The following is a 57,671-nucleotide window of genomic DNA, read 5'->3' on the forward strand; positions in this document are numbered from 1 at the left end:
ACTGGACAAGCAGAGTAAACGTAAGAGCAGCAGTGGTGGTAAGGCCTATTCCAGCGAGGAAGTGCAGCAACTGGGTGAACAGTGCTCAATGACCGAGCGTCGCGCCGATGATGCTACCCGTGATGTGGCCGACTGGCTCAAATGTGAGTTTATGCAGGACCATGTGGGCGCCAGCTTTGACGGCGTGATTGCCTCAGTCACCAGTTTTGGCTTCTTTGTACGTCTGAGTGAGTTCCATATCGATGGTCTGGTGCATATTACTGCGCTGGAAAATGACTACTATCACTTTGATGCGGTTAAGCAGCACCTGATTGGTGAGAACTTTGGCACCGTTTACCGGCTCGGGGATCAGGTGCGGGTCAAAGTGGCCGGCGTTAATCTGGATGATCGTAAAATCGATTTTGTGCTGGATCAGCCCCAGGGAAAAGGTAAAGGCGGTCGCAAAGTGGCGGTGAAAAAAGCAAAAGGCAAACGTGCCGCTGCACAAAAGCCTGTATCAGATAAAGCAGCCAAGCCTAAAGGGCAAGGCACAAAGCGTAAGCCGGCCAAAGGCAGGAAGTAACAAATGGCACAAACTCAATGGCTGTATGGCATACATGCCTTAGAAGCGTTGCTTGAACGGGAGCCTGAACGACTGCTCGAGCTGTTTGTGCTTAAGGGCCGGGACGATCAGCGCCTGATTGATATTGTGAATCAGGCCAGACGCTTTGGTGTGTCGGTACAGTTTTGTCAGCGCCGCACCCTGGATGATAAAGTCGAAGGCGCTCAGCATCAGGGTGTTGTGGCCAGGGCCAAACCGGCCAGGGTACTGGATGAAAGCGATCTGGATGCCATTGTTGCCGCCAATAACGCCCCTTTCCTGCTGATTCTGGACGGCGTGACCGATCCTCATAATCTGGGTGCCTGTATTCGCAGCGCTGATGGTGCAGGGGTGCATGCGGTGGTCGTGCCAAAAGATAAATCAGCGGGTTTAACGCCCACTGTCAGCAAAGTGGCCTGTGGCGCGGCAGAAGTGGTGCCTTTTATTCAGGTAACCAATCTTGCCAGAACCCTCAAGGAGTTGCAGCAGGCCGGAGTCTGGGTGGTGGGCACAGCAGGCGAAGCCGAGCAAACTCTGTATCAGGCCAGATTAACCGGCCCGATGGCGCTGGTGATGGGGGCTGAGGGCAAAGGCATGCGCCGCCTGACCCGCGAGCATTGTGATGAGTTAATTAAACTGCCCATGGCAGGCTCAGTGTCCAGCCTGAATGTATCTGTGGCAACAGGCATCTGTTTGTTTGAAGTGGTCAGACAGCGGCAGATGACATCTTCCTGATCCTAAGGTTGCCGGTCAGGCAGCCTCCTTTCTTGCCTGCAAAATTCTATATATCATCATAACGATTCCAGTGAGACTGTGAATAATCGTCTTCAAACTGTAGCAATATTGAGTCCAACGTAAAGGAATGTAAGCATTGGTAAAGAATGTAAATCGTTGATAACTCAGCAACTTAGCGGTGATAAATTGTGGTTCTAAACAACATTAAGGAACCGCTATGAATTTTCGTATTTTGTCTTTACCACTGTTAGTTTGCTGCGCTCTGCTGCTCCCCGCCTGTGGCGGATCAAGTGGCAGCGACAGTGACAACAGCTACCCTGAGGCCTATGTACAACTCTACAACGGGTCCCCAAACAGTGCCTCGACCTCGCTGTATATTGATGATGCTGCTTTGGGCAAAGCCAGTTATGGCAACGCAACGGGGCTCTATGCCCGGGATGAAGAAAAGACGACTCTCAGCCTCAGGCGCACTGACGCCAGCGATAAGGTAGTCGAGATCATGAGTCAGGACATTAATCTCAGTGACGGGCATAAATCTTTGTATCTGATGCTGGGCGACTACAAAGATCCTGAGCTGATAGAGCATAAATTCGAGCGCGCAGAACTGGACGATCATTTTACCCTGCACGCTATTTCTGCGGTGGCTGATAAAGAATATGATCTCTACGTTGCCGAAGCCGGGGCGTCCCTGACGGATGCACATTTAATGGGATCGCTGATATTCGGGGAACTCTTCCAGGCAGAGTACTGGGACGGTGACTCAGACAGCGCAAACTGGAATCTGGACGATTACGTAGTCTATCTCACTGAGCCGGGTAAAACTGAAGTGGTGTATGAAAGCGGCACTATGGCTTTCAACTTCGAGACCGAATATGTCATGGTGATCCGATCTTCGACCGGGGCGTCACAAAACAATCTTATCGTCGACTTGATCATTAACACTGCCCGCGTGCCTTCCTATAAAGATATTCGGGCCGGTGCCCAGTACCGTTTCTATAACAGTCTGGACGCTGGCATTGGCCTGACAGCGACGTTGAAGGGCAACGACATAGACCGAAGCGCTGATGTGGCAGCCCGAGAGTTGAGCGCTTTTAGTAGCGTCAAATATGGGGACTATCAGATATCTGCCAGTTCAGAGAATGCCCAGTGGGCTTTCAATAATCGTCTGTTGACCCTCAACCAGGGAGAGAGCAAAACCGTGGTTCTGTACAGCAATGCACAGGAGCAGCTCAGCTCGCTGGCTTTTGAAGACAGCGATTTGCCGCAAGTCTATGAACATGAGTTAAATATGGTTAATTTGGTGAAGGACTTCAGCAATATTGATATCTATTTTGTCAGGCAGGATGAGACAGTAGAGACCGCAGAGCACAAGCTGTTGAATCTGGGGTTTGCGGAATCTGATGATATCAGCCTGCCCAGCGATTACTATGAAATCATCGCTTTGTATGATGATAACAGTGGTAATCAGACACTTCTGTATCGCACTCAGTCTCTGGCAATTGATGAAGAAGTAAATTATGTGGTGTCAGTGGAGCCGGACAGCAGTTCCGCAAGTGGTTACCGGATCGCTCTGCTGCATTGAAGATATAGAATAAAGAGCGATGGAAAAGGCATTATCAGAGCGCATAACAACTGCTGCAATGAACGGCCAGGCATAGAAGATCTGGCCCGGACTCCGGCTGAATACGGGATGCGTCCGAGTGCAGTTCCGGGTAAAAAGCGCTCCCGGCGTTTTTTTACTCCGGACTATCCCTGTCCTCCGTCCTTCGGGCCGTCGTCGCGGGCTCCGACGTTAACCAGGTATTGCCGGAAGCAATACAGAACAGCTTTAGCTGGCCTGCGCAGCAGGCGATTTACAGGGATGTAATGAGTAAAAACGCTCCCGGCGCTTTTTTACTCCGGACTATCCCTGTCCTCCGCCCTTTGGGCCGTCGTCGCGGGCTCCGACGTTAACCAGGTATTGCCGGGAGCAATACAGAACAGCTTTAGCTGGCCTGCGCAGCAGGCGATTTACAGGGATGTAATGAGTAAAAACGCTCCCGGCGTTTTTTTACTCCGGACTATCCCTGTCCTCCGCCCTTTGGGCCGTCGTCGCGGGCTCCGACGTTAAAAAACGCTCCCGGCGTTTTTTTACACATTCGGGTATCACATCCCATTGTTTTCTGTTATAGTTTCGCGCCCTTTTTATGGGGGTATGACTATTAAAGCAGCTAATGGCCTGAAAATGGCCTTAACAACAGCGGAGCACTAGCATGATCCAAATGCAAACTAACCTGGATGTGGCCGATAATTCCGGCGCTCGCAGGGTTCAGTGTATTAAGGTTCTTGGTGGCTCGCATCGCCGTTATGCACATATCGGTGACATCATCAAAGTTACCGTCAAGGAAGCAATTCCTCGCGGTAAAGTTAAAAAAGGTGACGTACTGAATGCAGTGGTGGTGCGTACTAGAAAAGGCGTTCGTCGTCCTGACGGTTCTCTGATCCGTTTTGATAACAACGCAGCCGTGTTGCTTAACACCAATAAGCAACCCATTGGTACGCGTATCTTTGGCCCGGTTACCCGTGAGCTTCGTGGAGATCAATTCATGAAGATCATCTCACTGGCCCCAGAGGTATTATAAGGAGTCACGATAATGGCAAGAAAAATTCGTCGTGATGATGAAGTTGTCGTATTAGCCGGTAAAGACAAAGGCAAAACAGGCAAAGTCCTGAAAGTACTGACTGAGTCTGACCGACTGATAATAGAAGGTGTGAATTTGATGAAGAAGCACCAGAAGCCTAACCCACAGTTAGGTGTTACTGGTGGTATCGTAGAGAAAGAAGCATCAATTCATGTATCTAATGTTGCGATTGTGAACCCGCAAACGGGTAAAGCAGATCGCGTCGGTTTCCGTTTTGAAGATGAGAAGAAAGTACGTTTCTTCAAGTCTAACGGCGAACTGGTTTAATAATTGGAGATTACGATGGCGAAACTGCATGATTTCTATAGAGAAACAGTAGTGGCAGAACTTGCGAAGCAGTTCGGCTACAAAAGCGTCATGCAAGTCCCTCGGATTGAGAAAATCACCCTGAACATGGGTCTGGGTGAAGCGGTAGCGGACAAAAAGGTGTTGGAAAACGCCACTTCTGATATGCAGGCAATTGCCGGTCAGAAGCCTGTTGTCACCGTTGCACGCAAATCTGTTGCGGGTTTTAAAATCCGTGAAGGATATCCGATTGGCTGTAAAGTAACCCTACGTGGCGAGCGTATGTGGGAATTTCTTGAGCGTTTGATTTCAATCGCTATCCCGCGTATCCGTGACTTCCGTGGCCTGAATGCTAAGTCATTCGACGGTCATGGTAACTATAGCATGGGTGTTCGCGAGCAAATCATCTTCCCTGAGATCGACTTTGATAAAGTCGACAAAGTACGTGGTATGGATATTACTATCACCACCACTGCCGGGACAGATGAAGAAGGTCGCGCTCTGCTGGCTGCTTTCAACTTCCCATTCAAGAAATAAGGTGTAGGGTTATGGCAAAACAATCAATGAAAGCACGTGAAGTAAAGCGTGCCAAGCTGGTAGCCAAGTACGCCGAAAAGCGTGCTGAGCTAAAAGCCATTATCAGCAGTGTTAATTCTTCTGATGAAGAACGTTGGGACGCGGTTCTCAAGCTGCAACAACTACCTCGTGACTCTTCCCGTGCCCGTCAGCATAACCGCTGTCGTATCACTGGTCGTCCACATGGTTTCCTGCGTAAGTTCGGCCTCAGCCGGATCAAGTTACGTGAAGCGGCCATGCGTGGTGAAGTCCCTGGTCTGAAAAAAGCCAGCTGGTAAGGAGTAGCTTAAGATGAGTATGCAAGATCCAATCGCGGATATGTTTACCCGCATTCGTAACGGTCAACTGGCGAACAAAGTTTCCGTTGCTATGCCTTCTTCCAAGCTGCGCGTTGCAATTGCAAAAGTGCTGAAAGAAGAAGGTTACATCACTGACTACCAGGCCTCTGGCGATGTTAAGCCTGTTTTGGAAGTTACGCTTAAGTACTTCGAAGGCAAAAAGGTGATCGAAACTATCGAGCGAGTCAGCCGCCCCGGTTTGCGCATCTATAAGAAAAAAGATGAGCTGCCGAAAGTTATGGGTGGTCTGGGTGTCGCAATCGTTTCCACATCCAAGGGCGTGATGACCGACCGTGCTGCGCGTAAAGCCGGCATGGGTGGTGAAGTCATCGGCTATGTAGCGTAACGGAGGAGTAATCGATGTCACGTGTAGCAAAAGCCCCGGTTGATATCCTGTCTGGTGTTGAAGTTAACATCAACGGACAGCAAGTCAGCCTTAAAGGTAAAAACGGAACGTTAAATTTTGTGTTTAACGACGGCGTTGAAGTAGTAAAAGAAGAGAATCAACTGAAAACTCTTCCCCGCGAAGGCGTAGCCGATGGCTGGGCTCAGGCAGGTACTGCTCGCTCTGTTCTGAACAGCATGATGCTTGGCGTTACCACAGGTTTCGAGAAAAAACTGGAGCTTAATGGTGTGGGTTACCGTGCTCAGGCACAGGGTAACAAACTCAATTTGACTCTGGGTTTCTCTCATCCTGTTTCCTACGAGATGCCTCAGGGTATCAGCGTAGAAACTCCTAGTCAGACTGAAGTTGTCGTCAAAGGCGCCGACAAGCAGCTGGTGGGTCAGGTCGCAGCTAACATTCGTGGATACCGTCCACCAGAGCCATACAAAGGCAAAGGTGTCCGTTATGCCGATGAAGTTGTACGTCGTAAAGAAGCTAAGAAAAAGTAGGTGGGTGATACGATGGATAAGAAAACATCTCGTTTGCGTCGCGCTACCCGCGCCCGCAAAAAGATTAGTGAACTGGCAGTGCATCGCCTGGTAGTTCACCGCACTCCCCGTCATATCTATGCACAACTGATCGCCCCTAGCGGCGCAGAAGTGCTGGCGACGGCATCTACTGTTGAAGCTGATCTGCGTAAAGACCTGAAATCCACAGGTAATGCAGATGCGGCAACCACAGTAGGCAAAGTGATTGCTGAGCGTGCGATTGAAAAAGGCATTAAAGAAGTGGCTTTTGATCGCAGTGGTTTCAAGTATCACGGTCGAGTGAAGGCATTGGCTGATGCTGCTCGCGAAGCAGGTCTTCAGTTCTAGGAGTTAATTATGGCTAAAGTAGAAGTTCAAAACGGTGAACTGTTAGAAAAGCTGATTGCCGTAAACCGTGTATCCAAAGTGGTTAAAGGTGGTCGTATCTTTAGCTTCACTGCATTGACTGTAGTGGGTGACGGTAACGGTCGCGTCGGTTTTGGTTACGGTAAAGCGCGCGAAGTACCCGCTGCCATTCAAAAGGCAATGGAAAAAGCACGTCGTAACCTGGTTACCGTGGATCTGAACGGGACAACCCTTCAGCATCCGATCAAGGGGCGTCATTCCGGCTCTAAGGTATACATGCAGCCTGCATCTGAAGGTACTGGTATTATTGCCGGTGGTGCGATGCGTGCAGTCCTTGAAGTTGCTGGTGTACAAGACGTACTTTCAAAATGCTACGGATCTACCAATCCTATTAACGTAGTGCGTGCAACGATTAATGCCCTGGTTGAGATGAAATCTCCGGAGCAGGTTGCTGCCAAGCGTGGGTTGGCCGTAGAACAGATTTTGGGGTAATGGACAATGGCTAAGACTATCAAAGTTAAACAAACCAAAAGTGCAATCGGCCGTCTGCCAAAGCACAGGGCTACACTGACTGGTTTGGGATTAGGTCGCATTGGTCGTGTCCGTGAGTTGGAAGACACTCCTGCTGTTCGCGGCATGATCAATAAAGTCAACTATATGGTTGAAATAGTGGAGGAGTAATCCATGCATTTGAATACACTTGCTCCTGCACCGGGAGCTAAAAAATCTTCCAAGCGGGTAGGCCGTGGTATCGGTTCCGGTCTGGGTAAGACTGGTGGCCGTGGTCACAAGGGTCAAACCTCTCGTTCCGGCGGTAAGATTCGTCCGGGCTTCGAGGGTGGTCAGATGCCTATCCAGCGCCGTTTGCCTAAGTTTGGTTTCACGTCACGCAAGTCTCTGGTTACTGACCAGGTCACGCTGACTGAAATCGCTAAGGTTGAAGGCGAGGTGGTATCACTGGAAACACTGAAAGCGGCAAATCTGATTAAAAAAGAAGTGCTGTTTGTAAAAGTAATGAAAAGTGGTGACCTCTCTCGTGCGGTGACTGTAAATGGCTTGAAGGTAACTAAAGGCGCTCGTGAAGCTATTGAAGCTGCCGGCGGTAAAGTAGAGGAATAAGCTAAATGGCTAAACCAGGACTGGATTCAGGTGCCAAAGGCGGGCTGAGTGAACTGAAATCAAGGCTTTTATTTGTCCTTGGTGCGATTATCGTATTCAGGCTCGGCTCATTCGTGCCTATTCCTGGTATTGATGCGGCTGTTCTGGCTCAGTTGTTTGAGCAGCAAAAAGGCACCATCGTGGAGATGTTTAACATGTTCTCCGGCGGTGCTCTTGAGCGTGCATCAATATTGGCACTTGGCATCATGCCTTATATTTCGGCATCCATTATCATGCAGTTGATGACAGTAGTTCATCCGCAAATGGCTGAACTGAAAAAGGAAGGTGAGGCAGGACGCAAGAAAATCAGCCAATACACCAGGTATTTAACCCTGGTTTTGTCGATTTTCCAGGCCATCGCCATTGCCACTGGTTTGCCTAATCTGATGCAGGGATTGGTTCTCAGTCCGGGCTTTGGATTTTACTTTACAGCTGTAGTCAGTTTGGTCACAGGAACGATGTTCCTGATGTGGTTGGGTGAGCAGGTTACCGAACGCGGTATAGGTAATGGTATTTCGATTATTATCTTCGCGGGAATCGTAGCCGGCCTGCCTACCGCCATAGGTCAGACAGTAGAACAAGCCAGGCAGGGTGACCTGAACATGCTGTTTCTGTTGCTGATTGGTGTGATTATTGTTGCCGTTACTTACTTTGTGGTGTTTGTGGAGCGTGGACAACGTCGTATCGTTGTTAACTACGCCAAGCGTCAGCAAGGACGTAAAGTCTTCGCTGCACAAAGCACGCATTTACCACTTAAAGTGAATATGGCTGGGGTGATACCGCCGATCTTTGCATCAAGCATCATTCTGTTCCCGGGCACTATTGCCAGTTGGTTTGGCTCTAATGAGAGTATGTCCTGGTTGCAAGACGTGTCACTGATGTTGTCCCCGGGACAACCTCTGTACGTATTGTTGTATGCTGCGGCGATCATTTTCTTCTGTTTCTTCTATACTGCGTTGGTGTTTAACCCGCGTGAGACAGCAGATAACCTGAAGAAATCCGGTGCTTTTGTACCTGGAATCCGCCCCGGTGAGCAGACCTCGAGATATATCGATAAGGTCATGACCCGACTGACGCTGGCAGGTGCCTTATACATTACCTTTGTATGTTTAGTGCCCGAGTTTATGATGATTGCCTGGAACGTACAGTTCTATTTCGGCGGTACTTCATTGCTGATTATCGTGGTGGTAATCATGGACTTTATGGCGCAGGTGCAGACCCATTTGATGTCTAATCAATATGAGTCTGTTCTGAAAAAAGCTAATCTGAAAGGCTTCGGCCGTTAAGATTGGTCAATCACGGAGTAACGAAATGAAAGTTCGTGCATCTGTTAAGAAGATTTGCCGTAACTGCAAAATCGTCAAGCGCAACGGTGTTGTGCGGGTGATTTGTACAGAGCCCAAGCATAAGCAAAGGCAAGGTTAATCGATAAACAAGCTCATTTGAGCTAAATTTGCAATTTTGTCGTCGGATAAGTATCCTAGCGGGCTTTTTAGGCTGATGACATATTAACTAGAGGAGTGCTGTTAGTGGCCCGTATCGCTGGCATTAACATCCCTGAACACAAGCACACCGTAATCGCTTTGACAGCTATTTTCGGTGTTGGCGCCACACGTGCGAAAAGCATCTGTGCAGCCGCAGGTGTTGCAGAGAGTACTAAGATTAAAGATCTTGATGAAACGCAAGTTGATAAACTTCGTGAAGAAGTCGCCAGGTTCACTGTTGAAGGTGACCTTCGTCGTGAAGTATCAATGAGCATTAAACGTCTGATGGACCTAGGTTGTTTTCGTGGCATACGCCATCGTCGCAGCTTGCCTATACGTGGTCAGCGCACTAAAACTAATGCGCGTACCCGTAAAGGTCCTCGTAAGCCGATTAAGAAGTAAGCGGGGGAATTATGGCAAAAGCACCAGTACGTACACGTAAACGCGTAAAACACCAGGTAGCAGATGGTATGGCTCATATCCATGCCTCTTTTAACAACACGATAGTGACCATCACGGATCGCCAGGGTAATGCCTTAGCATGGGCTACCTCCGGAGGTTCAGGTTTCCGTGGCTCGCGTAAGTCCACGCCGTTCGCTGCTCAGGTAGCAGCAGAACGCGCTGGTGTAGCAGCTCAGGAATACGGTCTGAAAAACCTTGAAGTGTTTGTAAAAGGTCCGGGTCCAGGCCGAGAGTCTGCGATCCGTGCCCTGAACGCGACGGGTTACCGTATCACTAACATTACCGATGTGACGCCTATTCCTCACAACGGTTGTCGTCCACCTAAGAAACGTCGCGTTTAAGCACGTTTTCAGGACAGTTGGAGAAAGATCATGGCAAGATATTTGGGTCCAAAACTCAAACTTAGCCGTCGCGAAGGAACAGATTTGTTCCTCAAAAGCGGCGTTCGGGCAATTGACTCGAAATGTAAGATAGATACTGCACCAGGTCAGCATGGCGCCCGTCGTGGCCGTTTGTCTGATTACGGTGTGCAGTTGCGTGAAAAGCAAAAAGTACGTCGTATGTTCGGCGTGTTAGAAAAGCAATTCCGTAATTACTATAAAGAAGCGGCACGTCTGAAAGGCAATACAGGTGAAAACCTGCTTCAGCTTTTGGAACAACGCCTTGACAATGTTGTTTACCGTATGGGGTTTGCCAGCACTCGCTCTGAAGCGCGTCAGTTGGTCAGCCACAAAGCCATTCTGGTAAATGGTCAGGTTGTTAACGTTCCTTCTTTTAACGTTTCTGCTGAAGACGTTGTGTCCGTTCGTGAGAAGGCCAAAAAGCAAGCCCGTATCGTGGCTGCTCTGGAACTCGCCGACCAGCGTGAAAAGCCTACCTGGATAGAAGTGGACAGCAAGAAGATGGAAGGCACTTTTAAGCGCATTCCTGAGCGTGGTGACTTGTCTGCCGAAATTAACGAACAGCTGATCGTCGAACTTTACAGTAAGTAAAGAAGGTCAAAGAGAGGAAACAATGTCGGGTTCTGTAACTGAATTCCTTAAACCAAGGTTAGTCGAGATAGATAACGTATCCCCAACTCGCGCCAAGGTGACCCTTGAGCCGCTGGAGCGTGGCTTTGGTCATACGCTGGGCAACGCATTGCGTCGCATTCTGTTGTCATCCATGCCCGGATGCGCCGTAACAGAAGTGGAAATTGATGGCGTACTGCACGAGTACAGTACCAAGGAAGGTGTCCAGGAAGACGTTATCGAAATACTGTTGAACCTCAAAGGTTTGGCAGTGCGTCTGGAAGGAAAAGATGAAGCCAATCTGACCCTGGTTAAATCTGGTTCAGGCCCGGTTGTAGCGGGTGACATACAGCATGACGGTGATGTGGAAATCGTTAATCCCGATCACCTGATCTGTACTTTAACCGGTGATGCGTCTATCAATATGCGCATTAAAGTGGAAAAGGGGCGTGGATATGTTCCTGCCGCTGCCCGCCGCACCTCTGAAGAAGACGAGAGACCCATTGGTCGTTTGTTAGTCGATGCTTCTTTCAGTCCGGTTGAACGTATTGCTTATGCAGTAGAGTCTGCGCGTGTAGAACAGCGTACTGACTTGGATAAATTGATTATCGATATGGAAACCAACGGCACTATCGATCCTGAGGAAGCCATTCGTCGCTCTGCCACTATTCTGGCTGAGCAACTGGATGCCTTCGTAGAACTTCGGGATATTAAAGAGCCTGTTGCCAAAGAAGAGAAGCCGGAGTTCGATCCTATCCTGCTTCGTCCTGTTGATGATCTGGAACTTACCGTACGTTCAGCTAACTGTCTTAAGGCAGAAGCTATCCAGTACATCGGTGATCTGGTGCAGCGCACAGAAGTCGAGTTACTTAAAACCCCTAATCTGGGTAAAAAGTCTCTGACCGAAATTAAAGATGTGCTCGCTTCTCGTGGTCTCTCATTGGGTATGCGCCTGGAAAATTGGCCCCCAGAGAGTATCGCTGAGAAAGACTAATCAGGTCGCAAGTTAAACTGATTTGTTAAGAAGGAAAGAACCATGCGCCATCGTAAGAGTGGTCGTCAGTTAAATCGCAACAGCAGCCATCGTCAAGCGATGTTTCGCAATATGGCAGGTTCTTTGGTGAAACATGAAATCATCAAAACGACTCTGCCCAAAGCGAAAGAACTGCGTCGCGTAATTGAACCTCTGATTACACTTGCCAAGCAAGACAGCGTGGCTAATCGCCGCCTGGCTTTTGCCCGTACAGGTGATAAAGAGGTTGTAGGTAAACTGTTTAATGACCTGGGTCCACGTTATACCGAACGTCCGGGTGGCTACATTCGTATTTTGAAATGTGGCTTCCGTACCGGTGATAATGCTCCTATGGCATACGTTGAACTGGTTGATCGCCCTGTTGTTGACGTTGAAGAAGACGTTGCAGAGGAAGCGGTTGCTGAATAAGCTACCAGAGCAATAAAAAAACCGGGCCTGGCCCGGTTTTTTATTGTCTGCTTTTTAGTGTAGAAGGATTACTCTTTACTCTCGAGTTGTTCCATCAGCGCAGAAAAATCCTCTTCTGTTACTCCACCATTGATCGCATAGAGCTTTATTTCATCGTCGTTGATTCCTGCCCCTCTGGCAGTAGCCAGAATTCGAAGCAGATTGTTACCATTATTCAGATTGGATTCTTTGAAAGCAGTAGTGATAACAGTCTCGGTGCTTTGTGGATAAGATATCAGCAGCGCCTCAACAATATATTCTCCAACCAATGGTACCGCACCGATGGCTGTTGTAATAATTTCTGCGAGTCTGTTGGGTTGCGCTTCTGCGACAGAGCGGACAATGGTGTCCGCTGAATTTGGTTCAGTGATCACCGCTACTCTGACAATATCCTGCAGTTCTTCCGGGGTAGCATGGGTAGCAGCATTAACAACAAAATCAATATAGCTGGGCTCCGCATGTATGGCGGTTTTTACAATGTTGGCACAATGCTGGGGATGTTTCTCAATAGCAATGCTGACGACATCCTCGGTTAGCGCGGGCTGCGCCGATATAGCTCCGTGAACTATCTCCCTGTAGTGTTCAGGGTATAGATCCAGAGCGGTCCTGATGACTATTTCAACATCCTGAGGATAGTGACTGACGATACTCTTGATAGCCCGTCCCACCGACATATTTTGTTCGACCTGCTTCTCTATGAAGTCGATTGTTTTGTCATTAGAATGCGGGGGCTTTGATTCCTCAGCAAAGATTGGGCTTGCTGTGCACAGTGAAACTAATAATGTTGAGCAAAGCATCTTCTTCATTTGCCGGGTTCCAAAAAGCTACATCGGGACTAGTACGACTGATATGTATCAGAAGAGTTCAAATTTAACAAAAAATAAACAAAATGAAATAAAAAACAACCAGTTGTCTTAAAAGTAAGCATAAAAACAAAAACTTTTGCTGAATTTGCGGTTTTGGGGTTGACGGTGACACAGAAATCTCTAAAATGCGCGCCACTTCGACGGGGTAAGATGCTTACGCCGGGTCAGGATGACGACCGAAGGCGATGGCAGTTCAGCTGTTATCAGCATAAGGAACGTGAAGGGGTTAGCGTTGACGATTAGTGTTACTAATTGGCGCAAAACACCTTGACAGTGACCCCGGATAGCGTAAAATGCGCGTCCCGCTTGAGAGAGGCCTTGAAGGTGCTTTTGAGCGACTGTTCTTTAACAATTAGCAACAAGACAATCTGTGTGGGCACTCGTTAAAAGAGTGTCAGCCAAAAAGTTATATTCATGATTTATTTAATTGAAGAGTTTGATCATGGCTCAGATTGAACGCTGGCGGCAGGCCTAACACATGCAAGTCGAGCGGTAACATTTCTAGCTTGCTAGAAGATGACGAGCGGCGGACGGGTGAGTAATACTTGGGGATCTGCCTGATGGCGGGGGACAACCACTGGAAACGGTGGCTAATACCGCATAATGTCTTCGGACCAAAGTATGGGACCTTCGGGCCATACACCATCAGAGGAACCCAAGCGAGATTAGCTAGTAGGTGAGGTAAAGGCTCACCTAGGCGACGATCTCTAGCTGTTCTGAGAGGAAGATCAGCCACACTGGGACTGAGACACGGCCCAGACTCCTACGGGAGGCAGCAGTGGGGAATATTGGACAATGGGGGCAACCCTGATCCAGCCATGCCGCGTGTGTGAAGAAGGCCTTCGGGTTGTAAAGCACTTTCAGTGGTGAGGAAGGGGAGTATGTTAATAGCGTACTTCATTGACGTTAGCCACAGAAGAAGCACCGGCTAACTCCGTGCCAGCAGCCGCGGTAATACGGAGGGTGCGAGCGTTAATCGGAATTACTGGGCGTAAAGCGCACGCAGGCGGCTTGTTAAGCCAGATGTGAAAGCCCCGGGCTCAACCTGGGAGGGTCATTTGGAACTGGCAAGCTAGAGTCTTGGAGAGGGGAGTGGAATTCCAGGTGTAGCGGTGAAATGCGTAGAGATCTGGAGGAACATCAGTGGCGAAGGCGGCTCCCTGGCCAAAGACTGACGCTCATGTGCGAAAGTGTGGGTAGCGAACAGGATTAGATACCCTGGTAGTCCACACCGTAAACGCTGTCTACTAGCTGTGTGCGAATTTAATTTGTGCGTAGCGAAGCTAACGCGCTAAGTAGACCGCCTGGGGAGTACGGCCGCAAGGTTAAAACTCAAATGAATTGACGGGGGCCCGCACAAGCGGTGGAGCATGTGGTTTAATTCGATGCAACGCGAAGAACCTTACCTACTCTTGACATACTGGGAATTTAGCAGAGATGCTTTAGTGCCTTCGGGAATCCAGATACAGGTGCTGCATGGCTGTCGTCAGCTCGTGTCGTGAGATGTTGGGTTAAGTCCCGCAACGAGCGCAACCCTTGTCCTTAGTTGCCAGCATTAGGTTGGGCACTCTAAGGAGACTGCCGGTGACAAACCGGAGGAAGGTGGGGACGACGTCAAGTCATCATGGCCCTTACGAGTAGGGCTACACACGTGCTACAATGGTTGGTACAGAGGGAAGCGAGACCGCGAGGTGGAGCGGATCCCTTAAAGCCAATCGTAGTCCGGATCGGAGTCTGCAACTCGACTCCGTGAAGTCGGAATCGCTAGTAATCGCAGGTCAGCATACTGCGGTGAATACGTTCCCGGGCCTTGTACACACCGCCCGTCACACCATGGGAGTGGGATGCAAAAGAAGTGGTTAGCTTAACCTTCGGGAGGGCGATCACCACTTTGTGTTTCATGACTGGGGTGAAGTCGTAACAAGGTAACCCTAGGGGAACCTGGGGTTGGATCACCTCCTTACGTAAGGCTGCGCTTTTTTAGTGTAGTGTCCACACAGATTGTTTTGTTGTGAAAAAAGAACGAGCAAGCCATGCTCATGAGTTGAGTGTGGTTTATTGCGATGAATTTTGTTCCAGGCAAGCCGACTGAGGAGCGAGGAAAGGCGTTTAGTCCACTAAATGACTGACCGAGTGACGAATCAAGGCGCAGCATGGGGCAAAAGGCTTAAAGCAAGAAACGGGTCTGTAGCTCAGCTGGTTAGAGCGCACCCCTGATAAGGGTGAGGTCGGTAGTTCAAGTCTACTCAGACCCACCAATCATGAATGCTAAGTGATAAGTTATGAATGCTGAGTGAACGCATTCAGTCCTAATCACTCATCATTCAGCATTATCAAGGGGCTATAGCTCAGCTGGGAGAGCGCCTGCCTTGCACGCAGGAGGTCAGCGGTTCGATCCCGCTTAGCTCCACCACTTCATTGTGGTGAAAGACGAGAAGAATAACCTTAATGAATAAACGCTTTAGAAGTGTGTATTGATTAAGGTTTTTTAAGCCTTAAACCTGTTCTTTAACAATTTGGACAAGCTGATAAAGAAATCATCCAGCTAAATTAAGCAATTGATTTAGCTAGAAGTAGCGTCATTGGTATTCTTGATTAGAGAATGTTGATGAAGTTGTTTGGCTGTAGAGCACTGAATTACGACGTAATTTGGGGTTGTATGGTTAAGTAACAAAGCGTATACGGTGGATGCCTAGGCAGTTAGAGGCGATGAAGGACGTGTAAGTCTGCGAAAAGCTGTGGTGAGCTGACAAAACGCATTTGAGCCACAGATGTCCGAATGGGGAAACCCAGTGCATTTATGCATTATCACTTAGTGAATACATAGCTAAGTGAGGCGAACCGGGAGAACTGAAACATCTAAGTACCCCGAGGAAAAGAAATCAACCGAGATTCCCCTAGTAGCGGCGAGCGAACGGGGAGTAGCCCTTAAGTTATCAGTGTTTTAGTGGAAGGCTCTGGAAAGTGCCGCCATAGTGGGTGATAGCCCCGTACACAAAGGAACGCTGATAGTGAAATCGAGTAGGTCGGGACACGTGTTATCTTGACTGAACATGGGGGGACCATCCTCCAAGGCTAAATACTCCTAACTGACCGATAGTGAACCAGTACCGTGAGGGAAAGGCGAAAAGAACCCCTGTGAGGGGAGTGAAATAGAACCTGAAACCGTATACGTACAAGCAGTCGGAGCCCTTCGGGGTGACGGCGTACCTTTTGTATAATGGGTCAGCGACTTATATTTAGTAGCGAGGTTAACCGATTAGGGGAGCCGTAGCGAAAGCGAGTGTTAACTGCGCGTTCAGTTGCTAGGTATAGACCCGAAACCCGGTGATCTAGCCATGGGCAGGTTGAAGGTTGAGTAACATCAACTGGAGGACCGAACTCACTAATGTTGAAAAATTAGGAGATGACTTGTGGCTGGGGGTGAAAGGCCAATCAAACCGGGAGATAGCTGGTTCTCCCCGAAAGCTATTTAGGTAGCGCCTCGGACGAACACCTACGGGGGTAGAGCACTGTTTGGGCTAGGGGGTCATCCCGACTTACCAACCCCATGCAAACTCCGAATACCGTAGAGTGCTATCCGGGAGACACACGGCGGGTGCTAACGTCCGTCGTGAAGAGGGAAACAACCCAGACCGCCAGCTAAGGTCCCAAAATATTGCTAAGTGGGAAACGATGTGGAAAGGCCCAGACAGCTAGGAGGTTGGCTTAGAAGCAGCCACCCTTTAAAGAAAGCGTAATAGCTCACTAGTCGAGTCGGTCTGCGCGGAAGATGTAACGGGGCTAAGCAATATACCGAAGCTGCGGCAGCATACTAAGTATGCTGGGTAGGGGAGCGTTGTGTAAGTGGCTGAAGGTGACTCGAGAGGGTTGCTGGACATATCACAAGTGCGAATGCTGACATGAGTAACGATAAAGGGGGTGAAAAACCCCCTCGCCGGAAGACCAAGGTTTCCTGTCCCATGCTAATCAGGGCAGGGTAAGTCGGCCCCTAAGGCGAGGCCGAAAGGCGTAGTCGATGGGAAACGGGTTAATATTCCCGTACCGGTATTATCAGTGAAGGGGGGACGGAGAAGGCTATGCAGGCATGGCGTTGGTAGTCCATGTGAAAGTGCGTAGGGAGATGAATTAGGTAAATCCGGTTCATTAATTCTGAGACACGAGACGAGTCACTACGGTGATGAAGTTGCAGATGCCCTGCTTCCAGGAAAAGCCTCTAAGCTTATGATAATACTGACCGTACCCCAAACCGACACAGGTGGTCAGGTAGAGAATACCAAGGCGCTTGAGAGAACTCGGGTGAAGGAACTCGGCAAAATAGTACCGTAACTTCGGGAGAAGGTACGCCCCTGTTTGTGAAGGCTTTACGCCGTAAGCGAATGGGGGCCGCAGTGACCAGGTGGCTGGGACTGTTTATTAAAAACACAGCACTGTGCTAAATCGAAAGATGACGTATACGGTGTGACACCTGCCCGGTGCCGGAAGGTTAATTGATGGGGTTAGCTTAGGCGAAGCTCTTGATCGAAGCCCCGGTAAACGGCGGCCGTAACTATAACGGTCCTAAGGTAGCGAAATTCCTTGTCGGGTAAGTTCCGACCTGCACGAATGGTGTAACCATGGCCACGCTGTCTCCACCCGAGACTCAGTGAAATTGAAATTGCCGTGAAGATGCGGTGTACCCGCGGCTAGACGGAAAGACCCCGTGAACCTTTACTACAGCTTGGCACTGAACATTGACCCTACATGTGTAGGATAGGTGGGAGGCTATGAAGCATTGTCGCCAGATGATGTGGAGCTGCCCTTGAAATACCACCCTTGTATGTTTGATGTTCTAACGTTGTCCCATTATCTGGGATGCGGACAGTGTCTGGTGGGTAGTTTGACTGGGGCGGTCTCCTCCCAAAGCGTAACGGAGGAGCACGAAGGTTGGCTAATCCTGGTCGGACATCAGGAGGTTAGTGTAATGGCATAAGCCAGCTTAACTGCGAGACAGACACGTCGAGCAGGTACGAAAGTAGGTCATAGTGATCCGGTGGTTCTGAATGGAAGGGCCATCGCTCAACGGATAAAAGGTACTCCGGGGATAACAGGCTGATACCGCCCAAGAGTTCATATCGACGGCGGTGTTTGGCACCTCGATGTCGGCTCATCACATCCTGGGGCTGAAGTCGGTCCCAAGGGTATGGCTGTTCGCCATTTAAAGTGGTACGCGAGCTGGGTTTAGAACGTCGTGAGACAGTTCGGTCCCTATCTGCCGTGGGCGCTGGATGATTGAGGGGAGCTGCTCCTAGTACGAGAGGACCGGAGTGGACGAACCGCTGGTGTTCGGGTTGTCATGCCAATGGCACTGCCCGGTAGCTACGTTCGGAATCGATAACCGCTGAAAGCATCTAAGCGGGAAGCGAGCCCCAAGATGAGTCATCCCTGACAGTTTACTGTCCTGAAGGGTTGTCTGAGACTAAGACGTTGATAGGCAGGGTGTGGAAGCGTTGTAAGGCGTTAAGCTAACCTGTACTAATTGCCCGTGAGGCTTAACCATACAACGCCCAAATTACGATGTATGTGTAGCCACAACTGATTCAACCATGACGCTACAATTGATTTCTTTAAAGCTTGTACCAAATTATTAAAACCAGTTTTGCCTGGCGGCCATAGCGTTACGGAACCACCTGATCCATTCCGAACTCAGCAGTGAAACGTAACAGCGGCGATGGTAGTGTGGGGTTTCCCCATGTGAGAGTAGCACACCGCCAGGCTCCTATTCAGAATCAAGGCCACCTGTTATCAGGTGGCCTTTTTTTGTTGTGCGCAGCGAAAACATTGAATATCCCCTTATCTCAAATGTTACAGGTGGCCCTGCTCCTGAATCAGGCTAGCGTAAACACTCCAAAGGAAACCCAATCCATCAGCTGTGGACCGTTCCACGTTAGTACGGCTGACAGCCATCTGTCACACATCCTTGTGAGAGCCTCCAGGTCGGCCATCCCGGGTCGCTACTCGGGCTATCCATGCCCTCGCCCTGCGGGCCATCGTCGTACCTCCGATGTTCAAATCCTTTCCAGAAGGATTTGTCAGGCGGGCGCGGCGCTGCCGCTAAAGAATCCGCCTTCACCCCCATGTGAGAGTACCCTGTAGGTCGGACTTCAGTCCGACGCTGTTCACACCGCCAGAGAATCAAGGCCACCTTTTATCAGGTGGCCCTGATTCGTTTCAGACACTTAAAACCTCTGCGTCCCTGCGCCTTTGCGAGATCATCTGGCTTTTTGTTTTTGATCTCGCAGAGACACAGAGGCGCTGAGATATGAATAGAATCAAAATACACAGTGCTTTTGGGAGAGAACATAGACATTACACCGTCATCCTGATGGCAATCAGGGCCTCTTACCAACGGCTGTGCTGTTGATTATCCCCCTCAGCGCCTCTGTCAGAGAATATAGACGATGATAGGAGATAAATACTCGACCTTGTCTGTGCGGTTACTTAAACTAGAGCGATGATCCATTGAAGAAGTGTATTTTTGATTAATCTTGCCCCATTCCACACCTTTGGCTTTAACAGCACCGCCAGGAATTTACTTTATCTTAAAGATGTAAGTTCTCTGCCTTCGATTGATGAGGGTTCATATTTTATTCTCGGTGAGGGGAGCAATACCGTTTTCCTGGAAGAGTATCAGGGAACCATTTTGAAGGTCGCTCTTAAAGGGATGACGGTTAAAGAAACCGACGAGTATTACCAGGTAAGAATAGCCGCCGGTGAGAACTGGCATCAACTGGTTGTTGCCTTGTTAGGTAAAGGGATTTATGGGGCTGAGAATCTTGCACTGATACCCGGCACAGTAGGGGCCGCACCGATACAGAATATAGGCGCCTATGGCCGTGAACTGGCTGACTTTTGCTACAGCGTTGAAGTAGTGGATTTAAATAGCGGCGACAGCGATGAGCTATTAGCCGGGGATTGCCAGTTTTCATATCGGGATAGCCTATTTAAGAGAGAGAAGATGAAGGGGTGCCTGATTACCCATGTTAACTTAAGGTTCTCAAAGAGCTGGCAAGGGGTAACGGACTATGGCGAGTTACAACAGCTGGGTCGGGATCCCAGCGCCCAGCAGATCTTTGATAAGGTGGTGGAGATACGAAAGGCTAAGTTGCCCGATCCAGCCAGATTCGGCAATGCCGGCAGTTTTTTTAAGAACCCCTATCTTAGCCAGTCTCTGTATGCGGACTTAAAACAAAGGTGGCCAGAGATACCGGGCTATCCACTGAATAGTGGAGAGGTCAAGGTGCCGGCGGCCTGGTTTATCGACAAACTGGGTTTTAAGGGTAAAACTGTAGGTGGAATTATCTGTCATCAGAAACAGCCACTGGTACTGGCAAATTACCATAATGGTCAACCCCGGGAACTGCTGGCCCTGGCCAGACAAATTAAGCAGGGAGTCAAGCTGGAGTTTGGCGTAGAACTGGAAAATGAAGTTCGGCTAATGGGAGCTAGCGGGCTGATTGAGCTATGAGCCGAAGCACAGAAAATACCCGGAATCAGATTCTCTTGTATCTTGCTAATGGCGGATTTTACTCCGGTGAAATGCTGGGGCGTAAGCTTGGTATATCCAGAGCTGCGGTTAGCAAACATATTCAGTCGTTGTCGGAGCTTGGTCTTGATATTTATAGTGTGACAGGCAAGGGTTACAAGCTTGCGGGGAAACTCCAGTTACTGGATTCTCAACAGATCAAGATAGCCTGCAAAAGTCATAATGCCCCATTACAGATTTTAAGCGTGGTGGATTCCACCAATACCTACCTTAAACACTCCACCGAATTACATATAAATGGTGCAGCTTGTCTGGCAGAAGCGCAGACAGCAGGGCGCGGCAGACAGGGACGTAAATGGGTTTCACCCTTTGGGGCCAGTTTGTACTTATCCATGTACTGGGGTTTTCACGGTGGCTACCAGGCCCTGGGAGGCCTTAGTCTGGTGATTGGTGTTGCAGTTGTCAGGGCGTTGAAGGCGTTTGGCAATATTAGTGCACAATTGAAATGGCCTAATGATATCTATCTGAATGGTAAGAAGCTGGCTGGCATTCTGGTTGAGGCTGAGGGACAACTAGATGATATCAGCCACTGTTTTGTCGGGGTCGGCGTCAATATCAGACTGCCTGACAATCCGGCTGATGAAATCGATCAACCCTGGGCGGATCTCTACTCTGACTCAGACACTGAACCAGACAGGAACAGGCTGGCCTCTATACTGCTTGACCAGCTTTATAAAGCACTATGCCGGTTTGAGAATGAGGGGTTGGTTCCCTTTCTTGAAGAATGGCGTGACCACAATCTGTTTCAGGACAAATGGGTAACCTTGCTGTGCGGCCCTCAACAATTCAGTGGTCGATGTTGTGGCATAAATGAACAGGGGGCGCTATTGGTTGAAACAGATAAAGGCAAGCAGGCCTTCTATGGAGGTGAAATCAGTGTCAGGCCCTACTAATGAGTACCTTTGTCTGGATATCGGTAATAGCAGAGTTAAATTTGCCATGGTGACGGCAAACGAGATCCTTTGCACGGGGAATCTCGATGACGACAACCATCTGCAGAAACTGCTGGAGCAATGTAAAGGAGTATACATTGCAGCTGTTGGGCAGCCAGAGCGGTTGACCAGGATCATGAAGACTATTAAAGCATCACACCGTCCCTGTCAGGAGTTGCATACCAGTGCGCAGGCTTTCGGGCTTCACTGCGCGTACTCTAACCCTGCAAAACTGGGATTAGATCGCTGGTTGGTGATGCTGGGGGCCCGCAGGCATTCCTCAAAGGCCTTTGCTGTACTTGATTTTGGAACGGCGATTACCTGTGATTTTGTTGATCACAATGGTCAACATCATGGGGGCTGGATTTGTCCCGGAATCCAGATGATGCGCCAAAGCCTTATGCAGAAAACGGCGCAGGTTACCGTTAATCAGCAACAGTGGTATCCGGGAAATATCGGCAAGGATACAGAAGAATGTGTGGATTCTGGTTGTCTGGCACTGGCAAAAGGCTTATTCGACAGGGCAGAGCAATGTCTTAAGAACCAGTTTTGTGACTATGAAATATTTGTCTGTGGGGGAGACAGTCACAGAGTTGTGCCTGATGTTACGCAAAGAATCTGCCATATGCCTGAACTTATTTTTTATGGAATGATGAATTTTATTGGTGAAAAACCACGATTTCAGGCTGAATTGCTGTGAAAACAGCCTGTGTTGGGTGCAAATTAAGCAAACAGGCCAAAACCTTGGATTTTTTATAATTTTCCTATTGCGCATGGCAAAACGATACTCTAGAATTCGCACCCACTTGATGCAGTGCCGGCTTAGCTCAGTTGGTAGAGCAACTGACTTGTAATCAGTAGGTCGCCAGTTCGACTCCGGCAGCCGGCACCATCAATCTGGAGGGGTTCCCGAGTGGCCAAAGGGATCAGACTGTAAATCTGACGGCTCAGCCTTCGCTGGTTCGAATCCAGCCCCCTCCACCATATTTTCAGGTATGAGCAGGAAGCTTGTATCAGTGAGAGGTTTGAGATTACTACCAGTTATACTGGTTCGAAGGGCTGAAGTCCGGAGTAATCCAAACCTTCACAGCATATTTCTAGTGTGAGTCTATAGGCTAGCACTTAGGGCGGCAGAAAGACGCGTTCAGTCTTGACGTCCATCAAGGTTCTTGGGATGAGGTGGCCTCAAGAGATAAGGAACGCGGGCATCGTATAATGGCTATTACCTCAGCCTTCCAAGCTGATGATGCGGGTTCGATTCCCGCTGCCCGCTCCAATTACAGTGCTGATATAGCTCAGTTGGTAGAGCGCACCCTTGGTAAGGGTGAGGTCGGCAGTTCGAATCTGCCTATCAGCACCACTTCTCTCCCCAGCTCATTCTGCGTATAAGTAGCAATCTGCATATAAGTAGTTTAATCCAATCCACGCTGGGGGAAAAATGGCAAAAGCAAAGTTTGAACGTACGAAGCCGCACGTAAACGTAGGTACTATCGGCCACGTTGACCACGGTAAAACGACACTGACAGCGGCAATCACGACTGTATTGGCAAAGACCTACGGTGGTAGTGCCCAGGCATTCGATCAAATCGATAACGCACCAGAAGAGAAAGCCCGTGGTATCACCATCGCGACGTCCCACGTAGAGTATGACACGCCAGCGCGTCACTACGCGCACGTAGACTGCCCGGGACACGCTGACTATGTTAAGAACATGATCACGGGTGCGGCCCAGATGGACGGCGCGATACTGGTAGTAGCGGCGACAGATGGTCCTATGCCACAGACACGTGAGCACATTCTGCTGGGTCGTCAGGTAGGCGTGCCTTACATCATCGTATTCATGAACAAATGTGACATGGTAGATGATGAAGAGCTGCTGGAACTGGTAGAAATGGAAGTGCGTGAGTTGTTGTCAGCGTATGACTTCCCGGGCGATGACCTGCCGGTAATTCAGGGCTCAGCTCTGAAGGCGCTGGAAGGCGATGCCGAGTGGGAAAAGAAAATCATCGAGCTGGGTGAAGCGCTGGATACCTATATTCCGGAGCCAGAGCGTGACATTGACAAGCCGTTCCTGCTGCCAATCGAAGACGTATTCTCCATCTCAGGTCGTGGTACGGTAGTAACAGGTCGTGTAGAGCGCGGAATTGTAAACACCGGTGACGAAGTTGAGATTGTTGGTATGAAAGATACCACCAAGACCACGGTAACGGGTGTAGAAATGTTCCGTAAGCTGCTTGACGAAGGTCGTGCGGGTGAGAACATCGGTGCCCTGCTGCGTGGTACCAAGCGTGACGACGTAGAGCGTGGTCAGGTACTGGCCAAGCCTGGTTCAATTACTCCACACACCAAGTTTGAAGCCGAAGTCTACGTCCTGAGCAAAGACGAAGGTGGCCGTCATACGCCATTCTTCAAAGGCTATCGTCCTCAGTTCTACTTCCGTACTACTGACGTTACTGGTGCGGTAGAGCTGCCAGAAGGCGTAGAGATGGTCATGCCAGGCGACAACCTGAAATTCAAGGTTGAGCTGATTGCGCCGATTGCGATGGACGAAGGCTTGCGCTTCGCCATCCGTGAAGGTGGCCGTACAGTTGGTGCTGGTGTTGTTTCCAAGATTATCGATTAATCCGGACACAAACTAACGCAAACAAAAAAGGCCGCATTAATGCGGCCTTTTTTTATGGCGCCAACAGTTCTTCCACCGAAACGGCGTTCCGTGACAAAATCGCTCCTGGCGATTTTTTATTACCTGCACCCAAAAGAAAGCGCACTTCACCACAGAGGCACGAAGGGCACAGAAGTTTAAAGCCGTCTTGTCATCTCTGTGCTCTTCGTGCCTCTGTGGTTATATTAAACCTCTCAAAGACGCTGAGCTCGCAGAGAATTGAATAGTTAAACACTTATTTTCTGTTTCACTGTGATTTGTGGCGAGGTGGCTAACTCCTCGCCCCCCAATCATCTTCATTGGTAATATAACCCTGGCCTTGTATAACCGAAATCAAAAGGTATAATACCGCACCCTTCTTATGCACGAATCCCTTTTCTAAGTTTTGAAATTGGATATGCTTGTATAAGTCGGGTAGTTAGGGGTGTAGTTCCAATTGGTAGAACAGCGGTCTCCAAAACCGACGGTTGGGGGTTCGAATCCCTCCACCCCTGCCAAAATATTTGGGCGTCTGAGTATTCAGGCGCTTTGCGTGCAGGAAGCATACAGGCAACGATATTATCAGCCTTAGGAAATTATCTAAGGTGCCACTGAGGTGGCAGGCTTTTTATCCCCAGGCAGAGGACGGCGCGGGCAAAGCCATCAGGATCACACTTGGTATTGAGTGTGGTATCAAGTCCGTAGTTATAGGTAAGTTCATGAGCGTCAATACAGAAAATACATCCAATGCAATGGATTCGGTCAAATGGGTGTTGGTTATCGGCCTTCTGGCTGCGGCCGTTGCAGGCAACTCTATTTATGAAGACCTCTCGGTACTGATACGCGCAGTATCTGTGGTGGTGTTGGTAGCCATAGCAGGCTTTATTGCAGCCACTACAGACAAGGGTTCCCGGTTCATTAATTTTGCCAAAGAATCCCGCATGGAAGTGCGCAAGGTCGTATGGCCGACCAGGCAGGAAGCGACACAGACCACTCTGATTGTTTTGGCTGCTACCGCAATAATGGCACTGTTGCTATGGGGCCTTGATGGTATTCTGGTACGTTTGGTATCACTGGTAACAGGGCTGGGAGTTTAAGATGGCTGATAAGAGATGGTACGTGGTACAGGCTTTTTCCGGTTACGAAGGAAGAGTAAAGCAATCTCTGCAGGAGCATATCAAAATCCACGGTATGGAAGACTACTTTGGCGAGATACTTGTACCCACTGAAGAAGTGGTTGAAATGCGTGCCGGTCAGAAACGTAAAAGTGAGCGTAAGTTTTTCCCTGGCTATGTGCTGGTTGAAATGGAAATGAATGAAGACTCCTGGCATTTGGTTAAAAGTGTGCCCAGAGTGCTGGGCTTTATCGGTGGCAATGCAGATCGTCCTGCCCCAATCAGCAAGCGCGAAGCCGATGCCATTCTGAATCGTCTGCAGGAGTCAGTAGATAAGCCCAAGCCAAAAACACTGTTCGAACCGGGCGAAGTGGTTCGGGTTACCGATGGTCCGTTTGCCGACTTCAATGGTGTTGTGGAAGAGGTGGATTATGAGAAGAGCCGACTGAAGGTTTCTGTGCTTATCTTTGGTCGTTCCACCCCTGTGGATCTGGATTTTGGCCAGGTAGAGAAAGGTTAAAAGCGGACTCTTTTGTGAAAATGCGCGGCTCACCTGTTGCTGTATAAGATGACAGGGGAGCCGAAATAAGCGTGAAAGTCAAATTACGGGCTTGAACACTGGTGCAGATTAAAATATAATCCGCACCCTTTTTAAACATGGGGAGCCGTTTGAGTAAGCATCCTCTAATGCTTACAAGGCGTTATACCCACATCAGAGGTTATTAAAAAGATGGCTAAAAAAGTAAAAGGCTTGATTAAGCTTCAGGTCGCTGCGGGTTCTGCCAACCCCAGTCCGCCGGTTGGTCCTGCACTGGGTCAGCATGGTGTCAATATCATGGAATTCTGTAAGGCATTTAATGCCAAGACAGAGAGTCTGGATAAAGGCGCCCCGGTACCTGTTGTCATTACCGTATACGAAGACAGATCCTTCACCTTTGAGACCAAGACACCACCGGCCTCTTATCTGCTGAAGAAAGCGGCGGGTCTGAAAAGTGGTTCTGCACGTCCCAATACTGACAAAGTGGGCAAAGTGACTCGTGCACAGTTGGAAGAAATCGCCAACATTAAAGAACCTGATCTTACAGCAGCTGATATGGATGCTGCGGTAAATACGATCGCAGGTTCTGCGCGTAGTATGGGCTTGGTAGTAGAGGACTGATAAATGGCTAAATTAACCAAACGTATGCGCGCTATCCAGGAAAAAGTGGATGCGACTAAAGAATATGAAATCAATGAAGCCGTGGCTTTGTTGAAAGAGCTTGCTACCAGCAAGTTTGTTGAGAGCTTTGATGTGGCTATCAATCTGGGTGTTGACCCCCGTAAATCTGACCAGAATGTGCGCGGTGCGACTGTACTGCCCCATGGTACTGGTAAAGATGTGCGTGTTGCGGTGTTTACTCAGGGCGCAAACGCTGATGCAGCCAAAGAAGCCGGTGCAGATATCGTCGGAATGGAAGATCTTGCAGAGCAGGTCAAGAAAGGCGAAATGCCTTTTGACGTTGTGATTGCATCTCCTGATGCTATGCGCGTTGTCGGTACTCTGGGTCAGATTCTCGGTCCCCGCGGCCTGATGCCAAACCCTAAGACTGGTACCGTAACACCTGATGTTGTCACGGCGGTTAAGAATGCCAAGGCAGGTCAGGTACGCTACCGCAACGACAAAAACGGTATCATTCATGCCAGCATTGGCAAAGTGAGCTTCGAGCCACAACAAATTAAAGAGAACCTGGAGTCGTTACTGGAAGCGCTGAGAAAGGCCAAGCCTTCAACTTCCAAAGGTTCTTATGTGAAGAAAGTCAGCCTGAGCACCACTATGGGTGCTGGTTTGGCAGTAGACCAGGCCAGTCTGGCCGGTTAATTCATCACAGGCAGCCGGAACCTGTGTTCCGGCCTCTCTTAAGAATATGGGTTGGAGCTTCATTGGGAAGCTCCCGTCCAAGACCGCAGGCGCATTCTGTGCAGATGAACTAAGAGAGCATCTGCAAAAAAACAGAATGCTTAATCTATCAGCCTGCGCAGACGGTGATCTGACTCAGACTCTCTGGGAATAGCGAACACCGTGGAGCGGTAAGGCATTGGGCCTTATCAATCTATAAACTCTGAGAAGGTAACTTCTCAGTAACTAAGAGGTGAACTCAGTGGCACTAGGTTTAGCAGCAAAAAAAGAGATCGTCGCTGAAGTCAGCGATGTAGCCTCTCGCGCTCTATCCGTCGCCGTCGCTGAATACCGCGGAATGGAAGTGGCCGATTTGACGCAACTGCGTGTCAAGGCTCGTGAGCAAGGTATTTATCTGAAGGTTATTCGGAATACCCTTGCCAAGCGTGCCCTGGCAGACAGCAAGTTTGCTGATATTGATGACGCCCTTACCGGACCTTTGATTTATGGTTTTTCTCTGGATGCACCAGGTGGTGCAGCACGTCTTTTTAAAGACTACTCCAAAGATAACAAAAAATTAAAAGTCATGGCACTTTCCATCGGTAGTGGTTTGCTGGGTCCGGAAAAACTGGATGCAGTGGCTTCTCTACCTACCCGCGACGAAGCTCTGGCAAAACTTCTTGCTACCTTCAAAGCACCGGTTGGCAAATTCGTTCAGACAATCAACGAAGTGCCTTCCAAGTTTGTGCGTGTATTGGCGGCAGTCAAAGACACCAAGTAATTTGGTGTGTTTGGTTATTTGAATTTTTAACATTAAACCCAGGAGTTTAGAGAAATGGCTCTAACTAAAGACGATATTTTGAATGCAATCGCTGAAATGCCAGTGATGGAATTGGTTGAACTGATCGAAGCCGCTGAAGAAAAATTCGGTGTTTCTGCTCAGGCTGCTGTTGCTGTTGCCGCTGGCCCAGCTGCAGGTGGCGAAGCTGCTGCAGAAGAGAAAACTGAATTTGACGTAGTACTGACTGAAGTTGGCGGAAACAAGGTTTCTGTTATCAAAGCAGTACGTGCTGCTACAGGTCTTGGCCTGAAAGAAGCGAAGGACGCTGTTGAAGCTGCTCCTAAAGCGATCAAAGAAGGCGTAAGCAAAGACGACGCTGAAGCACTGAAGAAAGAGCTTGAAGAAGCTGGTGCTAAAGTTGAGATCAAATAATCTGTCTTTTGACAGATTATTTGCCTGATATCAGGCAAAGGCTGGTGATCATTTGATCACCAGCCTTTTTGCGCTGTAGGATAGTGTACTTACACCGTTTGTTACCTATCCATAAAAAGGCGCACAGGAAACCTCTATTTCAAGATAACTTAGTCGTCAGTAATCGGGGCTGACTAAGGCGAAAGATAGAAAGCTCCTTAAAAACGGTGCTGGAAGTTTGTCTATTGCTCATCATGGTATGAGTGCAGTAAAGGCAAGTTGGGTCAAAAATCAGCAGGCTGAGGAACCCATGGTTTACTCTTATAGCGAAAAGAAACGTATTCGTAAGAATTTTGGCAAACGCCCACAGGTATTGGAAATACCGTATCTTCTTTCAATCCAGCTAGACTCTTTTAAGAAATTTATCGAAATTGATGCCGCAGGCCAGTACGGTCTTGAAGCCGCGTTCAGTTCGGTATTTCCGATTAAGAGCTATTCAGGTAACTCTGAATTACAGTATGTGAGCTATCGACTCGGTGAGCCGGTGTTTGACGTCAAGGAATGTCAGATCCGCGGCGTCACTTACTCGGCTCCACTGCGGGTGAAGTTGCGTCTGGTGCTGTTTGATAAAGAAGCTGCGCCGGGCACAGTGAAAGATATTAAAGAGCAGGAAGTGTACATGGGCGAGATTCCGCTCATGACAGAGAATGGTACTTTTGTTATCAATGGTACCGAGCGAGTTATCGTTTCTCAGTTGCATCGCTCTCCAGGCGTGTTTTTTGACCACGACAAAGGCAAAACCCACTCTTCCGGTAAAGTATTGTATAACGCCAGGGTAATTCCTTACCGTGGCTCCTGGCTGGATTTCGAATTCGATCCTAAGGACAACCTGTTTGTCCGTATCGATCGTCGTCGTAAACTTCCTGCTTCCATTATTTTGCGGGCTCTGGAAATGAGCACCGAAGAAATACTGGATCTGTTTTTCGAGAAGAACCAGGTACGCATTACCGATGAGAAGGTAATGATGGATATCGTACCTGATCGTCTGCGTGGTGAAACGGCGCAATTCGATATTCTGGATAAAGAAGGCAATGTGCTGGTTGAAGCCGGCCGTCGTATTTCTGCTCGTCACACCCGTCAGTTGGAAAAGGCTGATATCAAAGAGCTGGAAGTTCCCGCAGAATATCTGGTCGGTAAAGTTGTTGCCCGCACTTATGTTGATGAGTCAACGGGTGAAGTGGTTGCTAACGCCAATGATGAGTTCACTCTTGATACGTTGCTGGCTCTGAAAAAAGCCGGTTACACCAGTTTCGAGACGTTGTACATCAATGAGCTGGATCACGGTGCCTATATGTCTGAGACATTGCGTATCGACTCCACCACAAACAAGCTGGAAGCATTGGTAGAAATTTACCGGATGATGCGTCCCGGCGAGCCGCCCACAAAAGATGCGGCTGAAACCCTGTTTGAGAATTTGTTCTTCTCTGACGACAGGTATGATCTGTCCTCCGTCGGACGGATGAAGTTCAACCGCCGATTGGGCCGTGATGAACTGACAGGCGAAGGCACATTGTCAAAAGAAGATATCGTGGCGGTAATGAAGCAATTGATTGCTATCCGTGACGGTAAAGATGATGTGGATGATATCGATCATCTGGGTAACCGCCGTATCCGCTCTGTGGGTGAGATGGCTGAAAACCAGTTCCGTGTTGGCCTGGTGCGTGTAGAGCGCGCTGTTAAGGAGCGCCTGAGTCTTGGCGACCTGGACAATGTGATGCCACAGGATCTGATCAACGCCAAGCCTATCTCGGCAGCGGTGAAAGAGTTCTTCGGTTCCAGTCAGTTGTCCCAGTTTATGGATCAGAACAATCCACTGTCGGAAGTGACGCACAAGCGTCGCATCTCTGCTCTGGGTCCGGGTGGTTTGACCCGTGAACGGGCAGGCTTTGAGGTACGTGACGTACACGTTACTCACTACGGCCGTGTTTGTCCTATCGAGACACCTGAAGGACCCAATATCGGTCTGATCAACTCGCTGGCAACCTATGCCAGAACCAATGACTTTGGCTTCCTGGAAACGCCTTATCGTCGTATCGTCGATGGTATCGTGACCGAGGAAATTGACTATCTGTCGGCCATCGAAGAAGGACAGTACGCCATCGCTCAGGCGAATGCGGTACTGGATGACGAAGGGCATCTGGCTGATGATCTGGTTTCCTGCCGTCACCGCGGTGAGTTTACTCTCAAGCCAAAAGAAGAAGTCGAGTATATGGATGTTTCGCCGCAGCAGATCGTATCTGTTGCTGCCAGCATCATTCCGTTCCTGGAGCACGATGATGCTAACCGGGCCCTGATGGGCTCGAACATGCAACGTCAGGCTGTACCGACTCTGCGCGCTGAGAAGCCGCTGGTGGGAACCGGCATGGAAAAAACCATTGCTGTCGACTCAGGGGTTACCGTTGTCGCTAAGCGCGGCGGTGTTGTCGATTATGTGGATGCCAGCCGTATTGTTATTAAGGTCAATGAAGAAGAGACCTTTGCCGGTGAAGCCGGTATCGATATCTACAATCTGACTAAATACACCCGCTCTAACCAGAATACCTGTATCAATCAGAAGCCAAACTGTAACGTGGGTGAGCCGATTGTTGCCGGTGATGTGCTGGCTGATGGTCCGTCTACTGATATGGGTGAACTGGCATTGGGTCAGAATATGCGTGTCGCATTTATGCCCTGGAATGGATTCAACTTCGAGGATTCCATCCTGATTTCCGAGCGCGTAGCGGAAGAGGACAGGTTGACCACCATACATATTCAGGAACTGAATTGTATTGCTCGTGATACTAAGCTGGGGCCAGAAGAAATTACCTGCGATATTCCCAATGTCGGTGAATCTGCGCTGGGTAAGCTGGACGAATCCGGGGTGGTTTACATTGGCGCCGAAGTCAAAGGTGGCGATATTCTGGTCGGTAAAGTGACACCTAAGGGTGAAACTCAGTTAACTCCGGAAGAAAAACTGCTGCGTGCCATTTTCGGTGAGAAGGCCTCTGACGTTAAAGACACCTCTCTGCGCGTACCTAACTCGGTGCATGGAACGGTCATTGACGTTCAGGTGTTTACCCGTGACGGTGTTGAAAAAGACAAACGTGCACTGGAAATCGAAGATATGCAGTTGCGCCAGGTGAAAAAGGACTTGTCAGATGAGTTCAATATCCTGGCCGATGGTATTTTCTCCCGTGCCCGCAATCTGTTGCTGAACAACGGCATCAAAGAAGAGAAACTGGATAGCCTGCCACGTGAAAAATGGTTTGATATCAGTCTCAAAGATGAAGACGCCCAGAACGATCTGGAGCAGATCGCCGAGCAGCATGGTGAAATCAAAGAAGACTTTGACAAGAAGTTTGAAATGAAGCGCCGTAAGATCACTCAGGGCGATGATTTGGCTCCGGGTGTGCTTAAGATTGTTAAAGTTTATCTGGCCGTAAAACGTCATATTCAGCCTGGTGACAAGATGGCCGGTCGCCATGGTAACAAAGGTGTTATTTCCACCATTGTGCCTGTGGAAGATATGCCGTATGACGAACATGGTCAGCCTGTTGATATCGTACTTAACCCTCTGGGTGTTCCCTCGCGGATGAATATCGGTCAGGTACTGGAAATGCATCTTGGTATGGCTGCACATGGTATCGGTGCGAAAATTGACCGTATGCTTAAAGAGCAGCAGGACAAAGCCAAGCTGCGGGGCTTTATCAAAGAGGTTTATGACCTTGGCGAAGCTCACCACAAAGCCGACATCGACAGTTTCACCGATGACGAAGTGGAGCGTCTGGCTGGTAATCTGCGCAAGGGCTTGCCGATTGCGACGCCGGTATTTGACGGTGCCACTGAAGCTGAAATCAAACAGATGCTGAAGCTGGCTGATATTCCTGAAGATGGACAGATCGTATTGCATGATGGCCGTACCGGCCGCCCATTTGAGCGTAAAGTGACAGTGGGTTACATGTACATGCTGAAACTGAACCATTTGGTCGATGACAAGATGCATGCCCGTTCCACCGGCTCTTACAGCCTGGTAACGCAGCAACCATTGGGTGGTAAAGCTCAATTTGGTGGCCAGCGCTTCGGTGAGATGGAAGTGTGGGCACTGGAGGCATACGGTGCCGCCTATACCTTGCAGGAAATGCTGACAGTCAAGTCGGACGATGTGAATGGTCGTACCAAAATGTATAAGAACATTGTGGATGGCGACTATCGTATGGAACCTGGCATGCCGGAATCTTTCAACGTATTGCTGAAAGAAATCCGCTCGTTGGGTATCAACATCGAACTGGAAGAAAACTAGGCCACTGACGATTCTCAGGGCATGTTGGGAGCCTGCGGGCTCCCATAGGTTAATGACTCCGCAGGGAGAAAATCGTGAAAGACTTATTAAAGTTTTTGAAGCAGCAAAATAAGACCGAAGAATTCGATAATATTCGTATCGGTCTGGCTTCACCGGATATGATCCGATCGTGGTCTTATGGTGAGGTTAAAAAACCCGAAACCATTAACTACCGCACCTTTAAACCAGAGCGTGAAGGCCTGTTTTGTGCGCGTATTTTTGGTCCGGTAAAAGATTATGAGTGTTTGTGCGGCAAGTACAAACGCCTTAAGCATCGTGGCGTGATCTGTGAGAAGTGTGGTGTTGAAGTCACACTGACCAAGGTACGTCGGGAGCGTATGGGCCATATTGAACTGGCCAGTCCGGTAGCCCATATCTGGTTCCTGAAATCACTACCGTCCCGCATCGGTCTGATGCTGGATATGACATTACGTGATATCGAGCGGGTACTGTATTTCGAATCTTATGTGGTGACAGAGCCCGGCATGACTACGCTGGAACGTTCACAGTTGCTGACAGAAGAAGAATACCTGGATGCGCTGGAAGAACATGGTGACGAATTCGAAGCCAAGATGGGCGCCGAAGCGGTATTCGATCTGCTTAAAGTGCTGGATGTGGACGCCGATGTGGTGGCCATGCGCGAAGAGCTGCCTTCGATCAATTCCGAGACCAAGCGTAAAAAGATCTCCAAGCGCCTCAAGCTGCTAGAGTCTTTCCAGCAATCAGGTAACCGCCCTGAGTGGATGATCCTGACCGTATTGCCGGTATTGCCACCGGACTTGCGTCCGCTGGTACCGCTGGATGGCGGGCGTTTTGCCACATCCGATCTGAACGATTTGTATCGTCGTGTGATCAACCGTAACAACCGTCTCAAGCGCCTGCTTGATCTGGCTGCGCCAGATATCATCGTGCGTAACGAGAAGCGTATGTTGCAGGAAGCCGTCGACGCGTTGCTGGACAACGGTCGTCGTGGCCGTGCTATCACAGGTTCTAATAAGCGCCCGCTGAAATCATTGGCAGATATGATCAAGGGTAAGCAGGGTCGCTTCCGTCAGAACCTTTTGGGTAAACGTGTCGACTACTCAGGTCGTTCCGTTATCACAGTGGGTCCTACTCTTCGCCTGCACCAATGCGGCCTGCCGAAGAAAATGGCCCTTGAGCTGTTCAAACCCTTTATCTATGGCAAGCTGGAAGGTCGCGGTCTGGCGACAACCATTAAAGCAGCCAAGAAGATGGTGGAGCGTGAAGCGCCGGAAGTCTGGGATGTACTGGACGAAGTTATCCGCGAACACCCGGTTCTGCTTAACCGCGCACCAACCTTGCACAGGCTGGGAATCCAAGCCTTTGAACCTGTACTGATCGAAGGTAAAGCAATACAACTGCACCCGCTTGTGTGTGCGGCCTATAACGCCGACTTCGATGGTGACCAGATGGCAGTGCATTTGCCACTGACACTGGAAGCACAGCTTGAATCCCGTGCGCTGATGATGTCGACTAATAACATCCTGTCGCCGGCTAACGGTGAGCCCATTATCGTTCCTTCTCAGGACGTGGTGCTGGGTCTTTACTATATGACCCGGGACCGGGTGAATGGCAAAGGCGAAGGCATGGTGTTTAAAAACCCCCATGAAGCCGAAAAAGCCTATCGCACGGATATCGCAGAACTGCATGCCCGTGTCAAAGTGCGTATCCGCGAAGTGGAAGTGGATGAGCAGGGTAATAAGACTGAAAAGTATTCGCTGATCGACACCACGGTGGGCCGTGCTATTTTGTCACTGGTATTACCGGAAGGTCTGCCCTTTGAGCTGATTAACCAGCCTATGGGTAAGAAACAGATCTCAAGGTTGCTGAACGTTTGTTACCGTACTCTGGGTCTGAAAGACACCGTTATTGCCGGTGACCAGATCATGTACACGGGCTTTCATTATGCAATGATTGCCGGTGTGTCAATCTGCCTCAACGACATGGTGATCCCTGATGAGAAGGTTGAAATCATCGGTGAAGCCAGTGCTGAAGTGGCAGAAATCCAGGAGCAGTTCCAGTCTGGTCTGGTAACAGCCGGTGAGCGCTATAACAAGGTTATTGATATCTGGTCTGCGGCTAACGAGCGTGTTGCCAAAGCCATGATGAGCAACCTGTCGAAGGAAGAAGTGGTTAACCGTGATGGTGAAACCGAAGAGCAGAATTCTTTCAACTCCGTATACATGATGGCCGACTCCGGCGCCCGGGGTAGCCCGGCGCAGATTCGTCAGCTGGCCGGTATGCGTGGTCTGATGGCTAAGCCCGATGGCTCCATCATCGAGACGCCCATCACCGCCAACTTCCGTGAAGGTCTGAACGTACTACAGTACTTTATCTCGACTCACGGTGCCCGTAAGGGTCTGGCAGATACCGCTCTGAAGACAGCAAACTCAGGTTATCTGACTCGTCGTCTGGTCGACGTGGCGCAGGATCTGGTTATCACCAATGACGATTGCGGCACTTTCGAAGGTGTGAAAATGACACCACTGATCGAAGGTGGTGATGTGGTTGAACCCTTGCGTGAGCGGGTGTTGGGCCGCACGGTCGCTGAAGATGTGTATACACCGGGTACTGACGAAGTGCTGGTAGAGCGTAATGTGATCCTGGACGAAGCTCTGGTGGACTTGCTGGAGGCTCACTCTATCGATCAGGTGATGGTACGCTCGGTAATTACCTGTGAAAACGACTTCGGTGTATGTGCCAAGTGTTACGGACGTGACCTGGCCCGTGGTCATCAGGTTGGTATCGGTGAATCTGTAGGTGTTATCGCCGCACAGTCAATCGGTGAACCTGGTACCCAGCTGACCATGCGTACCTTCCACATTGGTGGTGCAGCATCCCGAGCTTCAGCTGAAAACAGTGTGCAGGTGAAAACCGATGGTCGCCTGAAACTGCATAACGCCAAATTTGTACGTAATACCGAAGACAAAGTGGTGATCACTTCACGTTCAACTGAAATCACAATTATTGATGACCAGGGTCGTGAGAAAGAGCGTTACAAGGTTCCTTATGGTGCCACCCTTGCTGTGGATGACAGTGCTAAGGTTAACGCCGGTGATGTGGTAGCGAACTGGGATCCCCATTCGCACCCTATCATTGTTGAGCGTGACGCCAAGATCAGCTTTGCCGATATTGACGACAGCAACACTGAAATGCAGCAGGATGAGCTGACCGGTCTGACCCGTATCGTGGTCAAAGATCTGACCAAGGCCAACGCCAAAGAGCCTAAGCTGATTCTGGAATCAGAAGAGCATGGGCTGCAGGAAATTCGTCTGCCGAGCTTCACGACTATTGAAGCGGCCGATGGAAAAGTGGCCAAAACCGGTGACGTGCTGGCGCGTATTCCGCAGGAAAGCTCCAAGACCCGGGATATTACCGGTGGTCTGCCGCGGGTTGCGGATCTGTTCGAAGCCCGTAAGCCCAAAGAGCCGGCTATATTGGCCGAAGTGTCAGGTACCATCAGCTTTGGTAAGGAAACTAAAGGTAAGCGCCGTCTGGTGATAGCCCCTGAACAGGGTGAAGCCTATGAGGAAATGATTCCGAAATGGCGTCAGCTGAATGTATTTGAAGGTGAAAAGGTCGAGAAAGGGGAAGTGATCTCCGATGGTCCTGAGTCACCCCATGACATTCTGCGACTGCGTGGTATCAGTGCGGTGTCCAACTATATCGTCAATGAAGTTCAGGATGTCTATCGCCTGCAGGGTGTAAAGATTAACGATAAGCATATCGAGGTGGTGATCCGCCAGATGCTGCGTAAGTGCCTGATCACTCATCCGGGTGACAGTCAGTTCCTCGAAGGCGAACAGATTGAGTTGGCAGCGGTTAAGATTGAAAACCGCAGACTGGAAAAACAAGGCAAGATCCCGGCACAGTACGAGATACAGTTACTGGGTATTACCAAAGCCTCGTTGTCTACCGAGTCGTTCATCTCTGCGGCGTCCTTCCAGGAAACCACCAGAGTATTGACCGAAGCGGCAGTGCAGGGCAAAGAAGACGATCTTCGCGGTCTCAAAGAGAACGTTATCGTGGGTCGCCTGATTCCTGCCGGTACAGGTTTTGCGTATCATCAGCAGCGCCAGCGCAGAAAGATGGCGGCTGCGGAAGTGATGGAAGATCCATCGGTTTCCGCCGCAGAAGCAGAGCAGGCATTGTCTGATGCTCTGAATGCCGAAACCGGCAGTTCTGATGACGCCGAAAGTTAATAAAGCAAATTTGCCGGACTTCTGGTCCGGCGTCAGACTGTAAAGCCTTCTGCGGGCCTTCAAACCGGCCTTTGGCTTGACAGCTCAATCTTTGCTCTATAGAATTCCGCGACCCTGTTTCAGGGTTGCGGTTTTTATCATTTTTTTGCCGTCGGAAAATGCGTTGTAAAGGCGCCGTCCGGGTTAAAAAATGAGTGTTATACGATTAAATCAGTAGTTATTTTTATCAGGAGCTAGTTAATGGCAACAGTTAACCAGTTAGTGCGCAAGCCACGCCAGAAGGTCGTTGAAAAAAGCAACGTCCCTGCGCTTCAGGCTTGTCCACAACGACGTGGTGTATGTACCCGTGTATATACCACCACACCAAAGAAGCCGAACTCCGCACTGCGTAAAGTGTGTCGTGTTCGCCTGACCAACGGTTTCGAGGTCAGCTCATACATCGGTGGTGAAGGCCACAACCTGCAAGAGCACAGTGTTGTGCTGATTCGCGGTGGTCGTGTTAAAGACCTGCCCGGTGTTCGTTATCATACCGTTCGCGGAACACTTGACTGTGCTGGCGTAAGCGCCCGTAAACAGGGTCGTTCCAAATACGGCGCGAAAAGGCCCAAGTCTTAACGGTTCTCCGTTTAGTAAGGCCAAACTGACATAAATACAGAGTTTTGGGTTACCCCTGAATTCAACGGAGAATAGAAGATGCCTAGAAGAAGAGTCGTAGGTCAGAGAAAGATCCTACCCGATCCTAAGTTCGGATCACTATTACTAGCCAAGTTCATGAATGTCGTCATGCTGGACGGCAAAAAATCAACTGCTGAAAAAATCGTATACGGCGCGCTGGATATCGTTGCTGGGAAAACCAGCAAAGATCATCTGGACGTGTTCGAAGACGCACTGGATAACATCCGTCCGTCTGTGGAAGTAAAGTCCCGCCGTGTTGGTGGTTCAACCTATCAGGTGCCTGTAGAGGTTCGTCCTGTTCGTCGTAATGCCCTTGGCATGCGTTGGTTGGTTGAAGCTGCCCGTAAGCGCGGCGAAAAATCAATGGCTCAGCGCCTGGCTGCCGAGATGCTTGATGCATCAGAGAACAAAGGTTCTGCGGTCAAGAAACGTGAAGACGTGCACCGCATGGCAGAAGCGAACAAAGCATTCGCTCACTACCGCTGGTAAACTGGATCTAAGAGGCAATTATGGCTCGTAAAACCCCTATTGAGCGCTATCGCAATATCGGTATCTGTGCTCACGTGGACGCGGGTAAAACCACGACCACTGAGAGGGTGCTGTTCTATACGGGTTTGTCACATAAAATCGGTGAGGTTCATGATGGCGCAGCCACCATGGACTGGATGGAACAGGAGCAGGAGCGGGGGATTACTATTACCTCTGCTGCGACTACCTGTTTCTGGGCCGGCATGACGCAACAGTTTGAGCAACACCGTATCAACATCATTGATACCCCGGGACACGTAGACTTCACTATCGAAGTTGAGCGTTCTTTGCGGGTGCTGGATGGTGCGGTTGTGGTGTTCTGTGGTTCATCCGGCGTGGAGCCCCAATCTGAGACTGTATGGAGACAGGCCGATAAATATCACGTTCCGCGTATGGTATTTGTCAACAAGATGGACAGAGCCGGTGCCGATTTCGAACGGGTTGTTAAACAGATCCGTACCCGACTCGGTGCTACTTGCATTCCGATCCAACTTAACATCGGTGCCGAAGAACACTTCAAAGGTGTCATTGACCTGCTCAAGATGAAAGCCATTAACTGGAACGAAGCTGATCAGGGTATGACCTTTACCTATGAAGAGATCCCGGCTGAGCTTCTGGACAAAGCCGCACAATACCGCAGCGAGATGATCGAAGCGGCAGCGGAAGGCTCTGAAGAGCTGATGGAAAAGTATCTTGAAGGCGGCGAGCTGACTGAAGACGAAATCAAACAGGGTTTGCGTATTCGTACCCTGAAAAATGAGATCGTTCTGGCAACCTGTGGTTCAGCCTTTAAGAACAAAGGGGTTCAGGCCGTTCTGGATGCAGTGGTAGAGTATCTGCCTGCTCCGTGTGATGTACCAGCCATTAAGGGGCATCTTGATGATGCTGCTGAAACGCTGGATGAGCGCCATGCTGATGACAGCGAACCCTTTTCTGCGCTGGCATTCAAGATCGCAACGGATCCTTTTGTCGGAACCCTGACCTTTTTCCGCTGTTATTCCGGTGTCGTTCAGACCGGTGATACGGTATATAACTCGGTGAAGTCAAAACGAGAGCGCTTCGGACGTATCGTGCAGATGCACGCCAACAGCCGGGAAGAACTCAAATCTGTGTGTGCCGGTGACATTGCTGCAGCCGTAGGGCTAAAGGATGTCACTACCGGGGATACCCTGTGTGATCCTAATCACGTTATTATCCTTGAACGCATGGAGTTTCCCGATCCGGTTATCTCTGTCGCAGTAGAACCAAGATCCAAAGCTGACCAGGAAAAAATGGGTATAGCTCTGGGTAAACTGGCTGCTGAAGATCCTTCTTTCAGGGTCAAGACAGATGAAGAGTCCGGGCAAACGATTATCTCAGGTATGGGTGAACTGCACCTGGATATCATCGTTGACCGGATGCGACGGGAATTTAAAGTGGAATGTAATGTGGGTAAACCTCAGGTTGCATACCGCGAAACTATTCGCAAAACCGTTGAAGTGGAAGGTAAGTTCGTACGCCAGTCTGGTGGCCGTGGTCAATACGGTCATGTGTGGCTGAAAATAGAGCCGCAGGAAGAAAGCGCTGGTTACGAGTTTGTCAACAATATCGTCGGTGGAACGATTCCCAGAGAATTTATCCCTGCCGTCGATAAAGGGATCCAGGAACAGATGCAAAACGGTGTTATCGCTGGTTACCCTGTTCTTGATGTGAAAGTGACGTTATTTGACGGATCTTTTCACGATGTTGACTCTTCTGAAATGGCGTTTAAGATCGCAGGTTCGATGGGTTTCAAGAAAGGGGCCGCAGAAGCGAAACCTGTGTTACTTGAACCGACCATGAAAGTAGAAGTCACCACTCCCGAGGAGTGGATGGGTGATGTTGTGGGTGACCTCAATCGTCGCCGGGGTATCATCGAAGGTATGGAAGACGGCGTTGCCGGTATCAAGATAGTGCGTGCTAAGGTACCATTATCAGAGATGTTTGGTTATGCCACCGACCTGCGTAGCGCTACCCAGGGGCGAGCATCATACTCAATGGAATTCTTTAATTACGCGGAAGCACCAAGTAGTGTTGCTAACGCGATTATTGAAGCTAGAAAATCTTAATGAAGGTCTGGTCCGGTAATCTGCCTGTGGCAGGGGGCCGGACTTTTAACTTAGGAACTTAGTAAAATGGCAAAAGCAAAGTTTGAACGTACGAAGCCGCACGTAAACGTAGGTACTATCGGCCACGTTGACCACGGTAAAACGACACTGACAGCGGCAATCACGACTGTATTGGCAAAGACCTACGGTGGTAGTGCCCAGGCATTCGATCAAATCGATAACGCACCAGAAGAGAAAGCCCGTGGTATCACCATCGCGACGTCCCACGTAGAGTATGACACGCCAGCGCGTCACTACGCGCACGTAGACTGCCCGGGACACGCTGACTATGTTAAGAACATGATCACGGGTGCGGCCCAGATGGACGGCGCGATACTGGTAGTAGCGGCGACAGATGGTCCTATGCCACAGACACGTGAGCACATTCTGCTGGGTCGTCAGGTAGGCGTGCCTTACATCATCGTATTCATGAACAAATGTGACATGGTAGATGATGAAGAGCTGCTGGAACTGGTAGAAATGGAAGTGCGTGAGTTGTTGTCAGCGTATGACTTCCCGGGCGATGACCTGCCGGTAATTCAGGGCTCAGCTCTGAAGGCGCTGGAAGGCGATGCCGAGTGGGAAAAGAAAATCATCGAGCTGGGTGAAGCGCTGGATACCTATATTCCGGAGCCAGAGCGTGACATTGACAAGCCGTTCCTGCTGCCAATCGAAGACGTATTCTCCATCTCAGGTCGTGGTACGGTAGTAACAGGTCGTGTAGAGCGCGGAATTGTAAACACCGGTGACGAAGTTGAGATTGTTGGTATGAAAGATACCACCAAGACCACGGTAACGGGTGTAGAAATGTTCCGTAAGCTGCTTGACGAAGGTCGTGCGGGTGAGAACATCGGTGCCCTGCTGCGTGGTACCAAGCGTGACGACGTAGAGCGTGGTCAGGTACTGGCCAAGCCTGGTTCAATTACTCCACACACCAAGTTTGAAGCCGAAGTCTACGTCCTGAGCAAAGACGAAGGTGGCCGTCATACGCCATTCTTCAAAGGCTATCGTCCTCAGTTCTACTTCCGTACTACTGACGTTACTGGTGCGGTAGAGCTGCCAGAAGGCGTAGAGATGGTCATGCCAGGCGACAACCTGAAATTCAAGGTTGAGCTGATTGCGCCGATTGCGATGGACGAAGGCTTGCGCTTCGCCATCCGTGAAGGTGGCCGTACAGTTGGTGCTGGTGTTGTTTCCAAGATTATCGATTAATCCGGACACAAACTAACGCAAACAAAAAAGGTCGCAGTGATGCGGCCTTTTTTTATGGCGCCAACAGTTCTTCCACCGAAACGGTGTTCCGTGACAAAATCGCCGGGAGCGATTTTGAACGCCTGAAAGGCGGCCCGAAGGGCGCAGGGCAGGGATAGTCCGCAGTACTGATTTCGATACTTAGTTAACATCCTAAAAAAGGTCACTTCGGTGGCCTTTTTTATTACCTGGAATAAATCGAGTCCAGGAGACTAATGAAAGGTTCCGGAGAGAGCTTTTTTATTGCCTGAATTTGGGTATGCTGTGACCAAAAGACGAGTCGGAGTCATCATGCAATACGATCTGTTAGGTTCGAGCGACCTTAAGGTTTCACAGGTTTGTCTGGGCAGTATGACCTGGGGCAAGCAGAACTCGCAGGAAGAGGCTAATGAACAGCTGGAAATAGCTCTAGCCAAAGGGGTTAACTTCATTGATACGGCAGAGATGTATGCGTTTCCTCCCGCTGCGGACACCTATGGGGCGACAGAAGCTATTATTGGTCATTGGCTAGCTAAGAACCCTTCACGCCGAAAGCAGGTTGTTATCGCCAGTAAAATTGCGGGTCCAGGCTTATCTTACATCCGCGGCGGAAAGCCAGTTGATAGCAACGCTATCATGCAAGCCGTAGAAGGCTCCCTGAGCCGCTTACAGACGGACTATCTGGATCTGTACCAGTTACATTGGCCAAACCGCACTTCTCCACATTTTGGCAGGCACTGGCCCGACACGCCGCGATTCACAGATGTGGACACTAAGCATGAATCAGCCGGGATGCTGGAGATCCTTGAGGCACTTGGCGACTGTGTGAAAGCCGGTAAAATCCGTTATCTGGGGCTGTCCAATGAAACACCCTGGGGGGTGAGCGAGTACCTCCGATTAAGTGATCAGCACCAACTTCCGAGGATGGTTTCAGTCCAGAATGAATTTAGTCTTTTGCACACCAAAGATTACCCCTATCTGCTGGAGCAATGTGTCAGAGAAAATGTCGGGTATCTGGCATGGTCACCTCTCGCCGGGGGGGCGTTATCCGGAAAATATCTGGGCGGTAAACGGCCTGATGGGAGTCGCTGGACTATGTTGCAACGTAACGGATTATTCAGAAACACTGAAGCCTCTGAACGGGCGATCAGAGAGTATGTTGCGCTGGCTCATGATTGTGGACTGACACCCTCACAACTGGCTTTGCGTTGGTGCCGTGAAATCGAGGGGGTATCATCAGTGATTATTGGCGCCACGTCCACAGAGCAGCTCAATGAAAACCTTACAGCATTTGACCAACCGCTTAGCGATGATCAGAAAAAATACATTGCTGAAAAACTAAGGGCGCATCCGGCGCCGTTTTAATCCTGATTACAGACGGTGGCCAGCTTTTATTCACCTACATCAATAGACTGGTCAGGGATAGGCTGTAGTGCCGTGGGGGCCTTGATGATGTCCTCCAGGCTATTCACACGCAAGCCGACATCCTGGATGCTTTGCTGAATCTCGCGCATTTTACTCCGCAGCTCGTCGATTTGGCTGCTCAATTTTGGCTGAGCGCTAAGCATCTTTTCCATACTCACCTGCAGATTGTCCTGAGTATTCTGAAGCTTGCTGAACTGCTCTTCGATGGCGGTGAAACGCGTGTCATTCATGGTGATATCAGAGGCCAGAAGGTTGGCTTTGTCCTCCAGTGCCTGCTGCGTTTTATTCAGATCGGCCACTTTGCTGTTCTGAGCGCCCAGTTTGGCACTCAGATCCTGAATTTCTGACTGATTGCGACGCCAGGCTGACGCCCACAGTTTATCCATCTGTTCCCACAGCTCTTCTGACTTCTCCCCCAGCTCTTTCACTTTTACCTGCAGTGCCACAGTCGACTCGCCAATTTCTTCCCCGGTATCTGACAGCCGCCTTTCCAACTCGTTGATACGTTGCTGTGATGAGAGCAGTATTTGCTGCTGTTGTTGGTTTTCATAGTACAGCCAGCCGTTTGCGCCCAGTGCCCCTAACGCCAATAACAGGCAGACAATGCTCAGGCCCTTTCCGCCGCCACTGCCATTGTTGCTCTGGGGGACTTTTTCAGTTTCTGGTTTCGCCGCAGTCTTGGGTGCCTTGCTGCGCTGTTTCAGGTACGCCTGACGGTCTTCCTGATCAAGCTGAATGGAGGGCATATCATCTGGATTGTCTTTGTTCATTAAAGGCTCTTTTGCTGGTTGCAACTGTCCATAGAGTACCTAAAAAAACCACCTTTCAAAAGCGTGCTGACAAGGATCGTCAGTTTTTCCTGAATCGGCTATCCAACAGACAAAAAAAAGCCCCGGAATACCGGGGCTTCTTGTGCTTTAAAATAATAAGCTTATTTTTTGGCGTTTCTTGCTTTCACTTCTTCAATAACCTTTTCAGCAACATTCTGAGGACAAGGCATGTAGTGAGAGAATTCCATTGAGAACTGTCCACGACCTGAAGTCATAGTACGCAGGTGGCCGATGTAACCGAACATTTCTGACAGTGGAACATCAGCTTTGATTCGCACACCAGTGGCACCGGCTTCCTGATCCTTGATCATGCCACGGCGACGGTTAAGGTCACCGATGACATCACCTACATTGTCTTCAGGAGAGAACACATCGACTTTCATGATGGGTTCAATCAACTGGGGTCCAGCCTTAGGAATTGACTGACGGAAAGCGCCTTTTGCGGCGATTTCAAAGGCCACCGCCGAGGAGTCAACAGCGTGGAAACCGCCGTCGTACAGCTCTACTTCAACATCCAGAACCGGAAAGCCAGCCAGAACACCTGTTTCCATCATGTTCCTGAAGCCTTTCTCGATCGCCGGGAAGAACTCCTTAGGTACGTTACCGCCTACAACAGTAGAAGAGAACTTGAAACCAGAACCAGGTTCACCGGGACGAATACGATAATCAATCTTACCGAACTGACCAGAACCACCGGACTGCTTCTTGTGGGTGTAGCTATCTTCGATCTGCTGAGTGATAGTTTCACGGTAAGCAACCTGAGGCTGACCCACTTCCAGCTCAACACCATAGGTACGCTTGAGGATATCAACCTTGATGTCGAGATGCAGCTCACCCATACCCTTGAGGATGGTTTCACCGGAATCTTCATCGGTTTCTACCTGGAAGGACGGATCTTCTGCAACCATCTTGCCGATTGCGATACCCATCTTCTCTGTAGAGCCTTTGTCTTTCGGTGCAACGGCGATTGAAATCACCGGCTCAGGGAAGATCATTGGTTCCAGTGTACAAGGGTGCTTAGGATCACAAAGGGTGTGACCTGTTTGTACGTTCTTCATACCTACAATGGCAAGAATGTCGCCGGCATGAGCAGAGCTGAGCTCTGTTCTGTCATTGGCATGCATTTCCACCATACGACCGATACGCTCTGTTTTGCCGGTGGCAGAGTTGAGGATGGTGTCACCCTTGTTCAGCCTGCCTGAATAAATACGTATGAAGGTCAGGGCTCCGAAACGATCATCCATGATTTTAAATGCCAGAGCGCGCAATGGCTCATCCAGGGCTACTTTTGCCACTTCACCTGTAGGTTCACCGGTTTCAGCATCAGTCAAATCCTGCGGATCAACTTCTGTGGGGCTTGGCAGGTAGTCAACTACCGCGTCCAGCACCAGCTGAATACCTTTGTTCTTAAACGCAGAGCCACAGAAAGTGGGGAAGAAGGCCAGATCACGGGTACCTTTACGGATACAACGCTTGAGGTCTTCAATGGAAGGTTCTTCGCCATCCATGTAGGCCATCATCAGGTCGTCGTCCTGCTCTACCGCAGTTTCTACCAGTGCTTCGTGGTACTGATTAACCTTGTCTACCATATCTGCCGGTACGTCTTTTATTTCGTAATTTTCCGGCTGGCCAGTTTCATCCCATACATAGGCTTTCTTGGTCAGAACATCGACTACACCAACAAAATCATCTTCGATGCCGATAGGCAGCGTCATCACCAGCGGGTTGGCGGCCAGTACATTCTTAACCTGACCAACAACGCGGTAAAAATCTGCACCCATACGGTCCAGTTTGTTAACAAAGATAATACGGGCAACTTCAGAATCGTTGGCATAGCGCCAGTTGGTCTCTGACTGGGGCTCAACACCACCAGAGCCACAGAACACGCCGATACCGCCGTCCAGTACTTTAAGTGAACGGTATACTTCGACAGTGAAGTCAACGTGCCCGGGAGTATCGATAACGTTCAGGCGGTGATCTTTCCAGAAGCAGGTAGTGGCTGCTGACTGAATGGTAATACCACGCTCAGCTTCCTGTTCCATAAAGTCTGTGGTTGACTCGCCATCATGAGTCTCACCGGATTTATGAATTTTACCGGTAAGTTTCAGGATACGTTCAGTAGTGGTAGTTTTACCCGCATCAACGTGGGCGAAAATACCGATATTTCTGTATTGGGATAAATCTGCCATGGTTTCCTTCACAAGTTAGGGAGAAAAAATCGCGCGCAAGTATACAGGAAAACACAGTGAAAAACCTGCCTTCTTGGTAAATATTGCGCAATTTTTGTCTGATTCTTACATTACAGAGTGTTCTGACCTGATCTTGGATTGCCAATTGTTGGCAGCAGGCCAGAAGCAGGTGGTGCGGAATTTAGCATATCTGCCGTTGGCTGGCTAAAGAATATGCAATTTAGTTCAGGTTTGCATGGGCATTACCCGGTTGCGACCGAGTCGCTTGGCTTCATACAGCTGCTTGTCAGCCTGCTCAAGCAAATCACTTCTGCGCATGCCCTGTTTATATTCGGCAACTCCAAAAGAGGCGGTGATACCGTCCAGGGTCTTGCCTGTGCGCCTGTCTATAACGCTGACCTTCTCCATGGTTCTGCGCATACTCTCGGCCAGATGAATGGCCTGCGAGAGTTTACTGGCCGTCATCAATACGGAGAATTCCTCACCGCCGAAACGATATGGTATCGCGTTATCCCGGCAACTATCCTTAATACGTTTTGCAATGGCCTTGAGCACCCGATCACCCATTTGGTGGCCGTACTGATCATTGATCGATTTAAAATGATCGATATCAATCATAATCAGGCAGACCCCCTGGTCAGCCTCCATGGCGGCAATTTCTTCATTCAGTACCCGACGATTATAGAGGCCGGTCAGGGCGTCATATAAAGCATCTTTCTGGCTTTCTGCCAATTGTTGTCGCAGTTGGTCAATCTCTTTTTCTGCGCTGGCCAGAGAAGCGGTGAAATCCAGTGTTGCTCGCTTTATTTGCTGGGTTTCACGAACCATTTCCCGTACCAGGTTCATTACTTCTTCCACAGACCAGCCTTCATTTTCGACTTTTTCCAAATCGGCCAGACAATTGTCCATGGTATTTTTAAAGCCCTGCGTATCGGTACGGGTATCGGTCAGAGACTGAGATAACTCTATCAGCATGGCTTCTAAGGACTGACGCAGTTGCCAGGTGCCGACTTCCTGTTGATCTGACAGATAATTGCGATGCAGTTCCTGCGCCCGGCTGGATGTCAGCGGACGCCCGCTCTCGATCATTTTGTCCAGCTCGGCATTCAGTTGCTCGGACTGGCCGCTGACGTAGGTATACCAAAGGGCATAGTTGGTGGGAATGGCTGAGATTTTATGTTTTAGCAGCAATGGAATAGTCTGCTTCAGGGTCTGAAATGACGTTTCCAATTCATCTGACATCTTGTTACCTGCATGAGTGGCGATCAACCTTTTGGCAATTATGGCCTCTATTTTCTGGCTTGTCTTTAGCCGCTGATGGTTGATTCCGATCTTTATCCCTACTCCGTCACCTTTTGGTCACCTCTTTCATCAGCCGCTTGAATAGCTTGTCTGCACTTACTAACAAGAGGAAGTGCCAGTGAAAGCCAGTATATCTGTTGTGACCATGTTTTTAGTTTCCCCGGCCTTTGCCATACAAATTGATGGCAAACTGGATGAGCCGGCCTGGCAGCAGGCCATTGTATATGATGAGTTTGTACAAACCTTGCCGAATACTGGCACGCCACCAGCGGTAAAAACCAGGGCAATGTTGATAACCAGCGAAGACGGAATCTACATCGGTATTGTTAATCAACAAGAGGAACGCTCGCGGCGATACAGTAGTCACGATCAGCACACCAGTGCAGACTTCAATATTGTTTACTTAGATTTCGCTGGCAGTGGCAGCACCGCCTATGAGTTTGTCGCAACCCTGGGCGGCGGGACCATGGATGGCACCTATACCAGGGGCAATGAATCGAATCGGGACTGGGATGGGTTATGGAGTGTAGCCGTCAGTGAGGATAAAGATGCCTGGTACAGTGAGTTCTTTATTCCCTGGTCGGTGGCGACGTTTCGCTCATCTGCTGATGCTGCGACACGAAATATGGCTGTGTCTTTTATGCGTTATAACATTGCTGCTCAGGAAATATATTTTTTCCCGGATACCAGTCGGGTACTGAGTACCTTTACCTATGACTTTCAGCCATTTGATGCGCAGATTGCACAATCTGGTAGCTGGGCGGTTACTCCTTACTTTTCCGGAACGTGGCAGGTTGACGACGGTGAACAAGACAATAACCTTGGCCTGGATTTGGTTTACAAACCTAATTCAGCCCATCAATTCCTGTTGACACTAAACCCCGATTTTGGCCAGGTGGAGTCCGATGAGCTGGTGGTGAACTACACAAACATTGAAACATTGCGCAGTGATAAGCGGCCATTTTTTGCAGAAAATCAAAGCTTGTTTGATGTCAGGGGGCCAGGTAATCTGAAGCTGTTTCATACCCGACGCATAGGCGGAGCCTCATCCGATGGGTTGGGGGTGCAGGAGATCTCGCTGGCAGCCAAAAGTATCCACTCTTTAGCGTCTGCTGATGTCGGTGTGTTTTACGCACGAGAAAAGGATATGCAGCACTCTGCTGGTTCGTCTTTCCTCGCAGGACGATGGTTGCGCAGTGACGACGATTGGTCACTGGGGCAGCTCGCCACCTTTGTGGATGTGCCGCAAATGTCGCGCAAAGCGGCTATGAGCAATCTGGATTTCAACTATCGGGTTTCGGAGCAGACCACGATATTTGCCAATATTCTGGCTTCCCGGGTTGAAGACCAGCACAATGTAACGATGGGCCGCGCTGCCACTCTAAGCGCATCGTTGCGGCCTTCGAGGATTTGGAACAATCAACTCGATTTCAGCTATTTTTCCGACCAGCTGGAGTTAAACGACCTGGGGTATTTACCGCGCAACGACCTGGTACGCGCCAGGTATACAGGGGAATATAGTCTGGTGGACTTTCCCTCTGACTCAACTTTCCGCCGCATCTATCTAAAGGGTATCGCGGAGTACTCACAAAATACCGGTGGTGATGTGCTTCCTTCGGTGCACAGCGCCGTGATGAGATTGGACCTTAAAAATCGCTATTCCTGGATAGGTGTTGCTGAACGTCGCAGCTCAGGCATTGATGACTTAATTGCGGCAGACCATGGCAAGGTCGCGATGCCCGCGCAACACTGGTTCAAGATGCAGCTGGTGTCGCCCACATCCGATCTGTATTCCTACGATGTTGCCGGTATTGTCTATCAGGAGGGCCTGGATGAGTGGGCGCGCAGAGCAGATATCAACACCAAGTGGTTTGTCACCGACAATATAAGGGTGGAGCTTAATTTCCAGCATATTGACAGTGACGACTGGTTCATAGGTCGGGGGGCGGGAACTGTCAATCGATACAGTCGCACGCTACAGAAGTGGGGACTGAACCTGAATAGTCGTTTGTCCACCAACTCGGATATCAGCTGGAAGATTGAATGGTACGGATTAAAGGCTACTGGACAAGAAGGCTATCAGGTGTCAGCGCTGGATCTGATTCCCCGGGCAGAGCGTCCTGAGGATATACTTCGCTCTGCGTTATCTATGCAGGTCAGATATCGATACAAGCTGGCGCCATTGTCGGATCTATACCTGGTATATGCCAGAAGTGGCAGTGAAGTTGGGGCGGGATTGAACGTCAGCCATACAGAATTGATGAGGCGGACCTGGCAAGCCCCTAAGGAGAACTATCTGTTGCTCAAGCTAAATTACAGGTTGTAGTTATTATGTTAGCGCTACTGTACGGGGTATAGACCCACAATATTGGCTTCGTTTGTGGTGATGGTTGTCAGTATCAACTTGTTTTTTCCGGCCACTCTGAATTGCGCGTAGACACTGTCTGCGGCTTGCTGATAAAGACGTTTGGCAAGCCCCTCCTCTATTCTGTAAAAGACTAGCTGCCGGTCATTTTTATCCAGCTCCGCAGTGTAAAGTTGCTGCCCATCGACTTGCCAGCTTTTAAGCCTTCCAGGTGAGGACTGGTAGACGAGGTTGTCGGCGAGTTCAGGTGTGTTGCCTGCGTAAATCCCGTCTTGTCCTGAGGGCCGGACATACCATTGGTCCGTATCGGTTATATAGGCAGCTTGAGCAATACGCTCAGCCAGCAAGGTTGGTTCACTGCCGTGAACAGGACGGGTAAATAGCCCGGAGTTTGCCTCATTGCCAGAGATATAAAATATCTGATCTTTATCCAGCCAACCGAGGGAACTGATCTGCTTGTCGCTACTGAATAAGCGAACCGTTTCTCCGTTGTCTACGTCAATAACAAATAGCGACTGGCTGGCATTGACAAGCAAGAATGCGTTATCCGGTGACCAGGCTAGATCGTAAATGTACAGTCCTGGCTCAAACTGGCTTATCTGGCGAACGCTGTTATTAGTATCGCGCAGCCAGATTTGCGCAGAACCAGAACGTTTCGACGCAAATGCCAGTTGGTCGGTTTGTGATGAGAGGATGCCCAGATAATCCGGTGTCGATGAGTTGACCGCCAAAGGAGTCATCTCGTTGTCCCAAACTGTAAGGTTGCGATTTACATAGTGACTGGTTACTGCCAGCGCCTGGCTGCTGCCGATAGGAACGACTTGGTCCAGGTAGCCGAACTCTGCCGAGCTGACAACACGTTGCCGGCCGTTCAGAAAATGTCGAATAACCTGTTGCGACGGATGCTCGCTGACATGCATTAGTGAATCACCTTGTGCATGCCAGTGAACGGCAGAGATCGTGTAGGTGAGAGACATCTCCTTTATTAATTGTCCGCTGTCCAGGTGTTTTATCCTGATCAGGGAATGTCCCCTGGTATCGACATATAACAACGCAATGCGATCGCCCCGGGCACTGACATCAAACCAACGCAGGGATCCTTCGAGGGCTACCTGAGGCATAGGATCGGGGATAAGTGTCGCCAGGGATTGCCGGAACAATTGATTGTCGTGAACAAAGTAAAATCCGCTTCCATCCGTTTGCCATAAAACGGGTAACATCAGCGTTGTACACTGTGGCCAGCTTCTTTGGGCCATCTCCGGCAGTCCTGGGCGCTCCAACAACAGGATTTCGCAGCTCTTGGGCGCAGCAATCAACAGACTGTCCGCAGTGGGTGACCATTGAGGAAAGGATGCATCAGCGTCAAGTTTCCGTATCGCAACGGGTCGATTGTCCCGATTAACCATCAGCTGATTGGTTTGCGCAGTTTTATGGATAAAAGCAAACTGATGGCCATCCAAGGAAAAGGAAGGATTAATTTCCAAGCCCTGCAGACTGGTTAGCAGCTGAGATTGGTAAAGTGTTGGCGGGGAAGGCCTTACTATTAACCAGGCCAATAGCAGTAGACCAATTGCGCAGATTAGAATGCTTGATAAACGCGCCGCCGACAAAGTGCGTTGCCTGCCGGTGACTACTTGATGGACAGGCTCCACACGCGCTATCAGCCGGTATCCGCGCTTAGGAATGGTTCTGATAAAGGTTGGTGCACGGGAATCATCTCCCAGCACCTGGCGTAATCTGGTAACGGCCTTACTGATGGTATTGTCTTCGACAACCATACCTGACCATAGTGCCTCGGCGAGTTGATCGCGGGTGACTATTTGATCTGGATGGGCAACCAGATAGCTCAGCAACGCCATCAACTGAGATTCCAGCTGTATCTTCTGCCCATCCGGTGCGACGGCTAGTTCAGACTGTTGCGGAAACACATACCAATCATTCAGTCTATAAGTCTGATTCACTCGCTAGGTCCCGGTTACTCTGTGCCGCTGATTATCTGTACCTGGGCAATATCGGTGTCACCTTTTAATATCTTGCAGATGCCGTCCTGAGTCAGGGTACGCATGCCATCTTTCATGGCCTGCTCCTTCATCAAAGCGACAGAAGATTCTTTGTATACCAGTGCGCGAAGATCCGGGGTCATGGCTAACAGCTCATGGACGCCGGTACGACCCTTATAACCCGTATTCCCGCAGGCATCACAACCTTTACCCCGGTGTAGCATCAGGGGTTCACTGAGGTCGATTTCATCCAGATACTGCTCACCATACTGGCGCTTAATAAAGCCTATATCGGTCTCAGAGGCCTGATAGGTCTCTTTACAGTTTGGACACAGAGTACGTATCAGACGCTGAGCGAGAATGCCCACGCAGGCATCAGAGAAGTTGACCGGGTCCAGCCCCAAATCCAACAAACGGGTGATGGTTTCAGGTGCAGAGTTGGTGTGCAGAGTGGACAGCACCAGGTGGCCGGTGAGCGAGGCCTCGATACCTGCATGGGCGGTTTCTTTGTCGCGCATCTCACCAATCAGGATGATATCCGGGTCAGCCCGCAAAAAAGCACGCAGGGCATTGGCAAAGGTAAAGCCGATTTTCGGGCTGACCTGCACCTGCTGCAAGCCGGCCTGAGTAATCTCTACCGGATCTTCGGCGGTCCAGATTTTTTTCTCCGGCGTGTTGAGATCTCCCAGTACTGCATGCAAGGTGGTGGTTTTACCTGAACCTGTAGGACCTACTACCAGAATAATCCCATGGGGTTTCTTAATCATTTCCTTGATGGCTTTGTTATTACGGGGCGACAGATTAAGCTTCTCCATTGGCATGGCGCCGCCGGTGGCCAGGATCCGCATCACCACCCCTTCACCTGCCACAGTGGGAATGGTGGCAACCCGCACTTCTACAATCTGACCAGACATCTTGACCGCCAGTTTTCCATCCTGAGGGACGCGTTTTTCGGCGATATTCAGATTTGCCATAATCTTAATTCTGGCCACTACAGCGTTGTGATGGGATGCCGGCACCTGGGTAATATCCCGGCACACGCCGTCGATTCGCATACGGACCCGGGTCGGACCGCTTTTTTCCGCGTCTACGTGAATATCAGAGGCATTAAGTTTCTTGGCATCATGCAGGATGCGGCTGACCAGGCGCACCACAGCGGGGGCATCGTCAGACATTTCCTCTGTCTGTTCTTCAAGATCATCACCGCTGGTACCGATTTCATCGAGAATCTCATCCATATCGCCGGGCCCGCTGCCGCCCCCGGCGCTTTCACCAAGGTATTGCAACACGGTATTGGGCAAGGCCACACAGATATCGTAACTGTTAATGCCTATGGCACTCTCTATTTCCATCAAAAGTGCGGCATTGTTGGGCTCGGCCATCAGGATGATAGGATTGTCCGAAACGTCTGCAATAACCGCCACATAGTTGCGCTTGAGATAAGAGAGGTTGAGTCTGCTGTCACTCTGATACAGATGATACTTATCCGGCAGGTATCCCATAAAGGGGACCTGGTAGTGCACCGATAGCGCGTTACCAAGCTCTTCTTCGGCGATACGGTATTCTGTGGTCAGGCGTTGCGCCAGTTGCCGGGGGTCCCGGCAACTTTCCAGCAGCTGATCCAAATCTCCTGAGGAGATTAACTTTTTATGCACTAAATACTGAAAAGGCTTATTGGTGCCGCCAAGCTCATAGCGGAACTTGGTTCCCAGCATAGTCGCGAGCTGATTCGCCAGATCCAGATCCTCGCTGATAAAGTCACCCCGTTGCTTATTGATTATCTGCATGACGCCGAGTAAGACGCCGGCATTCATCACCGGCACACAGATAATATTTCGGGTTTTAAAGGAACTGGATTTATCAAATTTATCAGCAAACCTGAGGCGGGGGTGGATGGTGGCCAGCTCTTCCTTATTATAAGGATCGGATATCAGCAAGGGTAACTGACTCAATGCCACGTAACCGGCGATAGATTGAGGGGTTATCGGAACCTTAATTTCCCGCACTTCTTTACCGGTCTTAAAACGGGCTACCAGATCCTGGTGCTGACGCCGTCGCTGGAAAATACTCATACGCTCGGCGGCGAACATATCCAGAATGATGGGTTCGAGCTTTTCGTAGGCGTCCATCAGCTCCTGATGGGTTTCCAGCAGTTGGTTGATTTGTTCCAGTTGCTGATCGGCTTTAGTGGTCATCATATAATTTGTGGTCTGTTCAACTTCTGTTCGCAAGAAACCATGGCACACGTAACTTTGCATGTTAGGTGGTTTCGGCGCCCAAGGCCAACATCATTCACCTATGTTGCCACAATCCATGAGTTTTTTGCCATTGTGGCTTGCATAAAAAGCCGACATAGGTATAATTCGCGTCCACTTGTCCTGACGGACATGCGTTTTTACTCTGGTAACAGGTAGAAATGAACTACAAGGCCCCGATTGGGGGTCAGCAGTTTACACCCATCCTTCCCCAATAAAAGTTGGTGGTGAGGGTGAATTTTTTTGTTCTTTTGATTGGAGCTTGGTCGATGCCAAATCAAAGAATTCGTATTCGTTTGAAAGCGTTTGATCACAAGTTGATCGATCAGTCCACGGCTGAAATTGTCGAGACTGCCAAACGCACTGGTGCTCAGGTTAGCGGTCCTATTCCACTGCCTACTCGCAAAGAACGCTATACGGTATTGGTTTCTCCTCACGTAAATAAAGATGCACGTGATCAATATGAAATCCGTACGCACAAGCGTCTGGTGGATATCATTGAGCCTACTGATAAAACAGTAGATGCTTTGATGAGATTGGACTTGGCTGCCGGCGTTGATGTTCAAATCAGCTTGGGCTAACAAGAGAGGGTTTAAACAATGGCGATTGGTATAGTCGGTCGTAAAGTCGGTATGACCCGTATCTTCACTGAAGATGGCGTGTCTATTCCTGTGACTGTTATCGAAGCAACGCCTAACCGCGTGACTCAGCTCCGTACTGAGGAAATCGACGGTTATAAGGCGTTGCAGGTCACTGCAGGTACCAAGAAAGCTAACCGCGTCAACAAGGCCGAAGCTGGTCAGTTCGCAAAAGCCGGTGTCGAAGCCGGACGTGGTAAGTGGGAATTCCGCCTCAATGGTACTGAAGGTGAAGGCATTGAAGTGGGCAGTGAAATCACTGTCGAAATCTTCGCTGAGAATGCCATGGTAGATGTAACGGGTACCTCTAAAGGTAAAGGTTTTGCCGGTGCGATCAAACGTTGGAACTTCAGTTCACAGCGTATGACACACGGTAACTCATTGTCTCACCGTGCGCCGGGTTCGATTGGTCAGAACCAATCTCCTGGTAAAGTTTTCAAAGGCAAGAAAATGGCCGGTCATATGGGCGCTGAGCGCGTGACGGTACAGTCTTTGGAAGTAGTACGTGTGGATGCTGAGAACAACCTGCTGCTGGTCAGAGGTGCTGTTCCTGGTGCAACAGGTGGCGATGTAATCGTTAAGCCTGCGGTTAAAGCGTAACGTCTGGGAGATTAGTGATGGAATTAGTATTGAAAGACGCGAACAGCGCTCTTGAAGTATCCGAAGCTACCTTTGGACGTGAGTTTAACGAAGCTCTGGTACACCAGGTAGTTGTCGCATACGGTGCAGGTGCCCGTCAGGGAACCAAAGCACAGAAGACCCGTTCTGAAGTTCGCGGTGGTGGTAAGAAGCCATGGCGTCAGAAAGGTACAGGCCGCGCTCGTGCCGGTACCATTCGCAGCCCAATCTGGGTTGGCGGTGGCCGCGCATTTGCTGCCAAACCTCAGGATCATGGTCAGAAAGTTAATAAGAAAATGTATCGCGGTGCGATCAAAAGCATCCTGTCCGAACTGGTTCGTCAGGAGCGTTTGATTGTGGTCGAGAAATTCGGTGTTGAAGGGCCTAAGACCAAAGAGTTGGTTGCTAAGCTTAACGACCTGAACCTCAACGACGTGTTGATCGTGACCAAGGAACTGGACGAGAACCTGTTCTTGTCAGCCCGCAACCTGTACAAGGTTGATGTACGTGATGTACAGGGTGTAGATCCGGTAAGCCTGATTGCATTTGAAAAAGTGTTAATCACTGCCGACGCAGTGAAGCAGTTAGAGGAGGCGTTGGCATGATTAACGAAGAACGTCTACTGAAAGTGGTGCTGGCACCACATGTTTCTGAAAAGTCTACTTTGGCTGCCGAGAACAGCAACACTGTTGTGTTCAAGGTACTTAAAGATGCCACGAAAGCTGAAATCAAGCAGGCGGTTGAAAAACTGTTCGAAGTTGAAGTTGACGGCGTCCGCACTGTGAACGTGAAGGGTAAAACCAAGCGTCATGGTATGACTTTCGGCAAGCGCAAAGACTGGAAAAAGGCTTACGTTGAGCTCAAAGAAGGTCAGGACATCGACTTTGTCGGTGGCGCTGAGTAACAGGGGGATTAAGATATGCCATTAATGAAAGCTAATCCAACTTCTCCGGGTCGTCGCCACGTCGTCAAAGTGGTTAACCCAGATTTGCACAAAGGCGCGCCTTACGCTCCTTTGTTGGAGAAGAAAAGCAAGTCTGGTGGTCGTAACAACGGCGGTAGCATTACTGTTCGTCACATCGGTGGCGGTCACAAACAGCATTATCGTAACGTTGACTTCAAACGTAACAAAGATGGCGTAGCCGCCAAAATTGAGCGTCTGGAATATGATCCAAACCGAAGCGCAAACATTGCTCTGGTGCTTTATGCAGACGGCGAACGTCGCTACATACTCGCGCCTAAAGGCCTGAAGGCCGGTGATCAGATCCAATCCGGTTCTAATGCACCGATCAAAGCCGGTAACAGCATGCCGATGCGCAATATCCCGGTAGGTACTACGGTACACGCTGTGGAAATGAAGCCTGGAAAGGGTGCCCAGATGGCACGTTCTGCAGGCGCCTACGTTCAGATTCTTGCCCGTGATGGTTCGTATGTGACCCTGCGTTTACGCAGTGGTGAAGTACGCAAGGTATTGGCTGATTGCCGTGCCACTATCGGGGAAGTCGGTAATGCCGAACACATGCTGCGCCAGTTAGGTAAAGCAGGTGCCACTCGTTGGCGCGGTGTTCGTCCTACCGTTCGTGGTGTAGCCATGAACCCGGTAGATCACCCGCACGGTGGTGGTGAAGGTCGTACCTCTGGTGGCCGTCACCCAGTATCACCCTGGGGTAAACCTACTAAGGGCAAGAAAACCCGTAGTAACAAGCGTACCGATAAGCTTATCGTACGTCGTCGTAATAAGTAATAGCGAGGATTCACCATGCCACGTTCTCTCAAGAAAGGTCCATTCATCGACCTGCACTTGTTGAAGAAGGTAGAGACTGCGGTGGAAAAGAACGACAGAAAACCGATCAAGACCTGGTCGCGTCGTTCTATGATCATCCCCAATATGATTGGGTTGACCATTGCAGTCCATAACGGTCGTCAGCACGTTCCTGTTTTAATCAGTGACGAAATGGTAGGCCATAAGTTGGGCGAATTTGCGCCAACGCGTACTTATCGCGGCCATGTCGCTGATAAGAAAGCCAGAAGATAAGGGGGAAATAATGGAAGCATTAGCTAAACACCGTTTTGCCCGCACTTCGGCTCAGAAAGCGCGCCTGGTTGCAGATCAAATTCGCGGAATGCACGTTGAGAAAGCACTGGAACTGCTCAGCTACAGCCCCAAGAAAGCGGCTGATCTGGTCAAGAAAGTGCTGGAATCTGCCATCGCCAATGCTGAGCATAACGAAGGTGCAGATATCGACGAGCTGAAAATTGCGAAAATTTTCGTCGACGAAGGCCCGACCATGAAACGGATTAAGCCAAGAGCTAAAGGCCGTGCGGATCGGATATTTAAGCGTAGCAGTCACATCACTGTGGTTGTGGCTGATAACTAGGAGTAGATTATGGGACAGAAGGTACATCCTACAGGTATTCGCCTGGGTATCAGTAAACCATGGACTTCTACCTGGTACGCTAATACTAAAGAATATGCAGATAACCTGTTCAATGATCATCAGGTACGTCAGTTCCTGACCAAAGAGCTGAAGAATGCTTCAGTTTCCAAGATCATCATTGAACGCCCTGCGAAAAGCATCCGTGTCACCATTCACACTGCCCGTCCGGGTGTGGTG

At 49.7% G+C, this 57,671-nt stretch carries 52 protein-coding genes, 7 tRNA genes and 3 rRNA genes (2 of these 62 cut by a window edge); 56 read left to right on the top strand and 6 right to left on the bottom strand.

Annotated elements, in window-relative coordinates:
- From rnr to rplQ, 20 genes are all read left to right on the top strand, one after another.
- Nucleotides 1-562: the 3' end of a ribonuclease R gene (gene rnr, locus AT746_RS02445; RefSeq protein ID WP_062475957.1), read on the top strand. Its footprint begins 1,763 nt before the window's first position; only the last 562 of its 2,325 coding nucleotides appear in the window; its start codon lies off the left edge, out of view; it ends in the stop codon at nt 560-562.
- Nucleotides 563-565: 3 nt separating this feature from the next.
- Nucleotides 566-1,315, top strand: coding sequence for a 23S rRNA (guanosine(2251)-2'-O)-methyltransferase RlmB (gene rlmB / locus AT746_RS02450; protein ID WP_062475960.1), 750 nt, complete (start codon nt 566-568; stop codon nt 1,313-1,315).
- A gap of 217 nt (nt 1,316-1,532) precedes the next feature.
- Nucleotides 1,533-2,897, top strand: a complete 1,365-nt coding sequence (locus AT746_RS02455) for a DUF4397 domain-containing protein (protein ID WP_062475963.1) — start codon at nt 1,533-1,535, stop codon at nt 2,895-2,897.
- A gap of 670 nt (nt 2,898-3,567) precedes the next feature.
- Complete coding sequence (gene rplN, locus AT746_RS02460; RefSeq protein ID WP_062475966.1) at nt 3,568-3,936, top strand: 50S ribosomal protein L14; 369 nt, start codon at nt 3,568-3,570, stop codon at nt 3,934-3,936.
- A gap of 12 nt (nt 3,937-3,948) precedes the next feature.
- Entirely contained in the window at nt 3,949-4,263 is a 315-nt protein-coding gene (gene rplX / locus AT746_RS02465) for a 50S ribosomal protein L24 (RefSeq protein WP_062475970.1), read from the top strand.
- A gap of 15 nt (nt 4,264-4,278) precedes the next feature.
- The gene (gene rplE / locus AT746_RS02470; protein ID WP_062475973.1) at nt 4,279-4,818 is read left to right on the top strand and encodes a 50S ribosomal protein L5; all 540 of its coding nucleotides are present in this window, start codon (nt 4,279-4,281) and stop codon (nt 4,816-4,818) included.
- Nucleotides 4,819-4,829: 11 nt separating this feature from the next.
- Entirely contained in the window at nt 4,830-5,135 is a 306-nt protein-coding gene (rpsN, locus tag AT746_RS02475) for a 30S ribosomal protein S14 (protein WP_062475975.1), read from the top strand.
- A 13-nt stretch (nt 5,136-5,148) separates the two neighbouring features.
- Entirely contained in the window at nt 5,149-5,541 is a 393-nt protein-coding gene (rpsH, locus tag AT746_RS02480; protein WP_062475978.1) for a 30S ribosomal protein S8, read from the top strand.
- Nucleotides 5,542-5,555: 14 nt separating this feature from the next.
- Nucleotides 5,556-6,089, top strand: a complete 534-nt coding sequence (gene rplF, locus AT746_RS02485) for a 50S ribosomal protein L6 (protein ID WP_062475980.1) — start codon at nt 5,556-5,558, stop codon at nt 6,087-6,089.
- Between the two features lie 12 nt (nt 6,090-6,101).
- Nucleotides 6,102-6,455, top strand: coding sequence for a 50S ribosomal protein L18 (rplR, locus tag AT746_RS02490; protein ID WP_062483890.1), 354 nt, complete (start codon nt 6,102-6,104; stop codon nt 6,453-6,455).
- Nucleotides 6,456-6,464: 9 nt separating this feature from the next.
- Nucleotides 6,465-6,965 (top strand): 30S ribosomal protein S5, encoded by a 501-nt coding sequence (rpsE, locus tag AT746_RS02495; RefSeq protein ID WP_062475983.1) that lies wholly within the window; start codon nt 6,465-6,467, stop codon nt 6,963-6,965.
- Between the two features lie 6 nt (nt 6,966-6,971).
- Nucleotides 6,972-7,154 (top strand): 50S ribosomal protein L30, encoded by a 183-nt coding sequence (gene rpmD, locus AT746_RS02500; protein ID WP_062475986.1) that lies wholly within the window; start codon nt 6,972-6,974, stop codon nt 7,152-7,154.
- Between the two features lie 3 nt (nt 7,155-7,157).
- Nucleotides 7,158-7,592 carry a 50S ribosomal protein L15 gene (gene rplO / locus AT746_RS02505; RefSeq protein WP_062475988.1) on the top strand — a complete coding sequence of 145 codons (435 nt, stop codon included), beginning with the start codon at nt 7,158-7,160 and terminating at the stop codon, nt 7,590-7,592.
- A gap of 5 nt (nt 7,593-7,597) precedes the next feature.
- Entirely contained in the window at nt 7,598-8,917 is a 1,320-nt protein-coding gene (gene secY, locus AT746_RS02510; protein ID WP_062475991.1) for a preprotein translocase subunit SecY, read from the top strand.
- A gap of 25 nt (nt 8,918-8,942) precedes the next feature.
- On the top strand, nt 8,943-9,056 hold the full coding sequence (gene rpmJ, locus AT746_RS19590; RefSeq protein WP_082633126.1) for a 50S ribosomal protein L36: 114 nt from the start codon (nt 8,943-8,945) through the stop codon (nt 9,054-9,056).
- A 104-nt stretch (nt 9,057-9,160) separates the two neighbouring features.
- A complete protein-coding gene (rpsM, locus tag AT746_RS02515) occupies nt 9,161-9,517 on the top strand; it encodes a 30S ribosomal protein S13 (RefSeq protein WP_062475994.1) in 357 nt (118 codons plus the stop codon).
- 11 nt (nt 9,518-9,528) lie between these two features.
- A complete protein-coding gene (gene rpsK, locus AT746_RS02520) occupies nt 9,529-9,918 on the top strand; it encodes a 30S ribosomal protein S11 (RefSeq protein WP_062475997.1) in 390 nt (129 codons plus the stop codon).
- A gap of 30 nt (nt 9,919-9,948) precedes the next feature.
- Nucleotides 9,949-10,569, top strand: coding sequence for a 30S ribosomal protein S4 (gene rpsD / locus AT746_RS02525; protein ID WP_062476000.1), 621 nt, complete (start codon nt 9,949-9,951; stop codon nt 10,567-10,569).
- A gap of 22 nt (nt 10,570-10,591) precedes the next feature.
- Nucleotides 10,592-11,581, top strand: a complete 990-nt coding sequence (locus AT746_RS02530) for a DNA-directed RNA polymerase subunit alpha (RefSeq protein ID WP_062476003.1) — start codon at nt 10,592-10,594, stop codon at nt 11,579-11,581.
- 42 nt (nt 11,582-11,623) lie between these two features.
- Complete coding sequence (rplQ, locus tag AT746_RS02535) at nt 11,624-12,028, top strand: 50S ribosomal protein L17 (protein ID WP_062476006.1); 405 nt, start codon at nt 11,624-11,626, stop codon at nt 12,026-12,028.
- Nucleotides 12,029-12,096: 68 nt separating this feature from the next.
- Here rplQ and AT746_RS02540 read toward each other — a convergent pair whose 3' ends face one another.
- Entirely contained in the window at nt 12,097-12,873 is a 777-nt protein-coding gene (locus tag AT746_RS02540) for a hypothetical protein (protein ID WP_062476009.1), read from the bottom strand.
- 484 nt (nt 12,874-13,357) lie between these two features.
- Between AT746_RS02540 and AT746_RS02545 the strand changes: the two genes are divergently transcribed.
- From AT746_RS02545 to AT746_RS02675, 27 genes are all read left to right on the top strand, one after another.
- Nucleotides 13,358-14,896 (top strand): 16S ribosomal RNA (locus AT746_RS02545).
- A 218-nt stretch (nt 14,897-15,114) separates the two neighbouring features.
- A tRNA-Ile gene (locus tag AT746_RS02550) sits at nt 15,115-15,191 on the top strand.
- A 79-nt stretch (nt 15,192-15,270) separates the two neighbouring features.
- Nucleotides 15,271-15,346 (top strand) — tRNA-Ala (locus AT746_RS02555).
- Between the two features lie 248 nt (nt 15,347-15,594).
- Nucleotides 15,595-18,472: ribosomal RNA gene (locus tag AT746_RS02560) — 23S ribosomal RNA — on the top strand.
- Between the two features lie 102 nt (nt 18,473-18,574).
- Nucleotides 18,575-18,689, top strand: a 5S ribosomal RNA gene (rrf, locus tag AT746_RS02565).
- The 16S, 23S and 5S rRNA genes sit together here with 2 tRNA genes alongside, the layout of an rRNA operon.
- 761 nt (nt 18,690-19,450) lie before the next feature.
- Nucleotides 19,451-20,440 carry a UDP-N-acetylmuramate dehydrogenase gene (murB, locus tag AT746_RS02570; RefSeq protein WP_062476012.1) on the top strand — a complete coding sequence of 330 codons (990 nt, stop codon included), beginning with the start codon at nt 19,451-19,453 and terminating at the stop codon, nt 20,438-20,440.
- Nucleotides 20,437-21,411, top strand: coding sequence for a bifunctional biotin--[acetyl-CoA-carboxylase] ligase/biotin operon repressor BirA (birA, locus tag AT746_RS02575; protein ID WP_062476016.1), 975 nt, complete (start codon nt 20,437-20,439; stop codon nt 21,409-21,411). The genes murB and birA overlap by 4 nt, the downstream gene beginning before the upstream one ends.
- Nucleotides 21,380-22,150, top strand: coding sequence for a type III pantothenate kinase (locus AT746_RS02580; RefSeq protein ID WP_062476019.1), 771 nt, complete (start codon nt 21,380-21,382; stop codon nt 22,148-22,150). The genes birA and AT746_RS02580 overlap by 32 nt, the downstream gene beginning before the upstream one ends.
- 116 nt (nt 22,151-22,266) lie before the next feature.
- Nucleotides 22,267-22,342, top strand: a tRNA-Thr gene (locus tag AT746_RS02585).
- Between the two features lie 7 nt (nt 22,343-22,349).
- Nucleotides 22,350-22,434: transfer RNA gene (locus tag AT746_RS02590), tRNA-Tyr, on the top strand.
- 217 nt (nt 22,435-22,651) lie between these two features.
- Nucleotides 22,652-22,726 (top strand) — tRNA-Gly (locus AT746_RS02595).
- 8 nt (nt 22,727-22,734) lie between these two features.
- Nucleotides 22,735-22,810 (top strand) — tRNA-Thr (locus AT746_RS02600).
- A gap of 78 nt (nt 22,811-22,888) precedes the next feature.
- The gene (gene tuf / locus AT746_RS02605) at nt 22,889-24,073 is read left to right on the top strand and encodes an elongation factor Tu (protein ID WP_062476022.1); all 1,185 of its coding nucleotides are present in this window, start codon (nt 22,889-22,891) and stop codon (nt 24,071-24,073) included.
- 459 nt (nt 24,074-24,532) lie between these two features.
- A tRNA-Trp gene (locus AT746_RS02610) sits at nt 24,533-24,609 on the top strand.
- A gap of 201 nt (nt 24,610-24,810) precedes the next feature.
- Nucleotides 24,811-25,188 (top strand): preprotein translocase subunit SecE, encoded by a 378-nt coding sequence (gene secE, locus AT746_RS02615; protein ID WP_062483891.1) that lies wholly within the window; start codon nt 24,811-24,813, stop codon nt 25,186-25,188.
- 1 nt (nt 25,189) lies between these two features.
- Nucleotides 25,190-25,726: a transcription termination/antitermination protein NusG gene (gene nusG, locus AT746_RS02620; RefSeq protein ID WP_062476025.1), complete on the top strand. Its 537-nt coding sequence runs from the start codon at nt 25,190-25,192 to the stop codon at nt 25,724-25,726.
- A gap of 210 nt (nt 25,727-25,936) precedes the next feature.
- Nucleotides 25,937-26,365, top strand: a complete 429-nt coding sequence (gene rplK / locus AT746_RS02625; protein ID WP_062476028.1) for a 50S ribosomal protein L11 — start codon at nt 25,937-25,939, stop codon at nt 26,363-26,365.
- A gap of 3 nt (nt 26,366-26,368) precedes the next feature.
- Entirely contained in the window at nt 26,369-27,064 is a 696-nt protein-coding gene (gene rplA / locus AT746_RS02630) for a 50S ribosomal protein L1 (protein WP_062476032.1), read from the top strand.
- Between the two features lie 280 nt (nt 27,065-27,344).
- Nucleotides 27,345-27,863 (top strand): 50S ribosomal protein L10, encoded by a 519-nt coding sequence (gene rplJ, locus AT746_RS02635; RefSeq protein WP_062476035.1) that lies wholly within the window; start codon nt 27,345-27,347, stop codon nt 27,861-27,863.
- A gap of 54 nt (nt 27,864-27,917) precedes the next feature.
- Entirely contained in the window at nt 27,918-28,295 is a 378-nt protein-coding gene (gene rplL, locus AT746_RS02640; protein WP_062476039.1) for a 50S ribosomal protein L7/L12, read from the top strand.
- 289 nt (nt 28,296-28,584) lie between these two features.
- Entirely contained in the window at nt 28,585-32,613 is a 4,029-nt protein-coding gene (gene rpoB, locus AT746_RS02645) for a DNA-directed RNA polymerase subunit beta (protein WP_062483892.1), read from the top strand.
- Between the two features lie 74 nt (nt 32,614-32,687).
- Complete coding sequence (gene rpoC, locus AT746_RS02650) at nt 32,688-36,875, top strand: DNA-directed RNA polymerase subunit beta' (RefSeq protein WP_062476042.1); 4,188 nt, start codon at nt 32,688-32,690, stop codon at nt 36,873-36,875.
- A 240-nt stretch (nt 36,876-37,115) separates the two neighbouring features.
- Nucleotides 37,116-37,490, top strand: coding sequence for a 30S ribosomal protein S12 (rpsL, locus tag AT746_RS02655; RefSeq protein WP_062476045.1), 375 nt, complete (start codon nt 37,116-37,118; stop codon nt 37,488-37,490).
- A 78-nt stretch (nt 37,491-37,568) separates the two neighbouring features.
- Nucleotides 37,569-38,039 (top strand): 30S ribosomal protein S7, encoded by a 471-nt coding sequence (rpsG, locus tag AT746_RS02660; protein ID WP_062476049.1) that lies wholly within the window; start codon nt 37,569-37,571, stop codon nt 38,037-38,039.
- A gap of 20 nt (nt 38,040-38,059) precedes the next feature.
- Nucleotides 38,060-40,165 (top strand): elongation factor G, encoded by a 2,106-nt coding sequence (fusA, locus tag AT746_RS02665; protein WP_062476053.1) that lies wholly within the window; start codon nt 38,060-38,062, stop codon nt 40,163-40,165.
- A 66-nt stretch (nt 40,166-40,231) separates the two neighbouring features.
- Nucleotides 40,232-41,416 (top strand): elongation factor Tu, encoded by a 1,185-nt coding sequence (gene tuf, locus AT746_RS02670; protein WP_062476022.1) that lies wholly within the window; start codon nt 40,232-40,234, stop codon nt 41,414-41,416.
- A gap of 330 nt (nt 41,417-41,746) precedes the next feature.
- Entirely contained in the window at nt 41,747-42,799 is a 1,053-nt protein-coding gene (locus AT746_RS02675) for an aldo/keto reductase (protein WP_062476056.1), read from the top strand.
- A 26-nt stretch (nt 42,800-42,825) separates the two neighbouring features.
- On the opposite strand, the gene AT746_RS02680 is transcribed toward AT746_RS02675, so the two are convergent.
- The 3 genes from AT746_RS02680 to AT746_RS02690 all read right to left on the bottom strand — a co-directional run bounded on the left by AT746_RS02680 (nt 42,826) and on the right by AT746_RS02690 (nt 47,120).
- Nucleotides 42,826-43,629, bottom strand: a complete 804-nt coding sequence (locus AT746_RS02680) for a hypothetical protein (RefSeq protein ID WP_062476059.1) — start codon at nt 43,627-43,629, stop codon at nt 42,826-42,828.
- A gap of 161 nt (nt 43,630-43,790) precedes the next feature.
- Entirely contained in the window at nt 43,791-45,878 is a 2,088-nt protein-coding gene (gene fusA, locus AT746_RS02685; RefSeq protein ID WP_062476062.1) for an elongation factor G, read from the bottom strand.
- 225 nt (nt 45,879-46,103) lie between these two features.
- Nucleotides 46,104-47,120, bottom strand: coding sequence for a GGDEF domain-containing protein (locus AT746_RS02690; RefSeq protein ID WP_062476064.1), 1,017 nt, complete (start codon nt 47,118-47,120; stop codon nt 46,104-46,106).
- Between the two features lie 178 nt (nt 47,121-47,298).
- Between AT746_RS02690 and AT746_RS02695 the strand changes: the two genes are divergently transcribed.
- Nucleotides 47,299-49,506, top strand: a complete 2,208-nt coding sequence (locus AT746_RS02695) for a DUF5916 domain-containing protein (RefSeq protein ID WP_062476067.1) — start codon at nt 47,299-47,301, stop codon at nt 49,504-49,506.
- 14 nt (nt 49,507-49,520) lie between these two features.
- Here AT746_RS02695 and AT746_RS02700 read toward each other — a convergent pair whose 3' ends face one another.
- Both AT746_RS02700 and AT746_RS02705 read right to left on the bottom strand, forming a co-directional pair.
- Entirely contained in the window at nt 49,521-51,473 is a 1,953-nt protein-coding gene (locus tag AT746_RS02700; RefSeq protein ID WP_197414312.1) for a winged helix-turn-helix domain-containing protein, read from the bottom strand.
- A gap of 47 nt (nt 51,474-51,520) precedes the next feature.
- Nucleotides 51,521-53,740 (bottom strand): ATPase, T2SS/T4P/T4SS family, encoded by a 2,220-nt coding sequence (locus AT746_RS02705; protein ID WP_082633375.1) that lies wholly within the window; start codon nt 53,738-53,740, stop codon nt 51,521-51,523.
- 329 nt (nt 53,741-54,069) lie between these two features.
- On the opposite strand from AT746_RS02705, the gene rpsJ reads away from it, so the two are divergent.
- The 8 genes in view from rpsJ to rpsC are tightly spaced (at most 18 nt apart) and all read left to right on the top strand, a layout consistent with a single transcriptional unit that may run on beyond the window.
- The gene (gene rpsJ, locus AT746_RS02710; protein WP_008845776.1) at nt 54,070-54,381 is read left to right on the top strand and encodes a 30S ribosomal protein S10; all 312 of its coding nucleotides are present in this window, start codon (nt 54,070-54,072) and stop codon (nt 54,379-54,381) included.
- An 18-nt stretch (nt 54,382-54,399) separates the two neighbouring features.
- Complete coding sequence (gene rplC / locus AT746_RS02715; protein ID WP_062476072.1) at nt 54,400-55,038, top strand: 50S ribosomal protein L3; 639 nt, start codon at nt 54,400-54,402, stop codon at nt 55,036-55,038.
- Between the two features lie 17 nt (nt 55,039-55,055).
- Nucleotides 55,056-55,661: a 50S ribosomal protein L4 gene (gene rplD / locus AT746_RS02720; RefSeq protein WP_062476074.1), complete on the top strand. Its 606-nt coding sequence runs from the start codon at nt 55,056-55,058 to the stop codon at nt 55,659-55,661.
- Complete coding sequence (rplW, locus tag AT746_RS02725) at nt 55,658-55,960, top strand: 50S ribosomal protein L23 (RefSeq protein ID WP_062476077.1); 303 nt, start codon at nt 55,658-55,660, stop codon at nt 55,958-55,960. Before rplD ends, rplW begins: the two co-directional genes overlap by 4 nt.
- Before the next feature lie 15 nt (nt 55,961-55,975).
- Nucleotides 55,976-56,800, top strand: a complete 825-nt coding sequence (gene rplB / locus AT746_RS02730) for a 50S ribosomal protein L2 (RefSeq protein WP_062476079.1) — start codon at nt 55,976-55,978, stop codon at nt 56,798-56,800.
- A 15-nt stretch (nt 56,801-56,815) separates the two neighbouring features.
- Nucleotides 56,816-57,091, top strand: coding sequence for a 30S ribosomal protein S19 (rpsS, locus tag AT746_RS02735; RefSeq protein ID WP_062476082.1), 276 nt, complete (start codon nt 56,816-56,818; stop codon nt 57,089-57,091).
- A 10-nt stretch (nt 57,092-57,101) separates the two neighbouring features.
- A complete protein-coding gene (gene rplV / locus AT746_RS02740) occupies nt 57,102-57,434 on the top strand; it encodes a 50S ribosomal protein L22 (RefSeq protein ID WP_062476085.1) in 333 nt (110 codons plus the stop codon).
- Between the two features lie 9 nt (nt 57,435-57,443).
- Nucleotides 57,444-57,671, top strand: partial view of a 30S ribosomal protein S3 gene (gene rpsC, locus AT746_RS02745; protein ID WP_062476088.1) — the beginning only. Its footprint extends 474 nt past the window's final position; 228 of the gene's 702 nt are visible here — the first part of the coding sequence; it begins with the start codon at nt 57,444-57,446; its stop codon lies off the right edge, out of view.

This window comes from Lacimicrobium alkaliphilum (assembly GCF_001466725.1).
GTDB classification, from domain to species: domain Bacteria; phylum Pseudomonadota; class Gammaproteobacteria; order Enterobacterales; family Alteromonadaceae; genus Lacimicrobium; species Lacimicrobium alkaliphilum_B.

Coding starts and splice junctions, on each gene's coding strand:
- rlmB (WP_062475960.1), top strand. CDS start 566: ATGGCACAAACTCAATGGCTGTATGGCATACATGCCTTAGAAGCGTTG.
- AT746_RS02455 (WP_062475963.1), top strand. CDS start 1,533: ATGAATTTTCGTATTTTGTCTTTACCACTGTTAGTTTGCTGCGCTCTG.
- rplN (WP_062475966.1), top strand. CDS start 3,568: ATGATCCAAATGCAAACTAACCTGGATGTGGCCGATAATTCCGGCGCT.
- rplX (WP_062475970.1), top strand. CDS start 3,949: ATGGCAAGAAAAATTCGTCGTGATGATGAAGTTGTCGTATTAGCCGGT.
- rplE (WP_062475973.1), top strand. CDS start 4,279: ATGGCGAAACTGCATGATTTCTATAGAGAAACAGTAGTGGCAGAACTT.
- rpsN (WP_062475975.1), top strand. CDS start 4,830: ATGGCAAAACAATCAATGAAAGCACGTGAAGTAAAGCGTGCCAAGCTG.
- rpsH (WP_062475978.1), top strand. CDS start 5,149: ATGAGTATGCAAGATCCAATCGCGGATATGTTTACCCGCATTCGTAAC.
- rplF (WP_062475980.1), top strand. CDS start 5,556: ATGTCACGTGTAGCAAAAGCCCCGGTTGATATCCTGTCTGGTGTTGAA.
- rplR (WP_062483890.1), top strand. CDS start 6,102: ATGGATAAGAAAACATCTCGTTTGCGTCGCGCTACCCGCGCCCGCAAA.
- rpsE (WP_062475983.1), top strand. CDS start 6,465: ATGGCTAAAGTAGAAGTTCAAAACGGTGAACTGTTAGAAAAGCTGATT.
- rpmD (WP_062475986.1), top strand. CDS start 6,972: ATGGCTAAGACTATCAAAGTTAAACAAACCAAAAGTGCAATCGGCCGT.
- rplO (WP_062475988.1), top strand. CDS start 7,158: ATGCATTTGAATACACTTGCTCCTGCACCGGGAGCTAAAAAATCTTCC.
- secY (WP_062475991.1), top strand. CDS start 7,598: ATGGCTAAACCAGGACTGGATTCAGGTGCCAAAGGCGGGCTGAGTGAA.
- rpmJ (WP_082633126.1), top strand. CDS start 8,943: ATGAAAGTTCGTGCATCTGTTAAGAAGATTTGCCGTAACTGCAAAATC.
- rpsK (WP_062475997.1), top strand. CDS start 9,529: ATGGCAAAAGCACCAGTACGTACACGTAAACGCGTAAAACACCAGGTA.
- rpsD (WP_062476000.1), top strand. CDS start 9,949: ATGGCAAGATATTTGGGTCCAAAACTCAAACTTAGCCGTCGCGAAGGA.
- AT746_RS02530 (WP_062476003.1), top strand. CDS start 10,592: ATGTCGGGTTCTGTAACTGAATTCCTTAAACCAAGGTTAGTCGAGATA.
- rplQ (WP_062476006.1), top strand. CDS start 11,624: ATGCGCCATCGTAAGAGTGGTCGTCAGTTAAATCGCAACAGCAGCCAT.
- AT746_RS02540 (WP_062476009.1), bottom strand. CDS start 12,873: ATGAAGAAGATGCTTTGCTCAACATTATTAGTTTCACTGTGCACAGCA.
- birA (WP_062476016.1), top strand. CDS start 20,437: ATGAGCCGAAGCACAGAAAATACCCGGAATCAGATTCTCTTGTATCTT.
- AT746_RS02580 (WP_062476019.1), top strand. CDS start 21,380: ATGGAGGTGAAATCAGTGTCAGGCCCTACTAATGAGTACCTTTGTCTG.
- tuf (WP_062476022.1), top strand. CDS start 22,889: ATGGCAAAAGCAAAGTTTGAACGTACGAAGCCGCACGTAAACGTAGGT.
- secE (WP_062483891.1), top strand. CDS start 24,811: ATGAGCGTCAATACAGAAAATACATCCAATGCAATGGATTCGGTCAAA.
- nusG (WP_062476025.1), top strand. CDS start 25,190: ATGGCTGATAAGAGATGGTACGTGGTACAGGCTTTTTCCGGTTACGAA.
- rplK (WP_062476028.1), top strand. CDS start 25,937: ATGGCTAAAAAAGTAAAAGGCTTGATTAAGCTTCAGGTCGCTGCGGGT.
- rplA (WP_062476032.1), top strand. CDS start 26,369: ATGGCTAAATTAACCAAACGTATGCGCGCTATCCAGGAAAAAGTGGAT.
- rplL (WP_062476039.1), top strand. CDS start 27,918: ATGGCTCTAACTAAAGACGATATTTTGAATGCAATCGCTGAAATGCCA.
- rpoB (WP_062483892.1), top strand. CDS start 28,585: ATGGTTTACTCTTATAGCGAAAAGAAACGTATTCGTAAGAATTTTGGC.
- rpsL (WP_062476045.1), top strand. CDS start 37,116: ATGGCAACAGTTAACCAGTTAGTGCGCAAGCCACGCCAGAAGGTCGTT.
- rpsG (WP_062476049.1), top strand. CDS start 37,569: ATGCCTAGAAGAAGAGTCGTAGGTCAGAGAAAGATCCTACCCGATCCT.
- fusA (WP_062476053.1), top strand. CDS start 38,060: ATGGCTCGTAAAACCCCTATTGAGCGCTATCGCAATATCGGTATCTGT.
- tuf (WP_062476022.1), top strand. CDS start 40,232: ATGGCAAAAGCAAAGTTTGAACGTACGAAGCCGCACGTAAACGTAGGT.
- AT746_RS02675 (WP_062476056.1), top strand. CDS start 41,747: ATGCAATACGATCTGTTAGGTTCGAGCGACCTTAAGGTTTCACAGGTT.
- AT746_RS02680 (WP_062476059.1), bottom strand. CDS start 43,629: ATGAACAAAGACAATCCAGATGATATGCCCTCCATTCAGCTTGATCAG.
- fusA (WP_062476062.1), bottom strand. CDS start 45,878: ATGGCAGATTTATCCCAATACAGAAATATCGGTATTTTCGCCCACGTT.
- AT746_RS02690 (WP_062476064.1), bottom strand. CDS start 47,120: ATGTCAGATGAATTGGAAACGTCATTTCAGACCCTGAAGCAGACTATT.
- AT746_RS02705 (WP_082633375.1), bottom strand. CDS start 53,740: ATGACCACTAAAGCCGATCAGCAACTGGAACAAATCAACCAACTGCTG.
- rpsJ (WP_008845776.1), top strand. CDS start 54,070: ATGCCAAATCAAAGAATTCGTATTCGTTTGAAAGCGTTTGATCACAAG.
- rplC (WP_062476072.1), top strand. CDS start 54,400: ATGGCGATTGGTATAGTCGGTCGTAAAGTCGGTATGACCCGTATCTTC.
- rplD (WP_062476074.1), top strand. CDS start 55,056: ATGGAATTAGTATTGAAAGACGCGAACAGCGCTCTTGAAGTATCCGAA.
- rplW (WP_062476077.1), top strand. CDS start 55,658: ATGATTAACGAAGAACGTCTACTGAAAGTGGTGCTGGCACCACATGTT.
- rplB (WP_062476079.1), top strand. CDS start 55,976: ATGCCATTAATGAAAGCTAATCCAACTTCTCCGGGTCGTCGCCACGTC.
- rpsS (WP_062476082.1), top strand. CDS start 56,816: ATGCCACGTTCTCTCAAGAAAGGTCCATTCATCGACCTGCACTTGTTG.
- rplV (WP_062476085.1), top strand. CDS start 57,102: ATGGAAGCATTAGCTAAACACCGTTTTGCCCGCACTTCGGCTCAGAAA.